The sequence below is a fragment of the Chryseobacterium mucoviscidosis genome, from assembly GCF_002177115.1.
GTDB lineage: Bacteria > Bacteroidota > Bacteroidia > Flavobacteriales > Weeksellaceae > Chryseobacterium > Chryseobacterium mucoviscidosis.
The window spans coordinates 230,687-288,357 of record NZ_MVAG01000057.1 but is presented as its reverse complement, the minus strand read 5'-3'; the positions used below and the strand labels follow the sequence as shown (position 1 = coordinate 288,357).

50 protein-coding genes (2 of these 50 running past the window's edge) are annotated in these 57,671 nt (G+C 36.4%); 22 read left to right on the top strand and 28 right to left on the bottom strand.

What is annotated here, in order from left to right; all coding sequences use genetic code 11:
• The 6 genes from B0E34_RS02415 to B0E34_RS02390 form a co-directional block, all read right to left on the bottom strand.
• A protein-coding gene (locus B0E34_RS02415; protein ID WP_087706447.1) for an aspartate carbamoyltransferase catalytic subunit crosses the window boundary here: on the bottom strand, nucleotides 1–787 show its 5' portion. It extends 104 nt beyond the left edge of the window; the window shows 787 of its 891 coding nt (coding positions 1–787); it begins with the start codon at nucleotides 785–787; the stop codon falls past the left edge of the window.
• 184 nt (nucleotides 788–971) lie between these two features.
• Complete coding sequence (locus B0E34_RS02410) at nucleotides 972–1,613, bottom strand: DNA-3-methyladenine glycosylase family protein (protein WP_087706445.1); 642 nt, start codon at nucleotides 1,611–1,613, stop codon at nucleotides 972–974.
• 231 nt (nucleotides 1,614–1,844) lie between these two features.
• Nucleotides 1,845–3,407: an ABC transporter permease/substrate-binding protein gene (locus B0E34_RS02405; RefSeq protein ID WP_087706443.1), complete on the bottom strand. Its 1,563-nt coding sequence runs from the start codon at nucleotides 3,405–3,407 to the stop codon at nucleotides 1,845–1,847.
• Nucleotides 3,407–4,312 (bottom strand): ABC transporter ATP-binding protein, encoded by a 906-nt coding sequence (locus B0E34_RS02400; RefSeq protein ID WP_087706441.1) that lies wholly within the window; start codon nucleotides 4,310–4,312, stop codon nucleotides 3,407–3,409. The genes B0E34_RS02405 and B0E34_RS02400 overlap by 1 nt, the downstream gene beginning before the upstream one ends.
• 9 nt (nucleotides 4,313–4,321) lie before the next feature.
• Nucleotides 4,322–5,503, bottom strand: a complete 1,182-nt coding sequence (gene egtB / locus B0E34_RS02395) for an ergothioneine biosynthesis protein EgtB (RefSeq protein WP_087706439.1) — start codon at nucleotides 5,501–5,503, stop codon at nucleotides 4,322–4,324.
• A 21-nt stretch (nucleotides 5,504–5,524) separates the two neighbouring features.
• Entirely contained in the window at nucleotides 5,525–6,511 is a 987-nt protein-coding gene (locus B0E34_RS02390; protein WP_087706437.1) for an L-histidine N(alpha)-methyltransferase, read from the bottom strand.
• A 164-nt stretch (nucleotides 6,512–6,675) separates the two neighbouring features.
• Here B0E34_RS02390 and B0E34_RS02385 point away from each other — a divergent pair, with 164 nt between their 5' ends.
• On the top strand, nucleotides 6,676–7,137 hold the full coding sequence (locus B0E34_RS02385) for an Lrp/AsnC family transcriptional regulator (RefSeq protein ID WP_076393695.1): 462 nt from the start codon (nucleotides 6,676–6,678) through the stop codon (nucleotides 7,135–7,137).
• Nucleotides 7,138–7,265: 128 nt separating this feature from the next.
• Here B0E34_RS02385 and argH read toward each other — a convergent pair whose 3' ends face one another.
• From argH to B0E34_RS02345, 8 genes are all read right to left on the bottom strand, one after another.
• Nucleotides 7,266–8,570: an argininosuccinate lyase gene (gene argH / locus B0E34_RS02380; RefSeq protein WP_087706435.1), complete on the bottom strand. Its 1,305-nt coding sequence runs from the start codon at nucleotides 8,568–8,570 to the stop codon at nucleotides 7,266–7,268.
• Nucleotides 8,571–9,024: 454 nt separating this feature from the next.
• Nucleotides 9,025–10,107: a M20 family metallo-hydrolase gene (locus tag B0E34_RS02375; protein WP_087706433.1), complete on the bottom strand. Its 1,083-nt coding sequence runs from the start codon at nucleotides 10,105–10,107 to the stop codon at nucleotides 9,025–9,027.
• The gene (argB, locus tag B0E34_RS02370; RefSeq protein ID WP_087706431.1) at nucleotides 10,082–10,876 is read right to left on the bottom strand and encodes an acetylglutamate kinase; all 795 of its coding nucleotides are present in this window, start codon (nucleotides 10,874–10,876) and stop codon (nucleotides 10,082–10,084) included. The genes B0E34_RS02375 and argB overlap by 26 nt, the downstream gene beginning before the upstream one ends.
• Nucleotides 10,877–10,931: 55 nt before the next feature.
• Nucleotides 10,932–11,903 carry a Rossmann-fold NAD(P)-binding domain-containing protein gene (locus tag B0E34_RS02365; RefSeq protein WP_087706487.1) on the bottom strand — a complete coding sequence of 324 codons (972 nt, stop codon included), beginning with the start codon at nucleotides 11,901–11,903 and terminating at the stop codon, nucleotides 10,932–10,934.
• A gap of 282 nt (nucleotides 11,904–12,185) precedes the next feature.
• A complete protein-coding gene (locus B0E34_RS02360; protein ID WP_087706429.1) occupies nucleotides 12,186–13,325 on the bottom strand; it encodes an aspartate aminotransferase family protein in 1,140 nt (379 codons plus the stop codon).
• Between the two features lie 598 nt (nucleotides 13,326–13,923).
• Nucleotides 13,924–14,889 carry an N-acetyl-gamma-glutamyl-phosphate reductase gene (argC, locus tag B0E34_RS02355; protein WP_087706485.1) on the bottom strand — a complete coding sequence of 322 codons (966 nt, stop codon included), beginning with the start codon at nucleotides 14,887–14,889 and terminating at the stop codon, nucleotides 13,924–13,926.
• A gap of 253 nt (nucleotides 14,890–15,142) precedes the next feature.
• The gene (argG, locus tag B0E34_RS02350; RefSeq protein WP_087706427.1) at nucleotides 15,143–16,330 is read right to left on the bottom strand and encodes an argininosuccinate synthase; all 1,188 of its coding nucleotides are present in this window, start codon (nucleotides 16,328–16,330) and stop codon (nucleotides 15,143–15,145) included.
• Nucleotides 16,302–16,898: a GNAT family N-acetyltransferase gene (locus tag B0E34_RS02345; protein WP_123956507.1), complete on the bottom strand. Its 597-nt coding sequence runs from the start codon at nucleotides 16,896–16,898 to the stop codon at nucleotides 16,302–16,304. The genes argG and B0E34_RS02345 overlap by 29 nt, the downstream gene beginning before the upstream one ends.
• Nucleotides 16,899–17,058: 160 nt before the next feature.
• On the opposite strand from B0E34_RS02345, the gene B0E34_RS02340 reads away from it, so the two are divergent.
• The 14 genes from B0E34_RS02340 (at nucleotide 17,059) to nhaA (ending at nucleotide 34,595) form a co-directional block, all read left to right on the top strand.
• Nucleotides 17,059–17,475: an IS1/IS1595 family N-terminal zinc-binding domain-containing protein gene (locus tag B0E34_RS02340; protein WP_087706425.1), complete on the top strand. Its 417-nt coding sequence runs from the start codon at nucleotides 17,059–17,061 to the stop codon at nucleotides 17,473–17,475.
• A gap of 191 nt (nucleotides 17,476–17,666) precedes the next feature.
• The gene (locus tag B0E34_RS02335) at nucleotides 17,667–19,046 is read left to right on the top strand and encodes a porin (RefSeq protein ID WP_087706424.1); all 1,380 of its coding nucleotides are present in this window, start codon (nucleotides 17,667–17,669) and stop codon (nucleotides 19,044–19,046) included.
• A gap of 237 nt (nucleotides 19,047–19,283) precedes the next feature.
• The gene (locus tag B0E34_RS02330) at nucleotides 19,284–20,864 is read left to right on the top strand and encodes an MFS transporter (protein WP_087706422.1); all 1,581 of its coding nucleotides are present in this window, start codon (nucleotides 19,284–19,286) and stop codon (nucleotides 20,862–20,864) included.
• Nucleotides 20,865–20,907: 43 nt separating this feature from the next.
• Nucleotides 20,908–21,135, top strand: coding sequence for a DUF6814 family protein (locus tag B0E34_RS02325; protein WP_087706420.1), 228 nt, complete (start codon nucleotides 20,908–20,910; stop codon nucleotides 21,133–21,135).
• Between the two features lie 78 nt (nucleotides 21,136–21,213).
• Complete coding sequence (locus B0E34_RS02320; RefSeq protein ID WP_076393592.1) at nucleotides 21,214–21,408, top strand: hypothetical protein; 195 nt, start codon at nucleotides 21,214–21,216, stop codon at nucleotides 21,406–21,408.
• Nucleotides 21,401–24,067 (top strand): ATP-binding protein, encoded by a 2,667-nt coding sequence (locus tag B0E34_RS02315; protein WP_371263834.1) that lies wholly within the window; start codon nucleotides 21,401–21,403, stop codon nucleotides 24,065–24,067. The genes B0E34_RS02320 and B0E34_RS02315 overlap by 8 nt, the downstream gene beginning before the upstream one ends.
• An 83-nt stretch (nucleotides 24,068–24,150) precedes the next feature.
• On the top strand, nucleotides 24,151–24,588 hold the full coding sequence (gene tnpA, locus B0E34_RS02310) for an IS200/IS605 family transposase (RefSeq protein WP_087706417.1): 438 nt from the start codon (nucleotides 24,151–24,153) through the stop codon (nucleotides 24,586–24,588).
• 139 nt (nucleotides 24,589–24,727) lie between these two features.
• Nucleotides 24,728–25,087 (top strand): response regulator transcription factor, encoded by a 360-nt coding sequence (locus tag B0E34_RS02305; protein ID WP_087706415.1) that lies wholly within the window; start codon nucleotides 24,728–24,730, stop codon nucleotides 25,085–25,087.
• Between the two features lie 108 nt (nucleotides 25,088–25,195).
• Nucleotides 25,196–27,082, top strand: coding sequence for an AMP-binding protein (locus tag B0E34_RS02300; protein ID WP_087706413.1), 1,887 nt, complete (start codon nucleotides 25,196–25,198; stop codon nucleotides 27,080–27,082).
• Between the two features lie 242 nt (nucleotides 27,083–27,324).
• Entirely contained in the window at nucleotides 27,325–29,256 is a 1,932-nt protein-coding gene (gene acs, locus B0E34_RS02295) for an acetate--CoA ligase (protein ID WP_262484715.1), read from the top strand.
• A gap of 343 nt (nucleotides 29,257–29,599) precedes the next feature.
• Nucleotides 29,600–30,574 carry an XAC2610-related protein gene (locus B0E34_RS02290; RefSeq protein ID WP_087706409.1) on the top strand — a complete coding sequence of 325 codons (975 nt, stop codon included), beginning with the start codon at nucleotides 29,600–29,602 and terminating at the stop codon, nucleotides 30,572–30,574.
• Between the two features lie 148 nt (nucleotides 30,575–30,722).
• A complete protein-coding gene (locus B0E34_RS02285) occupies nucleotides 30,723–31,088 on the top strand; it encodes a hypothetical protein (protein ID WP_076393576.1) in 366 nt (121 codons plus the stop codon).
• 112 nt (nucleotides 31,089–31,200) lie between these two features.
• On the top strand, nucleotides 31,201–33,411 hold the full coding sequence (locus tag B0E34_RS02280) for a RelA/SpoT family protein (RefSeq protein ID WP_087706407.1): 2,211 nt from the start codon (nucleotides 31,201–31,203) through the stop codon (nucleotides 33,409–33,411).
• Nucleotides 33,412–33,413: 2 nt separating this feature from the next.
• Nucleotides 33,414–34,595 carry a Na+/H+ antiporter NhaA gene (nhaA, locus tag B0E34_RS02275; protein ID WP_087706405.1) on the top strand — a complete coding sequence of 394 codons (1,182 nt, stop codon included), beginning with the start codon at nucleotides 33,414–33,416 and terminating at the stop codon, nucleotides 34,593–34,595.
• Here nhaA and B0E34_RS02270 read toward each other — a convergent pair.
• Nucleotides 34,592–35,611, bottom strand: a complete 1,020-nt coding sequence (locus B0E34_RS02270) for a YihY/virulence factor BrkB family protein (RefSeq protein ID WP_087706403.1) — start codon at nucleotides 35,609–35,611, stop codon at nucleotides 34,592–34,594. The genes nhaA and B0E34_RS02270 overlap by 4 nt on opposite strands.
• A 134-nt stretch (nucleotides 35,612–35,745) precedes the next feature.
• Here B0E34_RS02270 and rlmH point away from each other — a divergent pair, with 134 nt between their 5' ends.
• Entirely contained in the window at nucleotides 35,746–36,219 is a 474-nt protein-coding gene (gene rlmH / locus B0E34_RS02265) for a 23S rRNA (pseudouridine(1915)-N(3))-methyltransferase RlmH (RefSeq protein ID WP_087706401.1), read from the top strand.
• Between the two features lie 24 nt (nucleotides 36,220–36,243).
• Here rlmH and B0E34_RS02260 read toward each other — a convergent pair whose 3' ends face one another.
• The 7 genes from B0E34_RS02260 to secD form a co-directional block, all read right to left on the bottom strand.
• Nucleotides 36,244–36,699, bottom strand: coding sequence for a tRNA (cytidine(34)-2'-O)-methyltransferase (locus B0E34_RS02260; RefSeq protein ID WP_087706399.1), 456 nt, complete (start codon nucleotides 36,697–36,699; stop codon nucleotides 36,244–36,246).
• A 42-nt stretch (nucleotides 36,700–36,741) separates the two neighbouring features.
• Nucleotides 36,742–37,053, bottom strand: a complete 312-nt coding sequence (locus tag B0E34_RS02255) for a hypothetical protein (protein WP_123892009.1) — start codon at nucleotides 37,051–37,053, stop codon at nucleotides 36,742–36,744.
• A 13-nt stretch (nucleotides 37,054–37,066) separates the two neighbouring features.
• Complete coding sequence (locus B0E34_RS02250) at nucleotides 37,067–37,882, bottom strand: tetratricopeptide repeat protein (protein WP_087706396.1); 816 nt, start codon at nucleotides 37,880–37,882, stop codon at nucleotides 37,067–37,069.
• Nucleotides 37,879–38,445, bottom strand: coding sequence for a phosphatase PAP2 family protein (locus B0E34_RS02245; RefSeq protein ID WP_087706395.1), 567 nt, complete (start codon nucleotides 38,443–38,445; stop codon nucleotides 37,879–37,881). The genes B0E34_RS02250 and B0E34_RS02245 overlap by 4 nt, the downstream gene beginning before the upstream one ends.
• Before the next feature lies 1 nt (nucleotide 38,446).
• A complete protein-coding gene (locus B0E34_RS02240; RefSeq protein WP_087706393.1) occupies nucleotides 38,447–38,791 on the bottom strand; it encodes a Sec-independent protein translocase subunit TatA/TatB in 345 nt (114 codons plus the stop codon).
• Between the two features lie 187 nt (nucleotides 38,792–38,978).
• A complete protein-coding gene (locus B0E34_RS02235) occupies nucleotides 38,979–40,211 on the bottom strand; it encodes a TCR/Tet family MFS transporter (protein WP_087706391.1) in 1,233 nt (410 codons plus the stop codon).
• A 355-nt stretch (nucleotides 40,212–40,566) separates the two neighbouring features.
• Nucleotides 40,567–43,479 carry a protein translocase subunit SecD gene (secD, locus tag B0E34_RS02230; RefSeq protein ID WP_087706389.1) on the bottom strand — a complete coding sequence of 971 codons (2,913 nt, stop codon included), beginning with the start codon at nucleotides 43,477–43,479 and terminating at the stop codon, nucleotides 40,567–40,569.
• Between the two features lie 215 nt (nucleotides 43,480–43,694).
• Between secD and B0E34_RS02225 the strand changes: the two genes are divergently transcribed.
• Nucleotides 43,695–45,059 (top strand): PQQ-dependent sugar dehydrogenase, encoded by a 1,365-nt coding sequence (locus B0E34_RS02225; protein WP_087706387.1) that lies wholly within the window; start codon nucleotides 43,695–43,697, stop codon nucleotides 45,057–45,059.
• Between the two features lie 26 nt (nucleotides 45,060–45,085).
• Here the strand turns inward: B0E34_RS02225 and B0E34_RS02220 are convergent, their stop codons facing one another.
• From B0E34_RS02220 to B0E34_RS02200, 4 genes are all read right to left on the bottom strand, one after another.
• Complete coding sequence (locus B0E34_RS02220) at nucleotides 45,086–46,297, bottom strand: Rv1490 family membrane protein (RefSeq protein WP_087706385.1); 1,212 nt, start codon at nucleotides 46,295–46,297, stop codon at nucleotides 45,086–45,088.
• 4 nt (nucleotides 46,298–46,301) lie between these two features.
• Entirely contained in the window at nucleotides 46,302–47,660 is a 1,359-nt protein-coding gene (hemN, locus tag B0E34_RS02215) for an oxygen-independent coproporphyrinogen III oxidase (protein ID WP_087706383.1), read from the bottom strand.
• A gap of 420 nt (nucleotides 47,661–48,080) precedes the next feature.
• Nucleotides 48,081–49,094 carry a WD40/YVTN/BNR-like repeat-containing protein gene (locus B0E34_RS02205; RefSeq protein WP_087706379.1) on the bottom strand — a complete coding sequence of 338 codons (1,014 nt, stop codon included), beginning with the start codon at nucleotides 49,092–49,094 and terminating at the stop codon, nucleotides 48,081–48,083.
• A 61-nt stretch (nucleotides 49,095–49,155) separates the two neighbouring features.
• Complete coding sequence (locus tag B0E34_RS02200; protein WP_084196433.1) at nucleotides 49,156–50,673, bottom strand: APC family permease; 1,518 nt, start codon at nucleotides 50,671–50,673, stop codon at nucleotides 49,156–49,158.
• Nucleotides 50,674–50,838: 165 nt separating this feature from the next.
• Between B0E34_RS02200 and pnuC the strand changes: the two genes are divergently transcribed.
• The 5 genes from pnuC (at nucleotide 50,839) to B0E34_RS02175 (ending at nucleotide 56,751) form a co-directional block, all read left to right on the top strand.
• Nucleotides 50,839–51,531, top strand: coding sequence for a nicotinamide riboside transporter PnuC (pnuC, locus tag B0E34_RS02195; RefSeq protein WP_087706378.1), 693 nt, complete (start codon nucleotides 50,839–50,841; stop codon nucleotides 51,529–51,531).
• Nucleotides 51,515–52,141: a hypothetical protein gene (locus B0E34_RS02190; protein WP_087706376.1), complete on the top strand. Its 627-nt coding sequence runs from the start codon at nucleotides 51,515–51,517 to the stop codon at nucleotides 52,139–52,141. The genes pnuC and B0E34_RS02190 overlap by 17 nt, the downstream gene beginning before the upstream one ends.
• 104 nt (nucleotides 52,142–52,245) lie before the next feature.
• Nucleotides 52,246–53,013, top strand: a complete 768-nt coding sequence (gene dapF / locus B0E34_RS02185) for a diaminopimelate epimerase (protein ID WP_087706375.1) — start codon at nucleotides 52,246–52,248, stop codon at nucleotides 53,011–53,013.
• 28 nt (nucleotides 53,014–53,041) lie between these two features.
• On the top strand, nucleotides 53,042–54,067 hold the full coding sequence (mltG, locus tag B0E34_RS02180) for an endolytic transglycosylase MltG (RefSeq protein WP_087706373.1): 1,026 nt from the start codon (nucleotides 53,042–53,044) through the stop codon (nucleotides 54,065–54,067).
• Between the two features lie 167 nt (nucleotides 54,068–54,234).
• Entirely contained in the window at nucleotides 54,235–56,751 is a 2,517-nt protein-coding gene (locus tag B0E34_RS02175) for a TonB-dependent receptor (RefSeq protein WP_087706483.1), read from the top strand.
• A gap of 32 nt (nucleotides 56,752–56,783) precedes the next feature.
• On the opposite strand, the gene B0E34_RS02170 is transcribed toward B0E34_RS02175, so the two are convergent.
• Together B0E34_RS02170 and galE are read right to left on the bottom strand one after the other, a co-directional pair.
• Entirely contained in the window at nucleotides 56,784–57,236 is a 453-nt protein-coding gene (locus B0E34_RS02170; protein ID WP_087706371.1) for an adenylyltransferase/cytidyltransferase family protein, read from the bottom strand.
• A 28-nt stretch (nucleotides 57,237–57,264) separates the two neighbouring features.
• Nucleotides 57,265–57,671, bottom strand: the end of a protein-coding gene (galE, locus tag B0E34_RS02165) for a UDP-glucose 4-epimerase GalE (protein ID WP_087706370.1). It continues 616 nt past the right edge of the window; the window shows 407 of its 1,023 coding nt (coding positions 617–1,023); the start codon falls outside the window, past its right edge — the gene reads right to left on this strand; its stop codon occupies nucleotides 57,265–57,267.

Sequence of the window (57,671 nt, the reverse complement as noted above, 5' to 3'; positions counted from 1 at the left end):
CTACCAAATCGTCATCAATTTCCACTCCTCTGTTGATGGGTGCAGGATGCATGATGATGGCTTCTTTTTTCATGGCTTTTTCTCTTTCTTTGGTTAAACCATATTTTTTGTGATATTCTGAAGCGGAGAAACTCATTTTCGCATCATGTCTTTCGTGCTGGATTCTTAATAACATCAGAACATCTACATCATGGATCATTTCATCAATATTTAGATAGGTTCCGTTGATTAAGGCTCCTTCGTCAAACCACTGTTCCGGTCCTGAGAAATATACTTTTGCGCCTAATCTTCTTAACGCTTCGGCATTGGAGTTTGCCACTCTGCTGTGTTTTACGTCTCCAACGATTCCTACTTTTAATCCTTCAAATTTTCCGAATTCCTGATAGATCGTCATTAAATCCAGCATACATTGTGAAGGGTGGTTTCCTGTTCCGTCTCCTCCGTTGATCACCGGAATTTTTATATTTTTCAGTTCATCGAAATACCGGTCTTTCTTATCTCTGATTACGACAAGATTTACGCCCAGACTTTCGATGGTTTTTACCGTATCATAAAGACTCTCTCCTTTGTTTACAGAACTGTGGGAAGCATCGAAAGGAACGACCTGCAATCCTAATTTTCTTTCAGCAATATCAAAACTTGTTTTCGTTCTTGTACTGTCTTCGAAGAAAAGATTGGAACAGAAAACCTCTCCTTCAATTTTGGCAGTTTTCCCGTTCGCAAAAGCCAATGCTTCTGTTACTATACTGTTGATTCTCTCGTTGCTTAGTTCTGTAATCGTAAACATATTGTCTTTAAATTTTTTACAAAAAAAAAGCGAAGAAAATATCTTCGCTTAAAATAAATAAATATCGTAAAGGGCGTCTACGCCCGGTAATTCTAATGATATAAATACTGTGTTATTCATTAGGTGCAAAGATATAACAATTCTGTAAACTGACAAAATGAAAATTGAATTTATAAAAAAACCATCATTTTTTACTGGCTGAATCTGATAAGTAATAGTGCCAAAGTATCATTGTAGCAACAGATCTGAGCGGTTTCCACTCTTCACTGATGGTAATGATTTCTTCTCTGGATATTTTCGGAGGCAGCCGTTTAATTTTTTTTAATGCATTTACTACGGCAAGATCTCCGATAGGAAAAATGTCGGTTCGTTGCAGAGCAAGCATAAGATAAATATCGGTCGTCCAGTTTCCGATGCCTTTTAAGCTGATTAATGTTTCCCTAATTTTTTCATCAGACATTTCCTGGAATTTCTCAAGATTGATTTTTCCTTCCAGTATTGAATTTGCCAGACCTTTGATATACGTATTTTTCTGTCGGCTTACATAGCATTCTCTCATTTCGGCATCCGTAAGACTAAGAATGTTTTCAGGAGTGATTTCTGTAATTTTTTCTTTCAGTTTATGTAATGCGGCTAAAGCTGAAGCGAGAGAAACCTGTTGTTCCAGAATGATATGAACGAGGGTTTCAAAAGTATTTTCTCGGTTCCACATCGGAGGATAACCATGATTTTCGATAATTAATTTTAAATCCTGATCACAATTCGCGAGAAAATCACACATCTCATGAAAATTTGAGGTATTGAAAGTCAGTATTTCATCAGTCATCTCTTTTGCGTTTTGTTTTACAATCTTTATCGTTAAATTTATTTAACCTTTTTTACCACAAAAGATTTAAACACTTTAGTTTCTTGAATTTAATACTTAATGGAAAAAAGAGCACATAAGTTAAAAAAATCAAAGATTTTTTCTCTTTGCAGACTTTTGAAATACTTTAAATAAATCCAATAAAGTCTTTTGTATCTTTTGTGGTTAAATTTAAAATTAGTACAGCGGAAATTATTTTCCGGTCTCCATGTTTTTTAAATCTGTTATGGATTTTATTTTGAGCTCATTTGCCTGTTTTTTTCGCATAACGAGCGCATAAGCATTATTAAATCCAATGGGTTTCAGCCAGCGGATTTTATATTTTTTGATGAATTCATTTTGTACAAACTGATAGGTAAGATCAGGGCTTTTGGTCACACTTTCAATCGTTTTATGATCCGGAGTGAGCAGAACCAGCAATCCGGTACCTGTATATTCCGGGTAAAAATCAATGGCGTCATTCATTAAGGCATCAAAACAGATTTTTGTTCCGCCCAGTCCTGTTTTGGTTTCAACTTTATAGTTTGTGTTTCCTTCGATGAGCATTCGGTAGATTTCGGCAAGAATATATTGTTCTCCAAAAATTTTTGATCCGATCCGGACGGTTTGATTTCCTGCTTCTTGAGGTGCTTTGTACAGATTATTCCTGATTAAAAATTCTTTTGCTACTTTTTCAGGAACCTGATGAAGATAATCTGTCTGATAGTTCAGTTCGGTCATCACGGAATCATTGATTTTTCCTGAAAGAAGGTTGAGCGTCTTTTCGAGATCAGGATATTTCTGCAACGTTTTTTCTTTAATAATAGGAGCAGCGAAGTAAGGCGGAAATATTTTTTTATCATCATCAAGAACCAAAAGATCGTATGCTTTTATTCTTCCATCGGTAGAATATCCGCTGATAAGGTCTAGTTTGCCTTCATACAGAGCTTTGTACATGAGAGCGTCATTAACAACATTAGGATTCACATTTAATTGATAAATCTTTTTCAAGCCGATATTTCCATCTTTTCTTCCCATAAATTCAGGGGTAAAACCTGCTTTTAATTGGGTTGATGAGTTTTTATTCCAAAAATAAATTCCTCCTGCAACAATCAGCAGTAAAGGAATAATCCATATCATTTTTCTGATTGTACGATATTCTGATTTCTGAACAAAAGCAATCATCTGATCTACAATAACCGCCAGTAAAGCGGCTGGAATTGCTCCTGCAAGAATCATATTAGAATTATTCAGGGAAATTCCGCCAAAGATAAATTCTCCCAAACCTCCCGCTGCAACAAAAGAAGCCAATGTTGCGACTCCAACGTTGATTACTGCGGCAGTTCTTATTCCGGCAACGATAACCGGCATTGCTAAAGGTAATTCTACTTTCAGAAGTAACTGGTTTTTTGTCATTCCCAAAGATTTTGCCGCTTCAATGATATTGTCATTTACTCCCGAAATTCCTGTATACGTATTTCGGATGATGGGTAATAAAGCGTAAATTAACAGTGCGACAATGGCGGGTTGCGGTCCGATCCCGAAAACGGGAATCATAAAACCGAGCAAGGCAATGCTTGGAATCGTTTGTAAAATTCCGGCAACCGTTAAAACCGGAGTGGCTAATTTCTTTTTCCGGCTGATGAAAATTCCCAACGGCAAACCGACAGCAATTGCCAACAACAGGGCTATAAAGGTTAATCCCAAATGCTGGATCACCTGAATATAGATCTTGTGTTGCTGCTCAACAAGAAACTGCCATAAACTTTGCTGCATCAGGTCAACTGTTTTTGTCGGTATTCATTAAAAGAAGCTGTAATTGTGTTGTAAAGTTCAGCATCTCCGAAATTTGTACTGAGATCCTGCAAAACATTCCAGATATTCTGATCTTCATCAAATCTTTTTTCTGAAACATTTTTAAACTGCAGATCTGAAATTTTCGTGATTCGATATTCTAATGTCAAACGGTTATTGGCAAAGAAATTTTTCACAAACTCATTCGCAGGACGGTAAATCATTTCTTTCGGGGTTCCGATCTGTATTATTTTTCCTTTATCCATAAGACATATTCTGTGTCCCAATTCGAAAGCTTCAGATACATCGTGGGTTACCAGAATGATGGTTTTATTTTTAAGCTCATTCAGCGTTTTAAACTCATTATGAATCTCGGATTTCGTTATATTATCCAATGCTCCGAAAGGTTCGTCCATCAGTAGGACGGGAGTATTGGCGATTAAAGCTCTGGCTATTCCGACGCGCTGCTGTTGTCCGCCGCTTAATTCATGGGGAAACCTGTTTAAAACATCACCGGATAAATGTAATTTCTGAATAAGCTCCTCCGTTCTGTCTTTAATCTGCTTTGAGTTCCATTTTTGAAGTTTCGGAACGACGGCGATATTTTCGGCAACCGTATAATGGGGAAAAAGACCTGAACTCTGCATGACATAACCGATTCCCATTCTCAGTTGCTCAACGTTATGATCCTTGATATTTTTACCATCGATTAAAATTCTTCCCGAATCTGACTCAATAAGCCGGTTGATCATTTTTAAAGTAGTTGTTTTTCCGCAGCCGCTTGTTCCCAGCAATACCAGAATTTCCTTTTCATGGGCAACAAAGGAAATATCGTCCACTGCGGGACGATTTTTAAAACTTTTGGAAACAGATTCTACCGTAATCATCAATGGGAATTATTTAGCCAGTCGGATTCCTGTAAACTGCCATTGCAGTGATGTGGGAAAGAAATTTCTGTATGTTTTCCGGCTGTGTCCTTTTGGTGTTGCTAATGAAGCGCCTCTTAACACCATTTGATTGACCATAAATTTTCCGTTATACTCTCCTACTGCTCCTTCTTCTTTTGCAAAGCCTGGATACGGAAGATAAGCACTTCCTGTCCATTCCCAGCGTTTTCCCCAGTCAAATTTTCCGGAAGCGACTTCCCATTCCGCTTCGGTAAGTAAACGCATTCCTTTCCAAGAGGCAAAAGCCGATGCTTCAAAAAAGTTGATGTGACAAACGGCTTTGTCGGGAATGATCTCTTTTAAACCGTTCAACGTGTAATGCATCCATTTACCTTCAATAAAATGCCAGTATAAGGGAGCTTTTGCATGGTTTTCTTTAACCCAGTCCCAACCTTCCGCGTGCCAATGTCTGAAATTTTCATATCCTCCGTCATTCATAAATTCCAGATATTCTGAATTGGTTACCAATCGGTTTGAGATTTGGAAATCATTGAGATATACTTTATGTCTGTTCAGTTCATTATCAAAACAAAATCCTTCTCCTTCAAATCCTATTTCATAAATTCCTTCCTTAAAAGAAAGCATTTCAAAATTTTCGGGTTCTGATTTTTCTAACGGAAAATTTTCGTTGTAAGCGGGAAATAAAGGATTATGACCCAGAATATATTTGATATCAGTCAGTAACAATTCCTGATGCTGCTGTTCGTGGTTTAGACCTAATTCAAACAGTTTTTGAAGATCATCGGATAAGTCGTTATCTAAAAGAAAAGTTTCCATTTGTTCATCGACATATTCCCGGTACTGAAAAATATCTGCAACGGAAGGGCGGCTTAAATTTCCTCTGTCAGTCCGGATTACTCTTGCGCCAATGGTTTCATAATAACTGTTGAAAACGAAATTGTATTGTGAATTAAACACCTGATAACCATCAAGATTCGGGATCAAAATAAAAGTTTCGAAAAACCATGTCGTATGTCCTAAATGCCATTTCGGAGGACTTACATCTACAACAGGCTGAACTACAAAATCTTCTGTTTCAAGCGGTTCGCATATTTCTACAGACCGCGCTCTGATTCTGCAGTAATTCTCAAGCAACTGTTTTTCTTTGACTAGTGTATTCTGTTCGATCATCGTTTTAGCTTTTAATTTAAATTAGACTTTCCAGATTGCATCCACAAACCAGCCTTTGGTGTCCGAAATCTGTTTTAACGGTTTAAAACCTGTTTTTCTTGCCATTATATCGACTTCTTTTTCCGAATATTTCTGAGAAATTTCCATATAAATAGCTTCATTTGCCTTAAAGTTTACCTCTTCCTCTTCAATATGTACCGACTGATCTTCCAGACTGATCAGGTAACTTCTGCAGGCTCCAGAAAGCGGATCGTAAGTTTGGTAATGTTTGAACTGATTCGTTTTAAAATCTGCGTCCAGCTCCTCATTAATTCTATCTAAAAGATTAAGGTTGAACGATGCCGTTATTCCCGCTTTATCGTTATAGGCAGCAAGAATGGTGTGTGGATTTTTCTTCAGATCAAAACCAATGAGAAGAATATCATCCGGATTGAGTCTCGATTTCAATGCATTACAGAACTGATAGGCTTCTTCAATTTCCATATTTCCAATATTCCCTCCTAAAAAAAGAATGACTTTTCTGCGGGAAGAAATTTTGTTTGCTTTATCGAGCATTTCAAAGTATTCTCCATTAAGACCTGTCATTTGAAGCTCCGGAATTTTTGAAGTAAGATTTCCCTCCAAAATTGAAATAATATTTGCGGAAATATCAATCGGCATATAAGTAAAATCTGCGTTTTGCTTTACAAGATATTCAAGCAGATGAGAGGATTTTGTAGCATCTCCTGCTCCGAGTTCCACCAGATCAAAAGGTTCGTCGAATGCTCGTATCGCGTTTGCGAGTTCCCTCTTTTTTCCGGTAAAGATTTCAAGTTCGCAATCGGTGAGATAATATTCCGGCATATTCATGATCTGCTGAAAAAGCTCATCTCCTTTTTTATCGTAGAAATATTTGGATAATAAATGTTTAGGCTCCTCTTTCAGTCCGTCTAAAATTTCACTTTTAAATTTATGATGGGGGTCGTAATCAGCCAATGAAGTTGTTGCCGTAGTCGTATTTCGGTTCATATTAATCTGGATTTCGTACGCAGATTACAGCAATTATTTTGCCATTGCCTAAAATACAAAGATTAATATTCGGTCTGTTTATGAAGGGATTTTTGAGTTCAAAACACAAAAAATTTAGTTTTAATTTTTATAAAATTGTATATTTACCATTCAAAATAGACTATATGGATTTAAAAGACAGGATGATTCTCAGTATTATTCAGGAAGATTCTACACTTTCGGTGAAAGAAATTTCGGAAAAAATTGGTCTTACTTTCACTCCGACGTACGAACGCATCAAGCAACTGGAGAAACAGGGAATTATTGAGAAATATGTGGGTCTTTTAAACCGTGAAAAACTGGGCTTAAATATTGTGGTTTACTGCAATGTGCGTCTTAAAGAACAGTCTAAAAAAGTTCTGGAAACGTTCGAAAAGAACATTATGCAGCATGATGAAGTTCAGGAAATCATCAGTCTTTCCGGTGAATACGATTATATGCTGAAAATTATTGCAAAAGATATTAATTCTTATAATGATTTTACGGTGAATGTTATCTCAAACATCCCGAATATCGGTCAATATCACAGTTCTATTGTGTTGCATGAGGTGAAGAAGTCTACGAAGTTTAAGATTGATCTGGGTTAAATTGAACCATTAAGATTTTAATTAAGAAGTTAAGCGAATTTAAGATTTTGAAGCGAATTATATTAAAAAATCCTATATCTCTTAATTTTGTTTAACTCCTTAAATGAATCTTAATGGTTTAAAATAAATCAACCCAACAATTTATTTTTCAGCTTATTAAACTGATATTCTATTTTATCCAAACACAAATTCCCTATACTTCCCTGATGCGTATGGTTTAAATTTTGAATTTCAAAATCGAACGCATTATTTTCAATCTCCTGCCCTACTTTTATGTAAGCATCCCGAAATGAGCTTCCGTTTTTTACTTCTTCATTGATTTTCTCTACGCTGAAAAGATATTTATATTTTTCATCCTCCAAAATCCCGTCTTTCACCTGAATATTGGGTAATGTATAATTTAAAATTTCCAGACATTCTTTTAAGGAATCAATCGCAGGAAAAAGGATTTCTTTCGTAAGCTGCATATCTCTGTGATAGCCTGAAGGAAGGTTATTCGTGAGTAAAATAAACTCATTCGGTAACGACTGTATTCTGTTGCAGCGCGCACGAACCAACTCGAAAATATCAGGATTCTTCTTGTGAGGCATAATGCTGCTTCCTGTAGTAAATTCCTTCGGAAAGCTGATGAAATCAAAGTTCTGGCTTAAATACAGACAAACATCATAAGAGAATTTTCCTAATGTTCCGGCTAAAGTTGCCATTGCCATCGACAGCATTTTTTCAGACTTCCCACGCGTCATCTGAGCATACACGGAATTGTAATTCATCGATTGAAAGCCCAAATTGTATGTTGTACTCTCACGGTCAATCGGGAACGATGAACCATAACCTGCCGCAGAACCCAATGGATTTTTATTGATAATATTTTTAACTGAAAACAACATTTCAATATCATCCAACAATGCTTCTGCATAGGCTCCAAACCACAATCCGAATGAGGAAGGCATCGCAATCTGCAAATGCGTATATCCAGGAAGCAACACATTTTTATGCTGTTCCGCCAGTTTGATTAATATCTGAAAGAATTCGTCCGTTAATGCTGTCAATTCACGGATTTCGTCCAATAAATACAATTTGATATCCAGTAAAACCTGATCGTTTCTGGAACGTGCCGTGTGAATTTTCTTTCCGGTATCACCTAATTTTTCAATTAAAATTGATTCAATCTGGGAATGAATATCTTCAGCATTTTTATCGATTTCAAAAGTTCCGTTTTCGATCTTATTTAAAATTTCTGATAAGACAAATAACATTTGCTCTGATTCTTCGTTGGAAATAATCCCTACTTCTGCCAACATTTTGCAGTGCGCCATTGAACCTTTGACATCGTATTTTGCCAGACGTTCGTCAAAATCAAGATCTTTCCCGACTGTGAATGTATTGACTAATATATTGGTGGCGTTATCGTCTTTCTGCCATATTTTTTTCATAAAAATTTCTTTTTTGATGGAAGATGGAAGTTGGGTGACGGATGTTTATAACCAACTTTTATATCTTCCTTTATTAATTGATTTTGTCATTCCGACGAAGGAGGAATCTATCTAAAATTAAAGATTCTTCAATCCACTTCGTTTTTTTCAGAATGACATAACTGAATATATTTCTTTTATGTTTTCTTTTGTCTTGAAATCGAAGATTCGACGTAGTCAAACAAAAGAAACAAAAATTCAAGACTGGAAACTCCGGCTAAAAATTATTTCTGTTCTCTAAAAATTCTAAACTTGCGCGAATTCAAAATTTGTTCTTCGGTTCAATATTTATCTCGCGCTTCGAACAGTAGAATTTTCTTAACGTTCATAAAATTATTTTTCTTAATGCTTCATTTTCCTAGGTCGATATTTTTATGCTTCATAAACCTCCATCATCCCTCTTCCTACTTCCAGCCTATAAAACTTTCTCCAAAATCTTGATGTAAATCTCAATTCCCTCCTCTATTTCCTTTATGTAAATGTATTCATCCGCGGTGTGAGAACGGGTACTGTCTCCCGGTCCGAGCTTTACGGAAGTGCACGGAATGATCGCCTGATCCGATGAAGTTGGCGAACCGTACGATGTCCTTCCAATCGCTAATCCCGCCTGTACAAAAGGATGATCTATTTCGATTTTTGAAGAATTTAATCTGAACGATCTTGCGGTTAATGTAGATTTCATCTGAGATTGTATGATTTCAAATGCTTCTTTATTGGAATATTCATCCGTAACTCTTACATCTAAAGTGAAAGTACAGGATTCCGGAACGACATTATGCTGAACTCCGGCATGAATTCCTGACAAGGTAATTTTAACCTCACCCAAATACTCTGAAACCTTCGGAAATCTGAAATTCAGAATATTCTGCAAATCTTCCATACATTTTACAATCGAATTATCATTGTTCGGATGAGCGGCGTGAGAAGGAGTGCCTTTCATTTCACCGTCAATTACCAAAAGTCCTTTTTCAGCAATCGCCAGATTCATCTGCGTGGGTTCTCCTACAATGGCGAGTTCAATATTCGGTAATTGGGGGAAAAGCGCTTCAATACCGTCAAAACCTGAAATCTCCTCCTCTGCCGTCAAAGCTATAATTAAGTTATATTGTAAATTTTCTTTTTCATAAAAGTGTAAAAAAACCTGCGCCATAGAAACCAATGAGGCTCCCGCATCATTACTTCCCAATCCGAATAATTTTCCGTCTTTTTCAATCGGAACAAACGGATCCAAAGTATACGCTTTATTGGGTTTTACGGTATCGTGATGGGTATTCAGCAAAATCGACGGCTTGAAAACATCAAAATTTTTGTTTACCGCCCAAATGTTATTTTTAAAACGTTTTGTCGGAATCTGATGTTTTTTGAAAAAATTTTCAATTTCCACCGACGTGTTAAATTCATCCTTGCTGAATGACGGAATCTCAATCAGCTTTTTTAATAATTCAACCGCGTTATCCCGCAATTCTTCTTTGCTATAAACAGATTTCAGTTCCTGCATGATGGTTTTCTATATGGTTTTTCAGTTGAGTTTCTTTAATGAGAAATACTTTATTGACATTATTTTTCACTGCTCCTAAAGCATTTTCCAGTTTGGGAAGAATTCCTTTATGAAGTTTTCCGTCCTCTTTTAGGGTTGAAAATTCTTCTTCGGAAATATTTTTGATAACCGATTCCGGATTGTTTATATCTTCCATAACACCTTCTTTATCAAAACAATACAACAATTCAACATCATATTTTACGGATAAAGCCTGTGCAATTACCGAAGCGATCGTATCTGCATTGGTATTGAAAAGATGCCCTTTTTTATCATGGGTAATTGCCGAAAATACAGGAACAAGTTCCAGTTTCAGCAATTTTGAAATTAATTTCCTGTTCACGCTTTTTTCGGTGATATCTCCCACAAATCCGAAATCTATTTCAGCGTGTTCTCTTTTTTTGGCTTTAATTAAATTTGCATCCGCTCCCGAAAAACCAATGGCTTTACATTTCTTCTGCTGAAGTTTTGCCACAATATTTTTATTGATTCCTCCCGCGTAAACCATTGCAACAATATCCAACGTATCTTTATCGGTTATTCTTCTTCCGTTTACAAGCTTTTGCTCAATTCCCAGTTTGTCAGCTAAAGTCGTTGCTAGTTTTCCTCCTCCATGCACCAGAATTTTCTTTTCCTGAATTTCAGAAAACTGTTCTAAAAACTGTTCTAATAATTCCTCGTCATCAATTAACGCTCCGCCAATTTTTATGATGTATAACTTTTCTTTCATTACAAATCTTTTTTGGAAACCTCATAGGTTTTAAAAACCTATGAGGTTTGATTTATTAAGAATTCAATTCATCTAAAATTTCAGAAAAAACAGCCTGCGCAGAGAAAATCCGGTTTTTTGCCTGCTGATAAATGATTGAATTTTCACCATCCATCACCTTATCACTCAACTCTACATTACGGCGAACCGGAAGACAGTGCATTACCTTTGCCTGATTGGTATTTTCCAGTTTTTCATTCGTCAACATCCAATTGTCTTTTACTTCAGGCATTTTAGCATAATCATCAAAAGACGACCAGTTTTTAACATAGATAAAATCGGCATCTTTCAATGCTTCTTCCTGATCATGAATAACTTTCACATCTTTTGTAAAGTTTTTATCTAAATCATACCCTTCCGGATTGGCGATGACAAAATCTACATCCATTTCCTGCATCCATTCTGCAAAGGAATTCCCCACCGCATGAGCAATCGGCTTGATGTGAGGCGCCCAGGTTAAAACCACTTTTGGCTTCTTTTTTACACTAAACTTATCGAAGTTCCAGTTTTCGGTAATGGTGATGCAATCTGCCAGACTTTGCAAAGGATGACGTGTTGCAGATTCCAGAGAAATAACCGGAACTTTTGCATGTTGCTCAAACTGGCTTAAAATGCTTTCGTTTACATCATCTTCCTTACTTTTCATTCCTGCAAAACAGCGAACTGCAATAATATCGCAATACTGATTTAATACTTCAATCGCATCTTTGATATGTTCTACCGTATTTCCGTTCATCACTGCTCCGTCTGCAAATTCCAGATTCCATGCTTCCTGAGCTGCATTTAAGGTTAAAACATTTAATCCTAAATTCTGAGCCGCGATCTGACTGCTTAAACGGGTTCTCAAACTTGAATTTAAAAAGACAAGTCCTATTGTTTTTCCTTTTCCTTTTTCGGGTTCCGAAAGAGGATTTTCTTTAATTTGTAATGCTTTTTTTATAATGTGCTGTAAGTTTTTAACATCGCTTACAGAGGTGAATTTTTTCATTTGGTAATTTTTATTTTTCCAATTGACAAATGGAATATCCATTTCGTTTTTAAATAAATTTTAAAGATTTTTTATCTTACCTACTTGGTTGAGTTTTTAACGCTAGGCTCGCGAAGTTTTTTTATTTAACTTGAAAATATTTTCGTTCGCAAGGGCGTTCTACTCAGCTAATGATAATTGTGTTTGTCATTCTGAACAAAGCAAAGTGTAGTGAAGAATCTCTTTTTGATAATTAATAGATTCTTCCTTCGTCAGATTGACATTCCGCATAATTTTCACTATTTAAATATTCTCCAATACTTCTTTCAAAGCATTTATGAATAGATCCGTTTCTTCTTTTTTAATATTAAGTGCCGGAAGAATCCTTAAGACTGCTTTATCATTAGAGTTTCCTGTGAAAATATGATGATGGTATAACAGGCTGTTCCTCACTTCCGAGCAATCTCTGTCGAGTTCAATCCCAATCATCAAACCTTTCCTTCGGATGTTTTTGATATGTGAAAAATCTTTAATTTCATTTTCAATATATTTGCCCATTTTCTGAGCATTTTCGATGAGATTTTCATCTTTCATGACGTCTAAAACCGCAATTGCAGCTACACAAGCCAAATGATTTCCTCCGAAAGTCGTCCCCAATAAACCGTTGCTTGCCAGAAATTTCGGATGAATTAAAACACCACCAATCGGGAAACCATTTCCCATTCCTTTTGCAGTGGTAATGATATCTGCTTCAATCCCGAATTCCTGATGAGCAAAGAAATAACCGCTTCTTCCGTATCCCGACTGAACTTCATCCAAAATCAAGACAGCATTGTATTTTTCGCACAATTCTTTGATTTTAGTTAAAAATTCAACTGTTGGAATCATAATTCCGCCCACTCCCTGAATTCCTTCAATGATGACGGATGAAAGTTCATTTCCCTGTTTTTCAAAAACTTCTTCAAGCTGTTCGATATTGTTCCATTCAGACTTAATGAATCTTTCATCATAATTTACCGGAGCTACAATTTTAGGATTGTCCGTCACCGAAACGGCTGCAGAAGTTCTTCCATGAAAGGAACCTGAAAAATATAGCACTTTGTTTTTTCCGTTGTGAAAAGAAGCCAGTTTTAAAGCATTTTCGTTCGCTTCTGCTCCTGAATTGCATAAAAATAGATTATAATCTTCTAAACCTGAAAGCTTTCCTAATTTTTCAGCCAGCTCAGTCTGTAACTCGTTCTGAACCGAATTTGAATAGAAAGATATTTTATCTAATTGATTTTTTAACTGAGTCTGATAATGGGGATGGTTGTGACCGATGGAAATCACCGCATGACCTCCGTAAAAATCAAGATATTTTTCTCCTTTATCATCCCACAGAAATGATCCCTGTGCTTTTACCGGATTGATGTTGAATAATGGATATACGTTGAATAAATTCATGTCTATTTATAAATGATAATTGATGTTTGATGAATGATTCATCTGCTTATACTTTTCTTTTGCCTTGAAATCGAAGATTATCTCCTTTCAGTCGATTAATACTATTTCGATGTAGTCAAACAAAAGAAACAAAAGTTCAAGACTGGAGACTTCCGCTAAAAAATATTTCTGTTCTCTAAAAATTCTAAAGCTTACGTGAAATCAGCATTTGTTTTTCGGTTCTACATTCGTTTCGCGCTTCAAACAGTAGAATTTTCTTAACGTTCACAAAACTATTTTTCTTAACACTACATTCTCCTAAGTCGGTTTTAAGGTCAATCCTAAATTTTTTCCTTTTTTTAATTAATTTCTTTTGTCTTGAAACAAAAGAAACAAAAATTCAAGACTTGGAAACTTCCGCTAAAAATTTAAATTAAATCCTAAAATTCCCAAAACTCGCACGAATTGAAGATTTGTTCTTCGACTGAAAATTTGCCTCGTGCTCAAACAGTGGGAATTTCTTAACGGATTAAATTTCAATTTTCTTAACGCTCCATTTTCCTAGGTCGGTTTTGATTGAGTTGTAAAAATTCACGAGTGACCTATTGACTATTCACGTTTAAAACGCTGTCGCTTTCAAGTTTAATCCTAAATTTTCTTCCCAACCCATGGCGATATTCATGTTTTGAACCGCCTGTCCGGAAGCGCCTTTCAACAAATTGTCAATCGCTGAGTGAATGACCGTAACATTCCCACATTTTTCAATCTGTATCACACAGCGATTGGTATTGACAACTTGTTTTAAATCAATTGCTTTTCCGCTTACCTGTACAAAAGGCTCATCTGCATAAAAATCTTCAAACAACTGATAGATCTGTGAAAGTTCTGCATCTGTTTTCACGGTAGAACTTGTAAAAATTCCTCTCGCAAAATCTCCTCTCCATGGAATAAAATTCAGACTGATTTCATTGGTATTAAAAGAGACTAATTGTTGTAAAATCTCATCCACATGTTGGTGTGTTAAAGTTTTATACGCCGAAATATTATCGTTCCTCCATGTAAAATGCGTGGTTGCCTGTAAAGACTGACCCGCACCTGTGGAACCTGTGATTCCTGTTGTATACACTTCATTCAACAACCCTTTTTGAGCTAAAGGAAGCAGAGCGAGTTGAATTGCTGTTGCAAAACATCCCGGATTGGCAATGCTTTTCGCCCCTGAAAGTTGTTTTTTATTGATTTCAGGTAATCCGTAGATAAAATTTCTGTTTCCAAAGTTTCCATCGAGGCGAAAATCGTTTCCTAAATCAATCACCAATGTTTCATCTTTTACAAAATTCTGAATTAGCCAATTCTGACTTTCTTTGTGAGGAAGGCATAGAAACAGAATATCGACTTCTTCAGACTGATCCGTTAAAACCATTTCACAAACCGTCGTTAAATCCGGGTACAAATCTGAAATTTTTGTTCCCGAATTTGAACGGCTATATAAAAAACTCAATGATACATTGGGATGAAAAACCAACAGACGAACCAGTTCGCTTCCTGTGTAACCGTTGGCTCCGATGATTCCAATTTTCTTTTTCATTTTATTATTTTCCATAGGTTTTCACCTAAGGTTATTTGTATTGAACCCTTCGGGTTCTTTGTTTGTATTGATCTTTTAATCCATAGGTTTTACCTACGGCTATTCGTATTGAACCCTTCGGGTTCATTGGTCTTCGACTCTCTTGCAGCCCGACTTGAACGGAAATCCTTTTATGAGGAGGAACGACGAATAAAAGATTGTGATCCTTCGACAAGCTCAGGATAAACTACAGGCGGATAAAGCTGCCCAAATTTTATTTATTAATCTGATGATATATGTTTAAAGAATTGCTTACAATCTTTGTGTAGCCTTTTACATCTTCGCCTGTCCATGCCCTGTTTGCTTCTCCGTAGCTTCCGAATTTGTCCGACATCAAATCGTGCTGAGATTCAATTCCATTCAAAATAAATCGGTAAGGATGAAGGGTTACAAATACTTTTCCGCTGACTGTTTTTTGAGAATCAACAAGGAAAGACTCGATATTTCTCATCACAGGATCTAAGAAAAGTGCCTCGTGAAGCCAGTTTCCGTACCAATCTGACAATTGGGATTTCATCATCTGCTGATATTTTGAAAGCGTATGTTTTTCTAATAAATGATGAGCTTTGATTATCACTGAAGCTGCTGCCGCCTCGAAACCTACTCTTCCTTTGATTCCGACAATGGTATCTCCTACGTGAATATCACGACCGATTCCGTAAGCCGAAGCCAATTCTTCGATTTTCTGAATCGCGTAAACCGGATGTTCAAAACTTTCTCCGTTTACAGAGATAATTTCGCCATTTTTAAATTCAATTTCCAGTTCAGAGGGTTGATTTTCTTTAATTTGTGACGGAAAAGCTTCTTCAGGAAGGTAATTTCTTGAAGTCAGCGTCTCCTTTCCCCCAACTGAAGTCCCCCAAAGTCCTTTATTAACAGAATATTGTGCTTTCTGAAATTCCATTTCGTAGCCGTGACTTTTCAAAAACTCAATTTCTTCTTCACGGGAAAGAGCCATATCACGAATTGGCGTAATGATCTCTACACTCGGACACATTACCTGAAAAATGAGATCAAAACGAACCTGATCATTTCCTGCTCCCGTACTTCCATGCGCAATTGCATCCGCGCCGATTTCAATCGCATATTTTGCAATTTCCTGCGCCTGAATGGTACGCTCCGCACTTACAGACAGAGGATAGCTATTGTTTTTCAGAACATTACCGAAAATCAGATATTTTACACAAGAATTGTAATAATCTTCCTGAGCATCAACGCACCTGTATTTTTTTACCCCAAGATTCAGGGCTTTTTTCTCCAGTTCTTTTTCTTCATCTTTGGAAAAACCTCCGGTGTTTACAGTAACTGCATACACATCATATCCCAGTGTTTCGCTGAGATATTTGGCGCAGTAAGAGGTATCGAGACCTCCGCTAAATGCTAAAACTACTTTCTTGCTCATTATTGTATCGGTTTTCAGACTGATTATTTTCAGTGCTGTTTTTTGTATTATCGGGAACGAAAAGCATTGCTGTGCAAAGACAGTTTTTCCGTTCTTTTTTCATTAAAATATCATAATTCACGCAGCTTTTGCAGCCGTTCCAGAATTCTTCATCCTGAGTAAGTTCAGAATAAATAACGGGTTTATATCCTAAATCGCTGTTGATCTTCATTACTGCTAAACCGGTAGTTAATCCGAAAATTTTAGCGTTTGGGTATTTTTTTCGGGATAAAGCGAATACTTTGTCCTTGATTAAGGTTGCCACTCCCAAATGCCTGAATTCGGGAGAGACAATAAGCCCGGAATTGGCAACAAACTGACCGTGAGACCATGTTTCTATATAACAGAAACCTACCCACTTTCCTTTATCGATGGCGACTACAGCGTTACCTTCAGTAATTTTTTTACTGAGATACTCGATGGAACGTTTGGCAATCCCCGTTCCTCTGCGCTGTGCAGAATCGTACATTTCCTGCTGTATTTCACTCACATACATCAGATGCATGGATGAGGAAATTTCTATTTCCATTTATTTATCTAAATTTTTTGGCAAATTTAAAATATAATTTCTTTTAAAACCAAATAAAAAAGATATTTTTATTGAATTAAATTAATATACAGGTAATTTTATCTTTACACGAAATTAATATTTTGCTAAATTATTATATATTTGCTAAAAAGATATAGTTATGGAAAATCGCTGTCCGAAATGCAACACAGACAAAGTGGTTAAAAGCGGAATTGTAAACAGCAAACAACGCTTTCTATGTAAAGATTGCAACTATTATTTCACAGTAAAAAAACTGGGGAAACAAATAGACGATTACTACGTAACCAAAGCTTTACAGCTTTATCTCGAGGGATTAAGTTTTCGTGAAATTGAAAGAATTATTGGCGTTTCTCATGTGACGATCAGTTCATGGATCAAGAAATACAATATTACAAGACCTCCTCATTCTGAGTTTCATCCGGTATATAAAATCCTAAAACAAAATGAGCTGATTGACTATATGAGTAAAGAAGAAAATCTGAAAAATTCAGGATTAATTATCACTCAGTTTGCAGACAAATATATGCTGATAAAATGGGAAAGATTTAAGAAATAATTTTAAAATCAATTGAAAATAAATGAGTTGAGAATTTAAAATCCTGCTCAATACCAATAAATACTAAACTCAAAACTTAGAACTTTAAGATCTATCTATATACTTACCATTAATATATATTAAATTTCTTTAAATAAATTTTTAATTACAATTTGGCTTTCACAAAAAACAACGCCAAAAATTGATAATTTATGAAGAAATTAATCACTTTTATTGGATTAGCTTTAATCAGCAATTCTTTACACGCTCAAGGTTCGCCTGATTATGGAAGCGGATTAAAAATTAATCTCAATCAGCAGGGCGATAAATATGTCAGGTTCATTTTATGGGATCAGTTTTGGTTGAGGAACACGCAGATGAATCCGGGAAGTATGGTTGGCGGAGAACCCACAGACAATTCATGGAGTCTGGGAAACAGGAGATTACGTACTTTGGCGTACGCTCAGATTTCCAAAAGATATATGATCTTAGCGCATTTTGGGATTAACAATCAGACATTTATCAATGGAGGCGGTTCGGGAACTTCAGGAACAGGAGGCTATGGAAATGGTAAAAAACCGCAGCTCTTTTTTCATGATGCATGGAATGAATACGCTGTATTTCTACCCGGAGAAGCAGGAAAATTTACCTTGTCTTTAGGAGCGGGACTGCATTACTACATGGGACTTTCCCGAATGACGATGGCTTCAACATTAAACTTCCTTACGGTTGACTCCCCTATTTTTACATGGCCATTAATTGATAATTCTGATCAGTTTGCAAGACAACTGGGAATGTTTGCCAAAGGTAAATACGGAAAACTGGAATACCGTTTCAGTTTAAACAAGCCTTTTGCAACGGATTTAACTCCGGTAAATGTTACCGATCCGGCCAAAGCGGTTGCCGTAGACAATAACGGAAATCCTAATTTTTCAAAAGCAGGATATGTAGAATATCAGTTTTTAGATGAAGAATCCAATGTACTGCCTTTCAAAGTAGGTTCTTATCTGGGAACTAAAAAAGTTTTTAATCTTGGCGCAGGGTTTTACCACCAGAAAGATGGAACACGAACTTCTGTAAATTCCACTGTTGAAAAGCATGACATTACGCTTGTTGCTGTAGATGCTTTTGCAGATATTCCTTTGGGAAATGCTAAAAATAAAATGGCAGTTTCCGCTTACGCAGGCTATTACAATTATCAGTTTGGTCCGAATTACGTGAGAAATTTAGGAATTATGAATATCGCTGCTTCTGATCCGAATTTCACGGGAAGCAAAGCCATTGCAGGAGTAGGAAATCTGCAGCCGACCATCGGAACAGGGAATATTATCTACGCACAAGCCGGATTGCTTTTACCAAGTCAGGCAGAAAAGCCGAAAATCAGAATCCAGCCTTTCGCAGCATATACTCACAAGAATTTTGAAGCATTTGACAAATCTTCGTCACAGTTTGATGTGGGTGCAAACTGGTTCATAGACGGTCATCATGCGAAAATTACCACGCAATATTCAACAAGACCAGTTTATACAAGTCCTACGGAAAGCCCTTCTTCAAAAGGGGAATTCATTGTACAGTTCCAGATTTATTTATAAAAATATTAATCATTATTTTTTTTACAATCGCAAAGACGCAAAGCTTTTTTAAACCAGAACGTTTTTAAGACGCAAGAAAATCAAAGATTTTCAGCAAGTCCCTTTTAAATTTTATCGAAGATAAAATCTTTGCGCCTTATAACATAAAGCATTTAAAATTTTCCTTGCGCCCTTGCGATAAAAAACAAAAACTATCAAAATCCAATCAATTTAAACTAACATCAAAAATTAAAGCATATGAGCGATAACAATGAAATAAGCTACGAGAATATGACTGATAAGCAAAAGAATCGTACGATCTGGAGCGTCATTACAGCATCATCTCTCGGAACACTAATCGAATGGTATGATTTCTACATTTTCGGAAGTCTTGCCGTTGTACTGGCTACTAAATTTTTCCCGGCAGATAATCCTACTGCAGCATTTTTATCTACATTAGCTACTTTTGCCGCAGGATTTGTCGTGAGACCTTTCGGAGCTCTGTTTTTCGGAAGATTAGGAGATCTTATAGGGAGAAAATACACTTTTTTGGTTACTTTACTGATTATGGGATTTTCTACATTCCTTATCGGATGTATTCCCAGTTATGAAACCATAGGATTTATGGCTCCTGTTTTGGTATTAATTTTAAGATTATTTCAGGGATTGGCTTTAGGAGGTGAATACGGAGGAGCTGCGACCTATGTTGCAGAATACGCACAGCCCGGAAGAAGAGGCTACTGGACTTCTTGGATCCAGACTACCGCAACAGCCGGACTTTTCATTTCACTTATTGTAATTATGGTGACAAAAACCACTCTTTCCACTGAGGAATTTGACGGTTGGGGATGGAGAGTTCCGTTCTGGATTTCGATATTAATGGTGGGTGTTTCTTACATCATCAGAAAAAACATGAAAGAATCTCCGCTTTTTGCCAAAGCTAAAAGTGAAGGAAAGACTTCTAAAAATCCATTAAAAGAAAGTTTCGGAAACAAACTGAACTTCAAATTTGTTCTTCTTGCCTTATTCGGGGCAGCCATGGGACAAGGGGTAATTTGGTATACAGGACAATTTTATGCCATGAGCTTCCTTCAGAAAGTGATGAATATTGAATCGATTCAGGTGGATTATTTAATGGCAACCGCATTATTTTTAGGAACTCCGTTTTTCGTTTTCTTTGGATGGCTTTCTGATAAAGTAGGAAGAAAAGCAATCATGATGACCGGAATGCTGATCGCGATTTTAGCGTACAGACCGATTTATGACAGGATGTTTAAAAGCGTTGATTTAAAATCCAAAACCATTGCAGAAAGTGGTCTGGTTGAAAAAAGAACGTCAAAAATTCATGACAAAATTGCGACGGACAGTTTAATTACTTTTCATAAAGAAACTCTTTTCACAGACGGAACTTTAGCTAAAAAAGACAGCATTGTACACTGGTCTCCGACCGGACCTGTGATGAAAGACGGAAAAGCTGAAGAACCGAAGGTAACTCAATCGATAAAGATCAACGACAGCACAAAATGGTATCTTGTATTTTTAGTTTTCATTCAGGTGATTTTTGTAACGATGGTTTACGGTCCTATTGCGGCATTTTTAGTTGAAATGTTCCCGGTAAGAATCCGCTACACCTCAATGTCATTGCCTTATCATATCGGAAACGGAGTTTTCGGAGGACTGCTTCCTGCTGTTGCCACTTATCTCGTAACCACAGGAAAAGAAGGAGGACATCCTGAATGGTATCTGGAAGGACTTTGGTATCCGATAGGCGTTGCTGGAGTCTGTCTTTTAGTCGGATTAATTTATCTTAAAAATAAGAACAATAATATTCACGATTAAGCCCGGAATCACTTAAAAATTTATTAATTTTAAAACTACTAAAATGAACGGACTAAAAAAAATATTAGGCGTACTCTGGATCGCCATTGCATTAGTTGTAGGATATTTCGGAATTACAGTAATGGGAATTCCCAAAATCACCTCAGGAAAACAGGAAGATCTGGTTTTCGGGATCATTATCCTTTGTGTACTGATACCGATTATTTCCGGCGGAATGGCAATTTTTGGCTACTATGCACTGATCGGGGAATATTCTGACGATAAAGTTTAATCTATTGATGATGAATGATAATTGATTGATGATACAAAAATGTCAGACCATCAATTATCATTCATTTAATTATCATATATGAAAAAAAGACACGAACAAAAACTGATCATTCTGAGCATCGGACTTCTGATTGCCTTCAGCATTCCTGTTTCGTTGCTGTTCAACAGTGACCGGGAAGTTTTCGGTTACCCGATGATTCTGGTTTATATTTTCGCTGTCTGGATGGTTTCCATCATTATTTCTTTTGTAATCGTAAAAAAGTATGATGAGTAGTTTCGCTTTATTTACCGTAGTTTTGTTTTATCTCGCACTTTTATTCTTAGTCGCTCATCTGGCGGAGAAGAAAAAGAGCAAGCTCTGGATCAACAATCCTTACATCTACGCGCTTTCTCTCGCCGTGTACTGTACCGCATGGACGTACTACGGAAGCATTGGTGTGGCGGCAACAAGCGGACTTAATTATCTTCCGATTTATGTGGGACCGATTATGGTAATTCCTGCTTGGATCTATATCAACACAAGGATTGTAAGAATTTCAAGGGTGAATAAGATCAGCAGTTTAGCGGATTTTATTTCTTTACGATATGGGAACAGCAGAAGTTTCAGCGCGATTATTACGGTGGTTTGTCTTCTGGCAATTGTTCCGTACATTGGTTTGCAGATCAAGGCTATTTCTGAAACCTTCCATCTGGTGACCAAAACAGCGATTTCTAAAAACATTTTAACGGACAATGCAACTTTCGTTGTTGTTTTAATTGCTTTATTTTCATCTTATTACGGAACACGTTATGTCGATGCTTCCGAGAAACGTTTGGGAATAATTTCCGCCATTGCACTGGAAAGTTTTCTTAAACTATTCTTTATCATTATTTTAGGATTATTCGTTATTTACTTTGCATTTGACGGATTCTCAGATATTTACCAAAAGGCAAGTCTTTTTAAGGATTTTAAAGAAAAAAATACGTTCAACGGTATTGAAGGTGCGATGAACTGGATGGTGCTTTGCATGATTTCCGGAACAGCAATCTGTATTCTTCCAAGACAGTTTCATACCGCAATCGTAGAAAACCGACAGGAAAAACACATCAAAACAGCCATTTGGTTTTTTCCGCTGTATTTATTGATTTTTACGATCTTCATTTTTCCTATTGCATGGGGAGGAAGACTGATTTTTAACGGACAGAATGTCAATCCGGAGTTCTACTCTATCCTGATTCCGCAGTATTTTGACAATACTTTAATTACAGTTTTGGTTTTTTTGGGAGGTCTGAGCTCATGCATTTCGATGATTATTATTTCCGCGATCACTTTATCCATCATGCTTTCCAATAATCTTATCATTCCTTACGGATTATTAGGAAAGTTCAAGTCTGAAAACGAAGTTCAGAATACCAGAAATATCACCAACATCAGGAAATTCAGCATTTTCGCACTGATTATCATGGCTTTTGGTTTTTATAAATATTTTATTTTAAAAACTTCGCTGGATTCTGTCGGGCTTATTTCTTTCGTTGTCATTGCTCAATTGGCACCTGCTTTTTTCGGAGCTATTTTCTGGAGACGAGGGAGTTATAAAGGTGCTGTTATCGGTTTATTGGCAGGATTGGCAATCTGCTATTTCGGATTGATTATTCCACAATATTATTTCTCTTACAATCAGGAATTTAAAGGTATTTTAAGAGATCTATACGATGTTTTTGATTTTTTCAAGATTTCCTTTTTAGGAAGAATTCCACAGATTTTCTTCTGGTCTCTTTTAGTGAATACTGCTTTATTTTCCATTATTTCGGTGAGCACTAAAGGCAATTACCGTGAAAGGAATTTCGCTGAATTGTATGTAGACATTGATAAGTACATTCAAAACCACGAAAATGCTTTTATCTGGCGCGGAACAGCCTACGTTTCGGACATTAAAAATATTCTGGAACGATTTTTAGGTAAAAACAAAACGGAACAGGCATTAAGAATTTTTAATTTAAAATATAATATTGATTCGCAGACGGAAACCGCCGATTCAAGATTTATTAAATTCTCGGAAAATCTTCTTGCCGGAAGAATAGGAACGGCTTCTGCCAAAATCCTTATCGAAGGGGTAACCAAAGAAGATAAAATTTCTTTAAAGGAAGTTTTAAACATTCTTGAAGAATCAAAAGAAACCATCACGCTTAATAAAAAGCTTACCGAACAATCGGAAGAGCTGCAGAAATTATCCGATGATCTGAGAAATGCCAATGAAAACCTCATCATTAAAGACCGTCAGAAAGATGATTTTCTGGATTCTGTTGCCCATGAATTAAGAACTCCGATTACCGCCATCCGTTCCGCCGGAGAAATTTTAGCCGATGATGACGATATTCCTTTGGAAATTAAAAAGGAATTTTTAAATAACATCATCACAGAATCCGACAGGCTGAGTGAAATCATCAACGATATTCTGTATCTGGACAAATTGCAGCATGGCGAAATCGTACTGCACATTCAGGAAAATAATATTCTTGAAACGTACAAAAAAGCAGTCAATCCTCTTATGCATCTTATTCAGCAAAAAAATATCCATCTGAGTGAAGTTAATCTTCTCAATCAGTTTTTATTTAAATATGATGAAGCGAGAATGATTCAGCTTTTTCAGAATATTTTAGGAAATGCTTTGAAATTTACGGATGAACAGGGAACTATTCAGACCAAATTATCAGAAACAGAAGATGGGTTAATCATTAAAATTTTCAATACCGGAAAACATATTCCCGAAGAGGATCTGGAAATGATTTTTGATAAATTTTATCAGTCGAAAAATCAAAATATTTTAAAACCTACAGGAAGCGGACTGGGACTGGCTATTTCAAAAAAAATCACAGAAGCACAGGGCGGAACCATAAAAGCAGAAAACAGCGGATTGGGCGTGACTTTTACAATCGCTCTGCCAAAAGAATAAGAAGGAGGAGGGGAACCCGAAGGGTTCAATTTAAATAGCCGTAGGTAAAACCTATGGAAATAAAAAAACACAAATGAAAAAAAATGGGAACATATCGACAAATATTTTATCATATTGTTTTCGGAACCAAACATCGGGAAAAAACAATTAATGAAGAAAATGAATCAGAGCTATACAAATATATTTGGGGAATTTTAAAAAATAAAAAGTGTAAATTATATAGAATTAACGGAATGCCGGATCACATTCATATTTTTTGTGACGTTCATCCCAATATCACTCTCAGCAATCTTGTAAAAGATATAAAAGTTGCCTCCAATTTATGGATGAAAGAATCGGGATTATTTCCTGAATTTTCAGGATGGCAGGAAGGATATGGAGCATTTACCTATTCATTAAAGGATAAAGAAACAATAATAAATTATATAAAAAATCAAAAACATCACCATAGAACAGAGACTTTTGATGACGAATTTAAAAAGCTTTTAGCAGAACATGGAATCGAGCCGGAATTAAATTAATTAAAATTCAACCCTTACGGGTTGATTTGATGCGAATCTTTATTCCATAGGTTTCACCTACGGCTATTTAAATTGAACCCTTCGGGTTCCCCAAAAGAAACAAAAAAACAATGCAGTCGAACAAAAAGATAACCACAATATGAAGAAGATAATCATTGCCGACGACGAGCACAAAATATTAATGTCGCTGGAATACAGCTTTAAGAAAAACGGATACGATGTATTTATTGCAAGAGACGGAACAGAAGTTCTGGAATTCCTGAAAACAATGACGCCTGATGTCATTTTACTTGATATTATGATGCCGAATCTCGATGGATACAGTACTCTGGAACTAATAAAACAGGATGAAAAACTGAAAGATACGAAAGTAATCTTCCTGAGTGCCAAGAACAATCCGAAAGACATTGAAAAAGGTCTGGAAATGGGAGCCGATGCTTACGTTACAAAGCCTTATTCAATAAAAAAACTCATGCAGCAGATTGAGGAAATGTTTTGATACATTTTACAAACCGTCATTACGAACGAAGTGAAGCAATCTCAACAAAATATTAAAAGATTGCTTCGTCACTACGCTCCTCGCAATGACAAAAACACAAAGACTAATATGAATACAGATATTTTATTTAAGCAAAGCATAGAAGACAAAGAGAATTTCTGGAAAGAACAGGCTCAGGAAATCAGTTGGTATGAATTCCCGAAAACCATTACTTCTAATGACGAAAACCACTACAACCAGTGGTTTCCGGACGGAAAACTCAATATGTGCTATTTATGTATTGATAAACATATTGAAGAGGGTTTTGGAGATCAGGTTGCAGTTATTTACGATTCTCCGGTAACGAACCAAAAGAAGACCTACACCTTCAATGAAGCCAAAAAGGAAATTTCAAAATTGGCGGGAGGTTTGACTTCTTTAGGTCTGAAAAAAGGTGATACCGCCGTTATTTATATGCCGATGATTCCTCAGACTTTGTTCTCCATGCTTGCCTGCGCGAGAATTGGAGTGATCCATAATGTGGTTTTCGGAGGTTTTGCGCCGCATGAACTCGTAGTGAGAATTGACGACTGCAAACCCAAAGCATTAATTACGGCAACCGCTGGAGTTGAAATTGCAAAAAGAATCCCTTATCTGCCTTTGGTAGAAAAAGCGATCGAACTGGCTCAGGATAAGGTAGATCACATCATTGTGTACAACAGAAAATTGGTCGATAATCAACATGAAATGTTTGATGAATTAATGGATTACGAAGAATTGGTACAGAACTCAGAACCAGCGGACTGTGTTTCGGTGGAATCCACTCACCCACTCTATTTGCTGTATACTTCCGGAACAACTGGAAAACCAAAAGGCGTTGCAAGAGATACAGGAGGCTATGCAACTGCGTTGAAGTTTTCGATGAAATATATTTATGGAATCGAACCGGGAGAAACTTTTTGGGCAGCTTCCGATTTCGGATGGGCAGTTGGTCACAGTTATACCGTTTACGGTCCTTTAATCAACAGAAATTCAACGATTATTTTTGAAGGAAAACCTATTATGACGCCCGATGCGGGAACATTCTGGAGAATTATTTCCGAATATAAAGTAGCAGCCATGTTTACCGCTCCAACTGCAATCAGAGCCATCAAAAAAGAAGATCCGAACGGAGAATTGGTGAAAAAGTATGATTTAAGCCGCTTCAAAAAGCAGTTTTTAGCAGGAGAAAGATGTGATGTTGCTACTCTGGACTGGTTTGCAGAACACATCGGCGTTCCGGCAATCGATCACTGGTGGCAGACAGAATCCGGTTCGCCAATGCTGGGTTTAATGACTTTTAATGAAGACTACAAAATCAAAAGAGCTTCCGCAGGAAAACCAATTCCCGGCTATGATATTAAAATTTTCGATGAAAACGGTTACGAACTGGATGCGCATCATGAAGGTTATTTAGTTATAAAATTACCGCTTCCTCCCGGAGCTTTGCTGGGAATCTGGAAAGATTATGACCGTTTTGAGAAAAGCTATCTCTCGCAGTACAAAGGCTATTATTTTTCCGGAGACGGAGCCATAAAAGATGAGGACGGCTATATTTTCATCACAGGAAGAGTGGATGATGTTATTAATGTTGCAGGGCACCGCCTTTCCACTTCCGAAATGGAAGAAATTGTTTCTTCTCATCCCGATGTTGCAGAATGCGCTGTTGTAGGAATTGATGATGAGCTGAAAGGACAGATTCCTTTTGCAACGGTTGTTTTAAAAAACGGATCCGCTGTTTCCGAAGATCAAGTAGAAAAGGATATCGTAAAAACAGTCCGTGAAAAAATAGGCGCTGTTACCTGTCTTAAAAATGTGATGGTTGTAAAACGCTTACCTAAAACCCGTTCAGGAAAAATTTTAAGAAAGCTGATCCGAACTCTACTGGACGGAAAAGAATTCCAGATTCCGTCGACGATTGATGATGAAAAGATCATTGAGGAAATTCAGGAAAAAATTGGAGATTACAGAAGATAAAATATAAAATTGTTTAAACTATTTCAGGATTAACCACAAAAGTCGCAAAAGACAATATTAAAGTGAATTTATATAATAATTAAAGCGCTCAAAAGAATAAAAATCGAAGATTTTTTAAAAACTATTGTTACCTTTTTGATTTATAATGATCAACTTTAAATAAAAATTTAGTTCATTTTTTGTGACTTTCGCGGTTAAATAAAAGTTTAAACAGATTTTAAAATAGACTAAAAATTTAAATAATAAAATTTCAAAAAAGAAAGGATATGAGAAACTATCAGATAGAAAACCTACCGCAATATTTTGAAGAGTATAAAAAATCGATCAAAAATCCTAAAAAATTCTGGGACAAAATTGCAGATGAAAATTTCGTGTGGTATCAGAGATGGAGCAAGGTCGTAAAATACGATATGAATGAAGCCAAAATTTCGTGGTTTAAAAATGCTAAATTAAATATTACCAAAAACTGCATCGACAGACATTTAGCCGTAAGAGGCGATAAAACAGCAATCATTTGGGAACCGAACGATCCGAAAGAAGAAGCACAGCATATTTCTTATAACGAACTCTACAAAAGAGTCAACAAAACCGCCAATGTTCTTCGTGAAATGGGCATCGAAAAGGGCGACAGAGTCTGCATTTATCTTCCCATGATCCCGGAGCTTGCTATCACGATGTTGGCTTGTGCAAAACTGGGAGCCGTTCATTCCGTTATTTTTGCAGGATTTTCCGCTTCAGCGGTTTCTTCAAGAGTAAATGACTGTGGTGCAAAAATGGTCATCACCTCAGACGGAAGCTACAGAGGAAACAAAGTTTTAGATCTTAAAAGCATTGTAGACGAAGCTCTGGAAAAAACACCTAGCGTAGAAAAAGTTTTGGTGGTAAAAAGAACCAACAATGAAGTGAAAATGAAGGAGCATAGAGATTTCTGGATGGAAGATCTTTATGAAAACGCCTCTCCAGATTTCGTTACCGTAATTATGGATGCAGAAGATCCGCTGTTCATTCTGTACACTTCCGGTTCTACGGGAAAACCTAAAGGAATGCTTCATACCTGTGCCGGATATATGGTGTACACCGCGTATACTTTTAAAAATGTATTCAATTATAAAGAAAATGATATTTATTGGTGTACCGCAGATATCGGCTGGATTACAGGACATTCCTACATCCTTTACGGACCGCTTTTAAATGGTGCAACCACTGTTATTTTCGAAGGGGTTCCTACTTATCCTGAACCGGACAGATTCTGGGAAGTGATTGAAAAACATAAAATTACACAGTTTTACACAGCTCCGACTGCGATCCGTTCTCTGGCTAAAGAAAGTTCAGAATGGGTAGACAAACACGATTTAAGCTCGTTAAAAGTGATCGGTTCTGTTGGAGAGCCCATTAATGATGAAGCTTGGCATTGGTTCAACGATCATGTAGGTAACAAAAAATGTCCGATTGTTGATACTTGGTGGCAGACAGAAACCGGAGGAATTATGATCTCACCGCTTCCTTTCGTTACGCCTACAAAACCAACGTACGCTACTCTTCCACTGCCTGGAATTCAGCCTGTTCTGATGGACGATAAACGCAACGAAATTACCGGAAATCAGGTGACGGGAAATCTCTGCATCCGTTTTCCATGGCCGGGAATTGCCAGAACGATCTGGGGAGACCATCAAAGATATAAGGAAACGTATTTTACTGCTTTTCCGGGGAAATATTTTACGGGAGACGGTGCTTTGAGAGATGAAGTCGGCTATTACAGAATTACTGGTCGTGTAGATGATGTGATTATTGTTTCCGGACACAATTTAGGAACAGCCCCAATTGAAGACAGCATCAATGAACATCCTGCTGTTGCGGAATCTGCAATCGTAGGTTATCCTCACGACATCAAAGGAAATGCGCTGTACGGTTTCGTGATCCTGAAAGAATCTGGAGAAAGCAGAGATAAGGACAATCTGAAAAAAGAAATTAATCAGTTGATTTCAGACCAGATCGGTCCGATTGCAAAGCTTGATAAAATCCAGTTTGTTTCAGGACTTCCAAAAACGCGTTCCGGAAAGATTATGCGTAGAATCCTGAGAAAAATTGCAGAAGGAGATTTCAGCAACTTCGGAGACATCACTACCCTTTTGAATCCTGAAATTGTCGAAGAAATCAAGAACGAAAGAATTTAATATTTTCACTGAAACCTATATATAACCTCGCAGAAATGTGAGGTTTTTTTGTTATTTTTAACCTGAGTTCGGGATAAGTCTTCTTAAACGCAAGGTTAAACAAAGAAATTCAATTATCGGGAATTCAGCTTTTAAGATATACAAAGGCGTAAAACTTATCAAAGTAATACCATTTTCGTCTTTTTTAAATAAACGAAGTGCCTTTGTTTAGCTTACAAACTTTCAATAAGTAAAAAAAAACTTTTGTTTTTCTTTGCGATAAAACAATACAACACTATAAATCAATTATTTAAATTTATTTCTTATCCCGAACTGAGGTTATTTTTAAATTCAATTTATCATCATGAAAAAGCTTATTCTTCTGACATTTTCAACTGTTTTTCTGAACGCTCAAAACTATAAAATATCAGATTTTTCTAAAGATTATTATGCTACAGTTACTAAAAATTCAAGAGACAAAACATCACAGATCCTCAAAGTTTTTACTCTGAAAAATAAAAAACCGCTTATCACGCAAACGGTAAATTTAAGCGAGTATGATTTTAAAAATACCCAATCCAATATTGCAGAAATCCCATATGGTCATCAAAGTATTATTATCTATGATGATTTTAATTTTGACGGTAAAAAAGACATTGCAATAAAATATGGTAATGAAAGCTGCTACGGCGGTCCGTCGTTCGTGGTTTATCTTTATGAAAATAACACATTTGTTGAAAATGCAGATTTTTCAGATTTAGCCCAAAACTATTGTGGCTTTTTTGATGTCGATAAAGCTAAAAAGCAGATCCATGTCATGACTAAGTCTGGCTGCTGTTGGCATCAATACTCTGATTTTACAGTAAAGAATGGCAAACCCTTCCTTCTGAAACAATCTGAAGAAGAGCTTGATGCTTCCGGTCTTTATTATGAAACGGCAGTTAAAGAATGGAAAAACAGATACATCACATATAAATACAAAACCATTGATACTGATATTGTAAGTAAATACATTCTTCTCTCCTACACACTGGAAAACAACAAAAAAATGTACCTCATTAAAACAGAAAGTAACCAACTGTACTATTTTTTCACCAAAAAAAACGGAGATATTGAACTTCTTTACCGTAATATCTTTTTCTATTCAAAAAAAGAAAATTCGCTTTCTTTCGAAAGTGGCAATGTGCGTTATACGATTTTTAATAATAAGATCGAAGTTAACGTGAATAATGCAAAAACCATTATTCATGCAAAAACCGAAACGAGAAAAAATAATATCTCAAATGTTTACAATTCTTTTAAAAATGAAAATATTGAAAATCTGGAAATTATCAATTAGTAAAAATCAAACATTTGTTCAATAGAAGATTTCAAAGAAAAGGCAAAACTTTATAGATTTTATATTAATACAACCATTTAATTGTTATTTTCTTAAAATACATGAATTATTTTCACTAAATTTATATTCAACTTAAAAACTATTGCTTATGTCAAATATATTAGCTGGATTATTTGGACATCACAGCGATTATAAAAAAATAGAAGCAGACCTTGAAAACTCAGGTTTCACAGATTCAGAATATATTGTCTATCTTCATGATGATGAGCTACATTCCCAGTATCTGGTAAGTGTAGCCGTAAAAGACCACCATCAGACAGATAATGCTTCCTCTATTTTCAGCCGGAATAATGTGCTAAAAACCTATCTTTTTGAAAACATAGAAATTGAGCAGGCAAATTATATGAACATCAAAAAGTTTATCGATGCCAGAAATAAAGCGGAAATCCACGACAGTCCGGATATAAGAATAAAAACCTCTACTGCCGGAATGGATTCTGAAGTAAAATTTTAACCATTCAAGATAAAAATTAATAACCGAAATCCGCAGAGCGTTCTGCGGATCTTTTAATGCTGAAAACTGCAAAAAATTTCGTATTTTCGTGTAAATATAGGCTTTTACACAAATGAGTTACGACTTAGAACAGGAAAACAAGGAGATCCTTGCAAGATATAAGGATCTGATTTCGAATACATACAGAACTTTAGATGAGGAAAATAACAAGCTCATCCGAAAGGCATTCGATATAGCGCTCGATGCGCACAAAGATCAGCGAAGAAAATCTGGTGAACCCTACATTTACCATCCCATTGCTGTTGCCAAAATTGTAGCAACGGAAATCGGTTTGGGAGCTACTTCCATTGCGTGTGCCTTGTTGCATGATGTAATTGAAGATTCTGACTATACTTATGAAGACCTGAAGAAAATTTTTGGAGAGAAAATAGCCAATATCGTGAACGGACTCACGAAAATCTCCATCATGAATCATCAGAATATTTCGGTGCAGTCTGAGAATTACAGAAAGCTTCTGTTGACGCTGTCTGAAGATTTCAGGGTGATTCTTATTAAGATTGCAGACCGTCTTCACAATATGCGTACTCTGGAAAGCATGGCTCCGGACAAGCAGAAGAAAATTGCTTCCGAAACCGTTTATATTTACGCTCCGATGGCGCATCGTCTCGGATTATATAACATCAAATCTGAGCTTGAAGACCTTTCTTTAAAGTATAACAATCCGGATGTTTACAAAGAAATTACCGAGAAATTAGAACTTGCCAAAGAAAGCCGCGAAAGATATATTGAGGAATTTAAAAAAGAAGTTTCTGAGAAATTAAATGAAGAAGGATTAAATTTCAAAATTAAAGGACGCGCGAAAGCCATTTCTTCGATTTACAGGAAAATGCTGAAACAGGGTGTTTCCTTTGAAGAGGTTTTCGACAATTACGCCATCAGAATCATTTATAAATCGGATGCCAAAAACGAAAAATTCCTGGCTTGGAAAATTTACTCCATTGTAACGGATGTTTATCACAGCAATCCATCCAGAATGCGGGACTGGATCACTCAGCCGCGTTCTACAGGATACGAAAGTTTGCACTTAACCGTTCTAGGTCCGGATAAAAAATGGATTGAAGTACAGATCCGTTCCGAAAGAATGGACGAAATTGCTGAAAAAGGGGTTGCAGCACATTACAAATACAAAGAAGGCTACAAGCAAAGCTCCGAAGACCGGAATTTTGAAAACTGGGTAACCGAAATCCGCGAAGTTCTGGAACAGCAGCAGGATCTTTCCACTTCGGAACTACTGGATAATATTAAGCTGAATTTATATTCAAAGGAAGTTTTTGTGTTTACGCCAAAAGGTGAGATTAAAATTTTACCGACCAATGCAACCGCTCTGGATTTTGCCTTTTCCGTTCACTCCGATCTGGGAATGAAATGTTTAGGTGCGAAAATCAACGGCAAACTGGTTCCGATTTCGTATGTTTTGCAGAATGGTGATCAGATCGATATTTTATCCTCCCAAAATCAGAAACCAAAATCCGACTGGCTTGAATTTGTTGTTACTTCAAAGGCTAAATCCAAGATCAAGAGTTATTTAAACTCACAAAAAAATCAACTGGTTGAAGACGGAAAAGAAATTTTACAGCGAAAACTGCGTCATGCGAAAATTAATTTTAATGATGAGGAAATTAATAAGCTTCAAAAATTCTTTAATCTTAAAAGTTCACAGGAATTATTTTTAAAATTCCAAAGCAACGAGCTGGATGCAAGCAGTTTAAGAAAATACATTGAAAGTAAAAACGTATTTAACAATCTGCTTTCAAGATTCAGAAAGTCTCCGACGAAAAATACAACTTACGTAGAGCCGAAAGAGCAGAATCTCGACATGATTGTCTTTGGAAAAGATGAAGAAAAACTGAATTACAGCTATGCAAAATGCTGTACGGTAATTCCGGGAGACAAAATTTTCGGATTCATCACGATTTCAGACGGAATCAAAGTACACAGCGATAATTGTCCGAACGCGATCAACCTTCGCGCACAATACGATTACAGGGTAATTCCTGCTAAATGGGTGAATGCGGAAAGCTTCAAGAACAGAGTAAAAATAGAAATTGAAGGGCTCGACAGAATGGGAATGATCAATGACATCACCACCGTTATCAGTGGTGCGATGGGAATGGATATGAAAAGTATGTCCATCGAATCCAACGACGGAATTTTTACAGGAACGATCATTCTTGAGGTAAAAAATAAAAGTCAGCTTGAGCAGACCTTCACCAAACTGAATGATATTAACGGCGTCTCCAGAGTGAGACGACTACAATCTTAGATATGAATTTAACGGTATATTTTAAAAAATTTTTCGAAAGCAGTCAGGCTTCAGGAATTATCCTGATTTTCTGTGTTTTAGTTTCCTTACTTATTGCCAATTCCTCTTTTGCGGAAAGCTTTCAGCACTTTTTGGACAGAGAAGCAGGAACAGAAATTTTTCATCTGAAATATCCCGTTAGTATCTGGATTAACGACGGTTTGATGGCGATTTTCTTCCTCTTGGTAGGATTGGAGATTAAAAGGGAAATGGTGGAAGGTGAACTTTCTTCATTTAAAAATGCTTCTCTGCCTATATTTGCGGCAATCGGCGGAATGCTTGTTCCTGCGATTATTTATACTTTTTTCAACTTCGGAACTTCATACGGAAACGGTTGGGGAATTCCGATGGCAACGGATATTGCTTTTTCACTCGCGATTATTTCCATGCTGGGAAAAAGAATTCCGAATTCCATTAAAATTTTCCTTGCTGCTTTAGCAATTGTGGACGATCTGGGAGCTATTCTCGTCATCGCAATATTTTATACAGAACAGATTCACTGGATGTATTTATTTCTATCTTTAGGAATTACAGTGCTTTTATTTTTACTGAATTTCCTAAAAGTTACCCGAATTATTTTCTATCTTATTCCGGGATTATTTTTGTGGTATTTCCTTCATCATTCGGGAATTCATGCTACTATTGCGGGGGTTTTACTGGCATTTACCATTCCTACCAATGTTTCAACCGTTGAGATTTCTCCGTTGGAAAAACTGGAACATCAGCTTCATTTTCCAGTAAGTTTTCTCATTATGCCTGTTTTTGCTTTAACCAATACCAACATCACTTTCAATAACGAAATGATCGGAGGTCTTACAAGCACTTTAGGTTTGGGAATTATTATCGGATTAGTTGCCGGAAAGTTAATCGGGATCAATCTTTTTTCTTTAATAGCGATAAAACTTAAGCTAAGTTCTCTCCCTCAAAACAGTATATGGATGCACATGATTGGCGTAGGATTGCTTGCCGGAATTGGCTTTACGATGTCTATTTTCATCGCACTATTGTCCTTCAAGGATGAAATTCCGATTCAGGATGAGGCTAAATTTGCCATTTTAATTGCTTCTTTTATAGCAGCGGTTTCAGGTTTTTTAATTTTGAAAATAAGCTCTAAAAATGATATTATTGAAGAAGAGGAAAATTAATTTTCTTCGTTCTTTTTATCGTTAAATTTCCACTTATGATTTTCATCGCCTTCTAAATCCGGCTCAGAATTTTTTGCGTGATAGCCTTTTGCTTCTTTCTTCAGTTCATCGGAAAGCAGTTTTTCAATTCTCACTTTTCTCAGTGCCATGTTTAATTCGTTGCCAAAAAGCAGAAGATATACATTTACATTTACCCAGACCATCAGAAGAATCATACTTCCGATAGAACCGTAAAGAACGTTGTAACGGGCGATATTCTTCACATAAAGCGCGAATCCGTACGTGGTTACCACAAACAGAACCGTGGTTAAAATAGCTCCCGGAACCGCCTGTCTGAATCTTGCAATTCTTACCGTTCCCAACCAATAAAATAGAGTAAGCAAAATAAAATAAAAGATGGGAAACGATACAAATCCGATGATTTTTGAAAGGTTATCCACCAGCCACGAAATATCCTGAACCGGCGTAAACAGTTTAAGAACAAACTCTGAATAATAGACTCCGAAAAGCGCTAAAAACACAATCGTAATAAACCCGATGGTGATGAAAAAAGACAGAATAAATTCTTTAACATCAGACATTTTTTCATCGGTATTTTCATTAAATCCATTAATGAGTGAAAACGTTCCGTTTGTTGCGAAAATCAAAGCAAAAACAATGGTTAAATTACTGATTCCCTTCATATTGGGAACAATACTGGTTTCTATATAATTTCGTACGTCACCTTCGATATTGGACGGAAAAACATTGTGAAGCAAAACTTCGAAAATATAAAACTGAAGCTTGTCATAATGAGGCATATACGGCAAAACGGAAAGCAGGAACAGAATAAACGGAAAAAGACTGATGGTGAAACTCCAGGAAATAGCCGCAGCTTTTCTTCCGATTTTATCTTTAAAAATACCGCTGATGTAGATCTGAAACATCTGCCAAAGCGATATTCCCAGAAAAGGAATATGTATATCGTCAAAAAATTCTTGAATTTTCAAGATGAATTTAGGAAGTTTTATGCCCATACTTATTTTGCTTCATCATAAAGGTGCCATACAAAAATAATGATTTTTTTAAACTTGAAAATCCGATGCCAATTTTCAGATGATGAGATTATTTAATTTATGAATATCTTTGCTGTCTAAATTTAAATTAAAAAATGCAGATTAATTTGCTTTGCATCGGCAAAACTGACGATAAGGAAATCTCTTCTTTAATCAATTATTATCTGAAACGTCTTCCCAAACACTGGAATTTTGAAATTATTGAAATTCCCGACGTAAAAAATGCAAAAAATCTTTCTCCTGACCTTCTTAAAAAAGAGGAAGCTAAACTTTTTATGAACCAAATTGACAGAACAGATTCAGTAATTATTCTTGACGAAAAAGGAAAACAGTTTACCAGCAGAGAATTTGCCCAAAAAATTGATAACTGGATGAATTCTTCCGTGAAAAAAATTCATATTCTGATTGGCGGGGCTTATGGTTTTTCAGAAGAGATCTACAGCAGAGCGAATGAAAAAATGTCGTTATCCAAAATGACTTTTACGCACCAGATGATCCGATTATTCATTGTGGAACAACTGTATCGAGCAGATCAGATTTTACAGGGAAAACCTTATCATAATGATTAAATTTGATAAGGTTTTAAAATAATATTAACCTTTTAAGCCAATCTGTCTTTTTGCTTCGCCCACCACAAAAGCCACGGAATTGGCAATATTGAAACTTCGAATCAATTTAGACATCGGAATGGTAAGATGATTTTCAAAACGATCAAGCACATCTTTGCTTAAACCCACACTTTCTTTTCCGAAAACCAGCCAGTCACCATCCTGAAATTCTGTTTCCAGATAGGATTTTTCGGCATGGGAACTCATCAGGAAAACACGCGACAAATCCGGAATATTCCGGATCCATTCGTCGACATTCTGATATTCCGTAACATCAAGATGAACCCAGTAATCTAATCCTGAACGTTTCAGATTTTTATCATTAATGACAAATCCAAAAGGATGAATTAAGTGTAATTTACTTTCTGTTCCTACACACAATCTTCCTATATTTCCTGTGTTATTGGGTATTTCCGGTTCTAAGAGAACGATGTTTAACATTGAATGACTTAAATTATTTTGAAGTTTGAAAAGAATATAAACTTAACTCTTTGTGGTGATCATCACAATTTGTGTAATTCCTTTTTCTTTAAATTTTTTCCTGATCTTATCGTCTTTAAGAACCATTACATATTTTATATCTTCAGCCGGAATTTTTTTTACAGTCTCAATATCTGTTTCTTTTTTATTGATGTAAAAGAGAGAATTTTCAGACTTTGCATCAGCTTTTTTCAAAGAAGCTTCCAAAAGTGAATTTTCCCTCGTCTTTACTTCAGTTTGCTGAGCATTTGCAACAGTCATTACTCCAAAAGTAAAAACTGCTGTTATCAATAATTTGAAATTTGGTATTTTCATGTAGTATCGTAATTTATTTTTTAACCTCACATTTAGAATAATAATCCATCAGCAAAGGCTTTTCATATCCTAAGCTTACCGCTTTATCCAGACTTGCACAAGCTTCTTTCGGTTTTGCTGTTTCAAATAAAATCAAAGCTTTGTTCACATGAGCCTGAGCGAATTTCGGATCTATAGAAATCGCTTTATTAACGTCCGCAAGAGCTTCTTTGTTTTTTTTCAGCCTAAAATAAACGTCTCCTCTCCCACTGTAAAGCAAAGATTCAGGCTTTTCGGAGATAAGCTGATTGTAGTCTTTTAAAGCACCTTCAAGATCTCCGCTGTTCTTTTTCAGATTTGCGAGTCCGGTTCTTGCATAAATATTATCGGGTGCAAAGGTAAGAATCTGGTTAAGATCTTTCATGGCAAGATCTTTTTTGCCTAAACTTTCATAGACTTTGGAACGGGTAAGGTAAATATCTGCGTTTTCAGGCTCAATCTGAAGCCCCTTGTTGAGATAATCTATTGCCGCCTGTTTATTTCCTTTCTGCCCGTGAATGGAGCCTAAATTGGCGTATACAGCAGCAGACATAGGATTGGCTTTTAAGGCAGATTCGTAAGATTTAAAAGCAAGCGTAGTTTTGCCAAGTCTTCTCTGGGCAGTTCCTAAATTGTTGTAATATTCCGACTGTAATTTCTGGATTCTTTCACTTTGAGCCAATTTGGAATATTGTTCTTCCGCACACTTATAGTCTGCTTTCTGAAAGCAGTCTTCAGCTATTTTTTTGTCCTGTGCGTTAAGATTGAATGAAGCAAATACTGCTGCTAAAAGGAATAAAGATTTTTTCATGAAGTTATTTTTTGTTTGTTGATTACTTTTTTTGCGAGCGCACTGAAAACCACTCCCAATAAAGATCCAACAAACGCCCCCACCAAAATATCTATCGGGAAATGCACTCCTAAATAAATGCGGCTGTACGCAACCACTGCCGCCCATACAAATATAACATAAGGAAACCATTTAAGATTCTTTTTTAATAAAATACTTAAATAAGTTGCAAGAAAAAATGTATTGGAAGCATGAGCAGAATAAAAACCGTACTGTCCGCCACATTTCACAATTCTCATGTGATGCTCCAGTGTAGGATCGTGACACGGTCTGAGTCTTGCGACCCCATATTTGAAAATACCGGCAAGCTGATCTGAAACCGTCACGCCTATACCGACAAAGATTAATATAAAAACCAAAGATCTTAGTTTATAGTTCTTAAATAAAAAGTAGCAGAAAATAATGTAAAGCGGAATCCAGATCCATGTACTGGAAATGAGCTGCCAAAACTGATCAAAAGATTGGTCTCCCAAGTTATTGAGAAACAAAAAGACTTTTTTATCTTCCTGAATGATCTCGTCCATCCTATCTGCTTACAGGACCTTCGTAGGTTTCGTCTTCAGAAGGTTTTGGTTTTGGAGGTTCATTGGATGCATGAGCTGTCTGAGGTTCTGTTAAGATATCTTTCTGAATATCATTCATCGGATTGAAATCTTTTGCAGCATCTTTTACTTTCTCAATTTCACGCTTGATCTCAGAAACAGGGTTATCTGTCTCTTTCATGATCTCGGTTTTGATGTCTTCCACTGCGCCACGCATTTTTCTTACACCCGAACCCAAGTCGCGTGCAATCTGAGGAAGTTTATCCGGTCCGAATAATACTACGATTGCTATGGCAATCAGTGCCATTTCTCCAATGCTTAATTCCATATTGTAAAATTACGAAAGATATGCGAAATTGGATGTTAAATATTAACTTTTAATAAAATATTAAGCTGTATTAAAAACATTTCAGATTTTCAAAATTTCATAAAAAATTGATTAATAAATAATTACCACATAAAAACATAACTTTCTAATATTGTAACTATTTACTAATTATTTCTTTAAATGCAGTCTACACTTCTTCTTTTTTGATATTTTTTTTCCTGAAATTAATATAGGTAATAACTACGCTGATGGTCATTAAAATGAAAGCCAGGAAAAAAGGTGCTCCTGAAAACTGAAATGGGGCTTTATCGTGGGTGAAAAAATAAAAAAGATTGGTCATCATCGGAGGACCGATAATAGAAGTGGCACTCATTAAACTTGTTAATGCACCCTGCAATTCTCCCTGTTCATTAGCCGGAACACTTTTAGTAATTACAGATTGCAAAGCCGGTCCGCAGATTCCGCCTAAACAGTAAGGGACTAAAAATGCAAACATCATCCAGCCCTGCGTTGCAAACGCAAACAGAAGCATTCCGACTGCATACAGAGCAAGACCGTAATAAATGCTTTTTTCTTCTCCCAATTTAGGCGTTGTCCATCGGATCAAGCCTCCCTGAACCAAACCTACGAGCAAACCGACTACTCCTAAGGAAATCCCGACCATTCTTTCATTCCAGTTGAATTTATACATGGTGAAGAAGCTCCAGTTGCTTTGTACAGCATGTCCTGCAATATAAATTAAGATCAAAGAAACTATTAAACCTGAGATTTCGGGATGTTTTCCTAAAAATTTAAAAGATCCGATAGGATTTGCTCTTTTCCAGTTGAATTCTCTTCTTTTATCTTTGTCTAAACTTTCAGGAAGGATAAAATATCCGTAAAGGAAATTCAGCAAGCACAATCCTGCAGCCGCGTAAAAAGGAACTCTGGAACCATAATGTCCCAAAAGACCACCCAAAACAGGACCAATGATAAATCCAAGTCCAAAAGCAGCTCCAATGAGTCCAAAGTTTTTTGCACGGTCTTCATCTGTAGAAATATCCGCAATATAAGCACTCGCCGTAGTTACACTTGCGCCTGTAATTCCGGCAATAACGCGGCCTAAAAACAGCCAGACAATGGAAGGAGCCAAAGCAAGGAAAATATAATCTATTGAAAAACCGAAAAGCGAGATGAGAATAATGGGTCTCCGTCCGAATTTATCACTGAGGTTACCGACAATCGGAGAGAAAATAAACTGTGTAAATGCATAGGCAAAACCAAGCCAGCCTCCATATTTTGCCGCTTCACTTATGTTACTATGAATAAGTTCTTCAATAAGTTTGGGAACCACTGGAATGATAATTCCCCACCCCGTAATATCAATCAGTAAGGTTATAAAAATGAAACCGATTGCGGCTTTTTTTCTCGAATTTTCCATACGTATACAAAATTATAAAAATATTGATTTCAAATGGTATTAATTATTTGTTGATTGATATTTGTTATTGTAACTGAAGATTTGATGTTTTTGTGTGAAAGGAATTTTCCCGACTGCAACCCTAGTCCTGATTGCAGCATTTGTTTGAGCTCATTTTTTAGTTTTGGATTCCGGGCGCGGCGAAGCCGCGCCCGGAATCCAAAACTAAAAAATAGCGAGTGCGGAAAGCAGGAAATAACTCCTGATTAAATAAAGAATTTAATAACAATAAAAATTTTAAGGAGAAGTTTTCAAAATCCACAAAAAAAGCCTCCCGAAACCGGAAGGCTTTTATTCTTATTTATTGTAGTATAAGTTATTTTGAAGCAAGTACTTCTTTATTGGTTGTTGATTTACCATGTACTTCATCTTCTTTTCCTGTTTTCAGGAAGTCGTAGGCAATTGCGGATGCCACGAAGATGGATGAATATGTACCGAAACCAATACCGATTAACATCGCAAACATAAATCCTCTAAGGTTATCTCCACCGAAAATGAAGATTGCCAGAATTACAAGAATTGTTGTAAATGAGGTGTTGAAGGTTCTACCCAAAGTACTTGAAATAGAATCATCAAACAATCCTGCCAATGTTAACGATTTCTTCTCTCTTAAATATTCTCTGATTCTGTCGAAGATAATTACGGTATCGTTAATTGAGTACCCCAATACGGTAAGGATCGCAGCGATGAAATCCTGATTGATCTCCATATTGAACGGCATATATTTGTGAAGCAATGAATACGCTCCCAAAATAATGATCGCATCGTGGAATAACGCAGCAACCGCACCCAAAGAGAACTGCCATTTTCTGAATCTTAATAAGATGTAGATAAAGATAATTCCTAAAGCTCCTAAAACGGCGTAGATCCCGTGAATTTTGATATCATCTGCAACCGAAGGTCCAACTTTCTCGGAAGAAATAATTCCTGCATGCTCTTTATCTGCTGATTTGAAATCTTTCAATGTTGTTCCTGCAGGTAAGTTTGATTTTAGACCTTCGTATAATTTTTGCTCAATTACCTGATCTGCTTTTAAAGATTCGTCTTCGATAAGGTAATCTGTAGAGATCTTTACCTGGTTGTTGCTTCCGAAAGTTTTAGCTTCAACAGAAGAGTTTTTACCGTCTTCCGTTTTGAATAAAGCGACTAATTTGTCTTCAACATCTTCCGCTTTTACATCTTTATCAAATCTTACCACGTAGTTTCTACCACCTGTAAAGTCGATACCATATTTGAAACCGTGCGTTGCGATTGAAATAATACAGATAACCGTTAAAACAGCTGAGAAAATGTATGCATATTTTCTTTTCCCGATAAAATCGATCCAAGTATTTCTGAATAGATTTTTTGTTGCCGGAGTCCATACAGAAAGTCCTTTTCCTTTAGACAATCTTGAGAAGATCATTACTCTTGAAAGCAATACGGACGTGAACAATGTCATTGCTACCCCGATCATCAAAGTCAATGCGAAACCTTTGATAGGTCCTGTTCCGAAGAAGAACAATACAACAGCCGTTAAGAATGTGGTTGTGTGACCATCGATAATCGCATTCAATGCGTGTTTGAAACCATCTTTATATGCTTCAAGAATACTTTTTCCTGCGAATAATTCTTCTTTTGTTCTTTCGTAAATGATAACGTTTGTATCAACAGCAACTGCCATCGTTAAAACGATACCCGCGATACCCGGAAGCGTAAGCGTAAAGTCGCCCGAATCCATAATACCGAAAATATAGAATAAGTTGATGATCATGGCAATTACTGCATAAACACCTGCTCCACCGTAGTAGAAAATGATGTAAACGATAATGATCGCAAAGGCAATCATGAACGACATTAACCCTGCATCAATCGATTCCTGACCTAAAGACGGCCCTACAACCGTAGCCTGAACTACTTTTGCACCTGCCGGTAATTTACCCGCTCCTAAAACGTCAACCAGTTCTTTTGCTTCCTCCTGAGAGAAGTTCCCAGAAATCTGAGTTCTACCGTTTGGAATAGCACCTACAACGTTCGGCGCAGTGTAAACTCTGCCATCAAGCGTTACAGCAACAGGTTTTCCAACGTTTTTCTCCGTTAATGTTTTCCATTCTTTAGCCCCTTTAGAATCCATCTGCATATCTACCACTACTCTGCTCAACTCATCATAGCTGATGTTTGCACTTTCTACAGCACCGTCTACCGGAGCTTTCTGGTTGATATTTCCTCTGATGGCATATAATACTAAGCTTTCAGCATCGGAAGCTTCCGGCTTGTATCCCCACATAAACTGGGTATATTTAATATTTGCAGGACGTAAAGACTTTGCAACTTTGCTGTTTAAAATTTTGTTTACAACAGCAGTATCAGACAATTTTACACTTCCTACAGCACTTTGGCTCATAGATTTTCCACCCTGCATGATATTCATGAAGTTAACATTTTTTGCAACTCCCATAGAATCTCCTTTTGCAGCGATCATAGTAGCTAATGTCTGGAAATAAGGATACACTTCAGGAGATTGCTGCACTTCCCAGAACTGAAGTTTTGCAGAAGTCTGAAGCATTTTCTTTACTTTATCGATATCCTTCATCCCCGGCATTTCAACAGAAATTCTTGCTGTACCCGGAACTCTCTGAACGTTCGGCTGGATTGCCCCCAACTTATCAATTCTGGTTCTGATTACCTCAAAAGCGGTTCCTACAGATGCATCGATCTTTCTTTTAACAATTGCTTTTACCTGATCATCAGGCGTGTTGTACTTTACTTCAGTAAGCGTTGTGTTTCCGAAAAGTTCCGGATCTGCCAACTTCAGATTTGTACCTTTTGCTTTGTTAATTGCATCGAACTGATCGAAGAAATTGTCGATGTAAGCTTTTGTAGAATTCTTCTGAACTTCATCTGTCTTGTTTAAAGCCTCAATAAGGATCGGATTTGTAGAATACCCTGTAAGATCATTCACAAGATCTCTCTGGTTGATTTCCAAAAGAACGTTGATCCCCCCTTTAAGGTCAAGACCAAGCTTCATTTCCTTGTCTTTGGCTTTTGTGTAATAAAGTTTAGTGAATCCCAGATTCAGAGTATCCTTAGAAAGTTTTGCAATTTCTTTCTGATACTTCTCCGGATTGTCTCCTGCAATAGCAGTCGCCTGCTTTTCAATTTTGCTGGCGTACCATGTTGGTAATAGCTCATTTAAGCAAATTAACCCTAGTACAATAGCAACAATTGTAATAAGTCCTTTTCCTTGCATTTTGTTATAACTACGTTAAATTAAGTCGGCAAATATAATCATTTTCTTGAATTTTATGAATTTTTAACAACAGAAATCGTTTATTTTCAGATATATCGGCATTCTTATTTTCATTTAAGATTTAATAATTTTTTCGTGATATTTTAATGAATTTTTCAATGGTTCATTGGTATGAAATTTTCATTCAAATTTAATACACTAAATATCAAAATATTATGAAAAAACTACTTTTTTGCGCAGGTATTTTTTCTTCCCTCCTCTTTAATGCCCAAAGCATTACTCTGGAAGAATTTGCGACCGGGTTTACGGCACCCGTAGAAATCACCAACGCCAACGACAGCCGGATGTTTGTTGTTCAGCAAAACGGAATCATTAAAATTTTACAATCGAATGGAACAGTAAACTCTACTAATTTTTTAAACATCAGCTCAAAAATCACTTACGGAGGAGAAAGAGGGCTTCTCGGACTGGCTTTTCACCCGCAATACCCAACGAACGGGTATTTTTTTGTGTATTACAATGATACCGGCGGAAATATTACTGTAGCCAGATACACCAGAAGTTCTGCCAATCCTGATGTTGCCGATCCTGCAACTGAAAAAATTGTTCTGAATCTCCCAAAACCTTTTGACAATCACAACGGAGGAAGTATTCATTTTGCACCGGATGGTTATTTGTGGGTCGTTACAGGCGATGGCGGAAGCGGCGGCGATCCGAACAATAATGCCCAGAATAAGAATTCTCTTTTGGGTAAATTACTAAGATTGGATATCAACTCTACCGGACCTTACAATATTCCGCCGGGAAATCCTTTTGTGGGAGTTGACGGAGCCGATGAAGTCTGGGCTTACGGATTAAGAAATGCATGGAAATTTAATTTTGATACTGTTTCAGGTAATGTAATGATTGCCGATGTGGGACAGGGACAGATTGAAGAAATCAACAGAATGCCGTTAACACAAGCCGGAATTAACTACGGATGGCGCTGTTATGAAGGAAATAATACTTACAATACGGCAGGTTGCGCCGCGCAATCGACGATGACTTTTCCAGTTGCAGCCTATGATCATTCCGGAGGAAAATGTTCGATAACGGGAGGTTATGTTTACAGAGGAACGCAGTTTCCTGCGTTGCAGGGAAGGTATTTTTTTGCAGATTACTGCTCTACGCAGATCGGAAGTCTGAATTCCGATGATTCGATCACATGGACTTCCGCTTTTTCAGGCAATAATTTTTCAACATTCGGAGTGAATAATCAGAATGAGCTTTTTGTAGCTGCCGTTAACAGCGGTAAAATTTTCAGAATTACCACGACAAGTCTGGGAACGAATGAGAGCAGTATTTCAACCCAGATAAAAGTTTATCCGAATCCTGCTTCTAAAAAGATTTTCATCGAGGGTGTAAAAGATAAAAATACAACGGTTGAGATCATCAGTTTTGAAGGAAGAAAGGTTTTGGAACAGGGAAAAATTGAAAGTGACAACAGTGTAAATATTTCAGTAATTCCTGCAGGAGTTTATTTTATTAACTTGAATTCAGGAAATGAAAAATCTTACAGCAAAAAAATAATAATTAAATAAATTTTCAAACAGTTTTTTAATAGGCTTCAGTCGGTTTTCTGATTGAAGCTTTTTTTTAAAAAATAAAGAATTGAAAGAACCGGAAGGATTAAAATGAGTCTCATCCATAAAGAAAACCTCTCCGTTTCATCATCAAATAAAAAATTCGGAATCAGGGTTACCAAAAGAAAAGCAGCCATAAAAAATACAATTTCGGGAACTGATATTGACTTTGTCTCATGTTCATTTTTTTCAGATTTTGAGCTTAAAATCCAGAAAATTAAAAACAGAATCATAAAAGGGAAACTCCAGATTCTGTAAGTATCATAAGCGATGGCATGCAACAGCAACGGAATAAAAGAAACTGATGCCAAAAGTATGAAGAGCTGAATATTCTTCTGTAATTTAAATTCCTTAAACATCATCCATAAAGAAAAAAGAAGCGGAATTCCGTAAAATATCGTCGCTTTAGATATAAATAGCCTTTGTATAAAATGCACATACTGATCTTTAAGATAATACGAAAAGCTTTTTGTATAGGCTCCAGAAACAGAATCTGCCACTTTTGGTGAAATTGATGAGCCTTTCAGATAGCTGAAAATTTCAGAATAATAATTTCCTCCATAAATTTCCTGAAAAAAAGAAATTGAAAACACGGCAAAAAGAGGCAGAATAATAAATACACCAAATTTCTTTAAAAGATGTTTTGAAATAATATCTCTGAATGAAAACTGCTGTATTGAAGTTTCATTCATAATAATGGAAAAACAACAGACAGGAAGCATCAGAAAAAGAGAAATCTCGTGAATAAAAATACTAAAAACGGCAACCAACGAAGATAAAAATAACTTTCCCCGCCCGATCAGGTAGACTGATAAAATAGTCAGCAGGAAAATAACATGATCAAAATAACCGATTAAATGAGCAGAAAACACGATGTATTGGGAAAGCAGAAAAATGACAAAGAATAAGATCCTGTAAAAACTTTTCTGAAAACTTAAGGTGGATTTTAATGCAATTTTTAAAATTAAAAAGTACAGTAAACATAAGATCCCTGCTGAAAGAACGGTAATCGAAAACAGCTTCTTCTCACATAAAAAACCGAATAATTCTCCGGCTAAACCTCTTTTGATAAATCCAAATCTGTAATCCAGCAACCAATGAGATCTTGCCCATTCATTCGGAATCCTTATTGTTTTTGAAACACTGAAAACCAACGCATACAGATAAAGAAATATCAAAAGAAATTTTCTGTTCATGCCATTATATCGTCATCGAGAAAATTCTCGTTTCCGGCTTGTTTCTCATCATTCTGAGATCAAAAACCATTGCTACATTTCTCGTAAAGGCTCTTCCTTTTTCTGTAATCTGGATATGATGACCGTTAATTTCCACCAGCTCATCATTTTCCATTTCTTTCAGCATTTCAAATGCATTTTCAAGCTCCGGAAAAGAATTATGGATGTCAAAAGTGGTTTCCAACTGACACATCAGGTTCAGAATATGTCTTCTTACCGTAAGATCTTCATCATTCAGAATATGACCTTTCACGACAGGAATTTCCTCTTCTTCCACCATTTTCTGGTATTCTTCCACGGTTTTGATATTCTGGGCAAAAGCATACCAAGAATCTGAAATGGCAGACATTCCCAAACCAACCATCAACTGGGTTTTGCTTGAGGTATAGCCCATGAAATTTCTGTGCAATTTCTTCTGAATCAGAGACTGGTACAAATCGTCATGTTCCAGAGAAAAATGATCCATTCCGACTTCGATGTAGCCTAATTCTTCTAATAATTTTTTACCGTCTTCGTACAAACGGCGTTTTTCTTCACCACTTGGCAAATCGTTTTCATCAAAACCTCTTTGTCCGACACCTTTCACCCACGGAACGTGCGCGTAAGAATAAAATGCCAATCGATCCGGTTTTAGTTCCATCGTTTTGCGGATGGTGCTTTCCATTGCTTCCCAAGTCTGATGCGGAAGTCCGAAAACCAAATCGTGACTGATTCCTCTGTAACCGATTTCTTTCGCCCACTCCGTCACTTCTCTTACTTTTTCGAAAGACTGAATTCTGTTGATCGCTTTCTGCACTTTCGGATCGTAATCCTGAACGCCAAAGCTTACTCTTCTGAAGCCTAAATCGTATAAAGTCTGAAGATGCTCTTTCGTGGTATTATTCGGATGTCCTTCAAAAGAAAATTCCTGATGTTCGGCAATTTCTACGGTTTCAAAAATTCCTTCCAGTAAGGTTTTTAAGTTTTTCGGAGAAAAGAAAGTGGGAGTTCCGCCTCCTAAATGCAATTCCTTCAGTTTAGGCTTTTCGTTAAACAGTTTAAGGTAAAGCTGCCACTCTTTCAAAACACTTTCGAGATAAGGAATTTCAACGCTGTGTTGTTTTGTGATCCGTTTGTGACACGCGCAGAACGTACATAAAGCTTCGCAAAAAGGAAGGTGAATGTATATGGAAATCCCCTCTTCTGCATTACTTTCTTTGAATGTTCGGATGACACTCTGCTTCCACAATTCCGGAGTGAAAGAATTTTCATCCCAGTAAGGAACGGTAGGATAAGAAGTGTAACGAGGTCCGGGAATGTTATATTTATCGATTAAAGAATTCATTTTCTGTTTACAATTTTAAGGTGAACCGAAATCAGGTTTCACAATGCAAAATTAACTATATCTGATGAATTTTGTATCATGAAATATATTAGTCGTTTTTATGAAATTTATAATGAGTCTAAATATTCCGAATTTAAATATGTTTAATCTAATTTCGAAATTAACCACAAAAGTGGCAAAAGACATCATACTGCATAATCAGAATATTCAAAGTGCTCAAAAGAATAAAAATCAAAGATTTTTAAAAACTATTGTGAACTTTTTCATTTATAATCATCAGCTTTAAATAAAAGGTTAGTTATCTTTTGTACCTTTGCGGTTAAATAAAAAGTTTAAACAGACTCCATATAAAACATCAAAGATAAGTTCAAAAAAATAATCGTTTCTGGAATTTATGAAGTTAAATTCTATTCTTTAGATTCAGAATTTCAATTTCATGACAGAAATTTTACCATTTCCTGCAAAAACAACGGTATTTTCATTAATCCATTGACAAACAAAAAACCCTTTCTCCTCCGAAATTTTCTTCCATGTTTTTCCGAAATCCGAAGAATAACTGATGTGTTGATCTCCGACAGAAATGATCTCTTTTCCTTTGGAATTTGGTTTAATTTTCACACAGGTTGTATATCCTGCATTTTGTCCGGAAGCCTGAATTTGCCAAGTTTCTCCGCCGTCATTGGTTGTGGCGATATTGTTGATATTAGCTTCCTGTTTTGTGTAATCTCCGCCAACCGCAATCCCGAATGTATCGTCTAAAAAATCGATGGAATAGATTCCCTGAGAAGATTCTCCCTGAATAACCGGAGTATTGAAAATTTTAAACTGATTATTCTTAAAATTTAATTTTAAAATTCTTGAAGCTTTCCCTCCTGTTGCAATCCATAAATAGTTTTTGGTGGATGAAATATTGGTATTGCTTGCTGCAAAAGCTGCTTCTCCCTCATTCAGTACGACATCATTTTTAAGCATAGTCCATTTTCCGTTATCAAATTTGGCAAGTTTTAATTTGCTGTCCTTATCTGCATCACTGAAAGTATAAGCCAGTTTATCATTCACAAAATGAAGCGCATCATAAAAAGCCGTTTTCACAGTATCTCTAAATACCACTTCATATTTCAAGCTTTTTTTATCAATCTTAAAAAATTCAGCGGGACTTTCGATATTAATGGCATAAAAAGCCTTTTTATCCTGTCCCAAAGTACGAAACTGCAATTTCTTTTCCGATAATTTAATCTGTTTCTGATTGTCTGTATTTTTAAGATCAACATAACCAAACTTGGAGTCCGTTCCGCTGTACCAGACTTTGTTATCGTAGATTTCAATAGCTCTGATGCTGATTTTATCGTTTAAAATTGTTTCTGAACTTTCGATCTTTTGAGAAAATGTAAAAATTCCGGAGAATGAAAGTAAAAATGGTAAAAGCTTTTTCATATTCACAAAAATAAAAAATCCACAGAATTCTGTGGATTTTATTTGATCTATTTATAAAATTTTAATCTAAATCAGGTTTTTCTAACGGCTCCTGCTCTGCTTTGAACGTTTCGCCATAACCTACTTTGTGAAGTTTACTGTTTCTTAAACTGTACGTAAAGTAAATGACCACACCAAGCGCTAACCAAGCCATGGAAAGGTATTTTGCCTCGTGGCTTAAGTTCCAGATCAGATAAAGATTGATGCAGATTCCTAATGTTGCAATTACAGGAAGCGCAGGAACTTTAAATGTTCTTGGCATATTCGGCTCTTTTTTTCTTAAGATCCAAACCGCAACACAAACCATTGTAAATGCGAATAAGGTACCGAAACTCGTCATATCTGCCAGTTTACTAATTGGTGTAAACGCTGCAACAGTAGCGATAATGATTCCTAAAAGCATTAAACTTTTAGCCGGTGTTTTTCTTACCGGATGAACATCGCTGAACATTTTAGGAATAAGACCGTCTTTAGACATTCCTAAGAAAATTCTCGATTGTCCCATGATCATTACCATCAATACGGAAATTAAACCTACAGTTGCTGCAATCGTGATGATGTATCCAGCCCAACCCTGTCCTGCAATTTCGAATGCATACGCTACAGGTGCTTTAATTGCGTCCGGATATTTTCCTTGTGGATTGAAGTCTGAGTAATGCATCATCCCTGTTAAAACAAGAGATACCAAAATATATAATCCTGTACAAACCAAAAGTGAAACGATGATCGCAAACGGAACATCTTTTTTCGGATTAATAGCTTCACCTGCCTGAGTAGAAACGGCATCGAAACCTACGTAAGCAAAGAAAATTGCCGCAGCTCCGGAAATAATACCTTGAATACCGTAAGCTTCTTTAAGATTTTCTCCTTCTTTTACCATTGTAGCAGCAGGAATGAAAGGATTCCAGTTGTCTGCATTAATGAAGAATGCTCCTGCAATAATCACGAAAAGAACCGCAGAAACCTTCATGATTACGATAAGGTTATTTGCTTTAGCCGCTTCTTTAGTTCCTTTGATAAGGATAGAAATTACAAAAATTACGATAAGGAATGCCGGTAAATTCATTGAAAAACCTTCTCCTGAATAACTTGCTGGATCTGAGGTAAGGTAATCCGGAAGATGAAGACCGAACATTTTTAACAACTTATTAAAATATCCCGACCAGGAAACGGCTACTGTCATAGATCCCATCGCATACTCGAGGATGAGTCCCCAACCGATGATCCATGCAAATATTTCTCCCACTGTTCCGTACGCATACGCATACGCTGAACCTTCAACAGGCAGAATAGATGCAAATTCTGAGTAACACAACGCTGCAAATACACAAGCAATTCCGGCAATAATGAAGGAAAGAGCCAATGCAGGTCCCGCATGATAATACGCTCCGGTACCTGTAAGTACGAAAATTCCTCCACCAATAATAGCCCCGATTCCGATAGCTGTAAGACTCCATTTACCGAGTACTCTTTTGAGCTGACTGCTTTTCATATCATTTTCGAAAGCACTCATCGGTTTTTTGGTCCAAATTTTAGACATATTTTATTATTTATTAAAGATTTACGAAAATATAAAAAATTTAGAAACATTAACGTTTATTAATAATTTTTCCGTGTTAATTTTAAATTATGAAACTTAAAAATCTGATTTTCATAATATTTAAATCATTGCAAAGTAAGTGTTTTTTTATTTACTTTTGAACGCATGAATGTATATGATCTTTTCATAAAACCTTATGAAACCTACTCTGCTACGCAGATTTTGCTGGAATTCTCGGCTACGGTATTCGGAATTTTAAGTGTTTATTTTTCCATTAAAAAAAATATCTGGGTTTATCCTACAGGAATTGTTTCAACTTTAATTTATGTGTACATTCTTTTTAATTTCGGGTTGCTCGGAGACTGTATGATTAATGTTTATTATACTGTAATGAGCGTTTACGGATGGATTCTGTGGGGAAAAAGTTCTCAAGATCACGTTCATGTGGAAGTAAGCTGGGCATCCAAAAAAGAATGGCTGTACGGAATTTTACTTTTCGTCTTAAGTTTAATTTTAGTAACGGTAGTGTATTATTTCAAGCCTTATATTGACAATCGATTTTCTATGAAAGGTGTGGATTTAGGCTTGGATCATTTGGATTGGGGAAACTGGCTGGATGTGATTACCACTTCTATTTTTCTGGTGGGTATGTGGTTTATGGCGAAAAGGCGCATAGAGAACTGGATTTTCTGGATCATCGGAGATTTTATCTGCATTCCGATGATGATTTATAAGGAACTCGGAATCACTTCGGTTCAATATTTGGTATTTACTATTATGGCGATCCAGGGATACGCCAGTTGGAAAAAAAGTTATAAAGAAAAAAAGTACATTCAAAAACATGAAAAATTTATTTAAAATAGCATTCAGCTTAATTACAATGGCAAGTTTAACTTCCTGCGCGATATATTCGGATCCTTATGTCAATAATTACGGAGATCCTTATTATGACAACGGATATTATTATGCGCCTCAGGGATATTACGGAAACGGCGGATATTGGGGAAACGACGGATATTATTACAGAAACGACTACACGTATTATTATGATAACGGGATGCCTTATTATTACCAGAATTATAATAACTCCAGAAGAAAAGTATATGTTGAAAGAAGATCGGGATCGAACGGAACGACTTCGGCAAGACCTAATAACGGTTTCAGAGGCGGTGTAAACGACGGAAGTTCGAACGGAAGTTTCAGACCGAACAACGGACAGAACACAAACCAGAGACCGAATAACGGATTCAGAAATCCACAGCAGAATACAACGACTCCACGACCTCAGAACAACGGAGGTTTCCGAAATAATTCGGGGAACAGCAATTCAAACAGTGGTTTCAGAAATAATTCCGGAAGCAATATGAATTCAAACAACAGAGGATTCAGAAACAGTTCGGGAGCTTCGACTCCTCAACCCCAGACAACTTCTCCTCAACCAACGAGAAGCGGAGGCGGATTCAGATAAAACCATTATAAATAAGGAAACGGACAGCTAACACTGTTCGTTTTCGTTTTAATTATAGTAATTTTGCAGTTTCAATTTTTAAAACAAACATTCTATTAAGAAATATGGAATTTTATAAATATCAGGGTACAGGAAACGATTTTGTAATGATAGACAATCGTTCCGGAGAATGGGATGATCTTTCCATTGAGAATATTCAGAAACTTTGCGACCGCCGTTTCGGGATCGGTGCAGACGGACTTATCAAAATAAACACCGCGAAAGGGTATGATTTTGAAGTCGATTATTACAACTCAGACGGCTCTAAAAGTTTTTGCGGAAACGGGGCGAGATGTTCTGTAGCGTTCGCTTTTTTCCTTGATATTTTTGAAGGCAACTGCAAATTTACCGCTATCGATGGGGAACATATTGCCGAAATCCACAATGGAATTGTAAAATTAAAAATGAGCGATGTTGCTACCATTTCCAATGACGGAGAGGATACGGTGATGGATACGGGTTCGCCACATTACGTGAAATATGTGGAAGATATCGTTAACTACAACGTTTTTGCGGAAGGAAACAGCATCAGAAATTCTGAAAATTATAAGGAAAAAGGCATCAATGTGAATTTTATGGAAAAAATTTCGGATGATGAGATTTTCGTAAGAACCTATGAACGAGGCGTTGAGGACGAAACGTACAGTTGCGGAACCGGAGTTACAGCTTCGGCTTTAACCTTTCTGCAAAATAACCATCTAATCTCTGTAAAAGTTAAAACTTTGGGCGGAAATCTGAAAGTATATGCTGAAAAAAACGGAGACACTTTTCAGAACATCTGGCTCGAAGGTCCTGCAAAGCAGGTTTTTAGAGGTAAAATAGACCTTATTTAAAAAAACAAAACTTTTAATCACCATTTAAATGAAGAAAGCAATTCTTATCATCATCCTGCTTGTTTTTGTAGCAGGCGGATTTTTTGGATTTAGATTTTATAGAAAATACTACGGCAACAACATTAAAAAGGATGGATATGTTTTGATTCCTCACCAAGCGAATTTTAAACAAATCCTTGATTCTGCGGCAAAATATGTTGACAATAAAGAAGCTTTTGAAGCCGTTGCGAAAGAAAAGGATCTTGAAAAAAATTTCAAACCGGGACGTTATCATTTTCAGAAAGGTTTAGGGAATGCGAATTTGGTTAATATGATTAAAGCAGGAAATCAGAGTGAGAACAGTTTCAGAATTGGTGATTTTGGGGATGTTTATCAGATGATTGGTAAAGTAACCAAAAAAACAGAACTGGATTCTTTACAATTTGTGAATGATTTCAATTCGATTGCTGCCGAAAAAGGATATAACAATGCGGAAGATTTAAAAAAATATTTCTTTATTGATACGTACAATTTTTTCTGGACGGTAACTCCGAAAGAATTTTTCAAAAAATTTGATGATCAGTATAATGAATTCTGGAACAGCGAAAGAAAGTCTAAAGAAGAGCAATCCGGTTTAACGAGAGATCAGATTTATGCTTTGGCTTCTATTGTGTACAAGGAATCGGGAGGAAAAAAGGACGAACAGAAAACGATTGCAGGATTGTATCTTAACCGTTATAAAAAAGGGATGAAGCTTCAATCTGATCCAACGGTAATTTATGCAATCAATAAGCAAACGAATTTTAAGGAGCAGATTAAAAGGGTTTTTTATAAGCATCTGTCTACTCCATCGCCATACAACACGTATGCTAATAAAGGAATTCCTCCGGGACCTATTTGTATAGTAGATAAAAATTCTGTGGATGCTGTGTTAAATGCAGAAAAGAACGATTATATTTTTATGTGTGCCGATCCTGCGAGATTCGGATACCACAAGTTTACAGCGAGTGCAGAGCAACATGCTATTAATGCTAAAGCTTACCAGGACTGGCTGAATTCTAAAAATATAAAATAATAATCATATTAACTTTTTTTTAACAATTCTATAACTAACATTTGGCTTTTTAATTCGACATATACCTTACAAATAATAAATTAAACTTAGTATTCTGAAATTTAAACAGATTAACAATTTCACAATATTAAGTAAAATCTTTCATGATTTTACACAAAAAATACCTTATGAATCAGACGGAAATCATTAACATTTTTACAAAGAAAACCTTAGGGCTTACTTTTGTACTTTCGGCAGCGGCATTGGCTTTTGCACAGGAGAAGGTCGGTATTTCCGGGTCGGTGGTCAGCAAGAACAACCAGCCCGTTCCTTACGCTTCTGTTACCTTCAGTAACAAGGCAAACAAACAGTTCAGTGATGCTACGCTTACCGACGAAAAAGGTCAGTACAAGCTTGATCTTGCTCCGGGAGCTTACGATATTACTATTGAAGCAATCGATTACCAGAAAAGCGTAGTTAACAAACAAATTACTGCGGCAGGAAACATCGGTGCTTTATCAATCGACCCTGAAAAAAGCGCTACCAATCTGAAAACCGGAGACATTCAGGGAGTTGTGATCACAGCTCAGGCTACGAAGCCTTACAAGGTGGAACTGGATAAAAGAACATATGATCCGTCTCAGGATATTGTAAGTAAAGGTGGAAATCTTCAGGATGTCCTTTCCAACGTTCCTTCGGTTTCTGTAGACACAGACGGAACGGTTTCTATGAGAGGAAGTTCTAACGTAAAATTTTTAATCAACGGAAAACCTTCTGCCCTTCTGGGGATCGATGACGGAGCCAATGCTTTGCAGAGTATTCCGGCAGATCAGATCGAGAAAATTGAAGTAATTACCAACCCTTCATCAAAATTTGAGGCAAGCGGAACAGCAGGTATCTTAAATATTATTCTTAAGAAAAATAAGAAAACAGGCTTCAACGGAAGTGTTACCGGAACTTTAGGATATTTACCACAAACAAATCTTAATACCAATTTAAGCTGGAGAAAGGGAAGATTCACTTGGTTTCTTAATGGCGGCGGCGGTTACAGAGAATCTAAGAATACCCAGAGAAACAATGCTTATCTTTCTAGAGGAGATTTCAGAGAAACGCATAACGAATCGATTTCTAAAAGCAAAAACGATAACTATAACGCAACCGGAGGTTTAGTTGTAGATCTTACCGACAAAACTTCAATCAACGCTTCGGGAACCGTAAGAACTTTTGACGGAACCAATACCGGAAATATCGATTATACCAATTATTCTTTCAGTAACGCAATTACGACAAGAAACAGAACCAGTATTGGAACCAACGACAACCTTGCTTTTCAGGGAGATTTTGGATTAGATCATAAATTTAACGATAAGGGACATAATTTATCCTTATCATTGAGTGTACAGAGCAATCGCTCCAATAATGGAAGTTATATTTACCAGACTCAAAACAGCTTTTTTGATTTAGAAAATAATATTGATCAAAAAACAAAGAATAAAACATTAATCGGTAAAGCAGATTATGAACTTCCGATAGGTGAAAACTCAAAATTAGAAGCTGGTTACAGAATAGATGTTAATAACAACAACTATCAGAACCTTGTAATGCAGAAAACATCTACATTGCCGTTCATGCTTTATCTTGATGACTATACATACAATGCAAAGTATGAAGAAATGTTCAATGCAGGGTATGTTCAGTTCAAAAGCAAAATCGGTAATTTAGGTTATCAGTTAGGTTTGAGAAATGAATATTCTACTATAGATATTGATTATCTGAATATGTCCGGTGATACACAGAAGACAACAAAGAACTACAATAATCTTTTCCCAAGTGTATTTTTGAGTTATGAAATCGCAAAAGACAATCAGTTTTTGTTAAACTATTCTCGCAGAATAGACAGACCGAGATCTTTCTTTTTGATTCCTAACCCAAGCTATAGCGATAATCAGAATATTTTTGACGGAAATATCGATCTGAATCCTTCTTATGTAGATTCTTACGAGTTAGGATACAGCATTTCAAAAAGTAAATTTACCATCAATCCAACATTGTATTTCAGACATCAGACTGATGATGTAAAGATTGTAACATACAACAAACAGGAATTGATTAATAATGTCCCGACTACGGTTTTCCATACCAAGCCTGTAAACGTTGGAAGCGATGACAGATTCGGTTTAGATCTTAACTTCAACTGGGATACTACAAAATGGCTAAAATTCCTTGGAAACGTAGATATTTTCGGATATAACACGAAAGGTGTTTTCTTTGATCCGGCTTTAATAAGCGAACCTCTTTCTTTTGAAGGAAGTGGATTAGCCGTAAGAGCAAGACTTACTTCCACTATTAAAATCGATAAAACATTAAGCTTTCAGCTTCAGGGTTTTTACAGAGGAGGACAAAAAACACAGAGTGTTGACAGAAAAGATATGTATGCTTTGAATTTTGGAGCTTCAAAAACAATCTGGAAAGGAGACGGAACGATTTCATTCAATATTCAGGATATTTTCAATACCAGAGCAATGCAATCTACATCTTACGGACCTGGATTTAGCAGAGATTCTTATATGCAATGGCAGCCAAGACAATTTGCTTTATCCTTGACCTACAGATTCAAGCAAGGAAACGAAAAAGTAGAGCAGCCGAAACGTAAAAAAGACATCAACTCCAATGCAACCGGAGACGATCAGCAAGGACCAATGTAACAAAAAATCCCGAAATTAAATTCGGGATTTTTTTATTTTGCAGCTTCTACTTTTTCCAGTTTCTGAAGTTCAGCTTCGTAAATTCTTTTTCTTAAATCGCTGGAAGAAAACCTGTGATCTCTTTTATTGTAAAAAATCTCAATTCCTTTTTCTTCACAGTATTTTTTACCGGTGAAATCTCTGTCAAGATAATCGTCCCCGATAATTCTCACATCAATTACAAAAGATTTTAAAATATCCAGAAGATCTTCCTCCGTGTAATATGGAATGATCTCATCAACAGCATTTACTGCTTTTAACTGAATATATCTTTCTACGATGGTCTGAGTCGGTTTATTTTTGGTTGGACGATCATGAGAGGGATCAATCTGCAAACCTACGATAAGGTAGTCACATACTGTTTTTGCTTCTTCAAGCATTTTAATATGTCCTGCGTGAAGCAAGTCGAATGACGAAAACGTGATGCCTATTCTTTGTGTTTTCATATAAATGTCTTCTTTTTTGTACAAATTGTTAAGTGTTTCTTGTTTCTAAATATTTTTGCCATTGCCAAACTGTCCGTAATGCTTCTTCCAAAGATGTTTCAGACTTCCAGTTAAGCTCTTTTTGGGCTTTATCTACGTTTGCATAAGCAATGGTAATATCTCCTTCTCTCCTGCTGCAGATCTGGTAAGGAACTTTCACGTCATTTGCTGTTTCGAAAGCTTTTACTACTTCCAGAACCGATGAACCTTTTCCTGTTCCTAAATTAAAAATATCAACAACTGCATGATCAGAATTGTCTGCCATTAATTTTTTCAGTGCTGCAACATGGGCTTTAGCTAAATCTACAATATAAATATAATCACGGACAGCCGTTCCGTCTTCGGTAGGATAATCATTTCCCCAGACATTTAGTTTTTCACGGATTCCTGCCGCAG

Coding starts and splice junctions, on each gene's coding strand:
- B0E34_RS02280 (WP_087706407.1), top strand. CDS start 31,201: ATGAGTTACGACTTAGAACAGGAAAACAAGGAGATCCTTGCAAGATAT.
- B0E34_RS02190 (WP_087706376.1), top strand. CDS start 51,515: ATGAAAAATTTATTTAAAATAGCATTCAGCTTAATTACAATGGCAAGT.
- B0E34_RS02345 (WP_123956507.1), bottom strand. CDS start 16,898: ATGGAAATAGAAATTTCCTCATCCATGCATCTGATGTATGTGAGTGAA.
- argH (WP_087706435.1), bottom strand. CDS start 8,570: ATGAAAAAAATATGGCAGAAAGACGATAACGCCACCAATATATTAGTC.
- argG (WP_087706427.1), bottom strand. CDS start 16,330: ATGAGCAAGAAAGTAGTTTTAGCATTTAGCGGAGGTCTCGATACCTCT.
- B0E34_RS02170 (WP_087706371.1), bottom strand. CDS start 57,236: ATGAAAACACAAAGAATAGGCATCACGTTTTCGTCATTCGACTTGCTT.
- B0E34_RS02320 (WP_076393592.1), top strand. CDS start 21,214: ATGAAAAAAAGACACGAACAAAAACTGATCATTCTGAGCATCGGACTT.
- argC (WP_087706485.1), bottom strand. CDS start 14,889: ATGAAAAAGAAAATTGGAATCATCGGAGCCAACGGTTACACAGGAAGC.
- B0E34_RS02405 (WP_087706443.1), bottom strand. CDS start 3,407: ATGCAGCAAAGTTTATGGCAGTTTCTTGTTGAGCAGCAACACAAGATC.
- B0E34_RS02175 (WP_087706483.1), top strand. CDS start 54,235: ATGAATCAGACGGAAATCATTAACATTTTTACAAAGAAAACCTTAGGG.
- B0E34_RS02285 (WP_076393576.1), top strand. CDS start 30,723: ATGTCAAATATATTAGCTGGATTATTTGGACATCACAGCGATTATAAA.
- pnuC (WP_087706378.1), top strand. CDS start 50,839: ATGAATGTATATGATCTTTTCATAAAACCTTATGAAACCTACTCTGCT.
- B0E34_RS02360 (WP_087706429.1), bottom strand. CDS start 13,325: ATGAATTTATTCAACGTATATCCATTATTCAACATCAATCCGGTAAAA.
- B0E34_RS02270 (WP_087706403.1), bottom strand. CDS start 35,611: ATGGGCATAAAACTTCCTAAATTCATCTTGAAAATTCAAGAATTTTTT.
- B0E34_RS02330 (WP_087706422.1), top strand. CDS start 19,284: ATGAGCGATAACAATGAAATAAGCTACGAGAATATGACTGATAAGCAA.
- B0E34_RS02235 (WP_087706391.1), bottom strand. CDS start 40,211: ATGGAAAATTCGAGAAAAAAAGCCGCAATCGGTTTCATTTTTATAACC.
- secD (WP_087706389.1), bottom strand. CDS start 43,479: ATGCAAGGAAAAGGACTTATTACAATTGTTGCTATTGTACTAGGGTTA.
- B0E34_RS02225 (WP_087706387.1), top strand. CDS start 43,695: ATGAAAAAACTACTTTTTTGCGCAGGTATTTTTTCTTCCCTCCTCTTT.
- B0E34_RS02340 (WP_087706425.1), top strand. CDS start 17,059: ATGGAAAATCGCTGTCCGAAATGCAACACAGACAAAGTGGTTAAAAGC.
- B0E34_RS02365 (WP_087706487.1), bottom strand. CDS start 11,903: ATGAAAAAATTCACCTCTGTAAGCGATGTTAAAAACTTACAGCACATT.
- B0E34_RS02205 (WP_087706379.1), bottom strand. CDS start 49,094: ATGAAAAAGCTTTTACCATTTTTACTTTCATTCTCCGGAATTTTTACA.
- hemN (WP_087706383.1), bottom strand. CDS start 47,660: ATGAATTCTTTAATCGATAAATATAACATTCCCGGACCTCGTTACACT.
- B0E34_RS02290 (WP_087706409.1), top strand. CDS start 29,600: ATGAAAAAGCTTATTCTTCTGACATTTTCAACTGTTTTTCTGAACGCT.
- B0E34_RS02220 (WP_087706385.1), bottom strand. CDS start 46,297: ATGAACAGAAAATTTCTTTTGATATTTCTTTATCTGTATGCGTTGGTT.
- argB (WP_087706431.1), bottom strand. CDS start 10,876: ATGAAAGAAAAGTTATACATCATAAAAATTGGCGGAGCGTTAATTGAT.
- B0E34_RS02245 (WP_087706395.1), bottom strand. CDS start 38,445: ATGGACGAGATCATTCAGGAAGATAAAAAAGTCTTTTTGTTTCTCAAT.
- B0E34_RS02410 (WP_087706445.1), bottom strand. CDS start 1,613: ATGACTGATGAAATACTGACTTTCAATACCTCAAATTTTCATGAGATG.
- B0E34_RS02260 (WP_087706399.1), bottom strand. CDS start 36,699: ATGTTAAACATCGTTCTCTTAGAACCGGAAATACCCAATAACACAGGA.
- B0E34_RS02335 (WP_087706424.1), top strand. CDS start 17,667: ATGAAGAAATTAATCACTTTTATTGGATTAGCTTTAATCAGCAATTCT.
- mltG (WP_087706373.1), top strand. CDS start 53,042: ATGAAGAAAGCAATTCTTATCATCATCCTGCTTGTTTTTGTAGCAGGC.
- B0E34_RS02375 (WP_087706433.1), bottom strand. CDS start 10,107: ATGCAGGAACTGAAATCTGTTTATAGCAAAGAAGAATTGCGGGATAAC.
- dapF (WP_087706375.1), top strand. CDS start 52,246: ATGGAATTTTATAAATATCAGGGTACAGGAAACGATTTTGTAATGATA.
- tnpA (WP_087706417.1), top strand. CDS start 24,151: ATGGGAACATATCGACAAATATTTTATCATATTGTTTTCGGAACCAAA.
- B0E34_RS02315 (WP_371263834.1), top strand. CDS start 21,401: ATGAGTAGTTTCGCTTTATTTACCGTAGTTTTGTTTTATCTCGCACTT.
- B0E34_RS02305 (WP_087706415.1), top strand. CDS start 24,728: ATGAAGAAGATAATCATTGCCGACGACGAGCACAAAATATTAATGTCG.
- B0E34_RS02400 (WP_087706441.1), bottom strand. CDS start 4,312: ATGATTACGGTAGAATCTGTTTCCAAAAGTTTTAAAAATCGTCCCGCA.
- egtB (WP_087706439.1), bottom strand. CDS start 5,503: ATGATCGAACAGAATACACTAGTCAAAGAAAAACAGTTGCTTGAGAAT.
- nhaA (WP_087706405.1), top strand. CDS start 33,414: ATGAATTTAACGGTATATTTTAAAAAATTTTTCGAAAGCAGTCAGGCT.
- B0E34_RS02300 (WP_087706413.1), top strand. CDS start 25,196: ATGAATACAGATATTTTATTTAAGCAAAGCATAGAAGACAAAGAGAAT.
- B0E34_RS02385 (WP_076393695.1), top strand. CDS start 6,676: ATGGATTTAAAAGACAGGATGATTCTCAGTATTATTCAGGAAGATTCT.
- B0E34_RS02390 (WP_087706437.1), bottom strand. CDS start 6,511: ATGAACCGAAATACGACTACGGCAACAACTTCATTGGCTGATTACGAC.
- B0E34_RS02255 (WP_123892009.1), bottom strand. CDS start 37,053: ATGAAAATACCAAATTTCAAATTATTGATAACAGCAGTTTTTACTTTT.
- B0E34_RS02250 (WP_087706396.1), bottom strand. CDS start 37,882: ATGAAAAAATCTTTATTCCTTTTAGCAGCAGTATTTGCTTCATTCAAT.
- B0E34_RS02200 (WP_084196433.1), bottom strand. CDS start 50,673: ATGTCTAAAATTTGGACCAAAAAACCGATGAGTGCTTTCGAAAATGAT.
- B0E34_RS02240 (WP_087706393.1), bottom strand. CDS start 38,791: ATGGAATTAAGCATTGGAGAAATGGCACTGATTGCCATAGCAATCGTA.
- rlmH (WP_087706401.1), top strand. CDS start 35,746: ATGCAGATTAATTTGCTTTGCATCGGCAAAACTGACGATAAGGAAATC.
- B0E34_RS02325 (WP_087706420.1), top strand. CDS start 20,908: ATGAACGGACTAAAAAAAATATTAGGCGTACTCTGGATCGCCATTGCA.